Origin of the sequence: Bacillus sp. BP-3 (genome assembly GCF_028401955.1) — a bacterium.
Lineage (GTDB): Bacteria > Bacillota > Bacilli > Bacillales > Bacillaceae_G > Bacillus_A.
In genome coordinates, this window is sequence record NZ_JAQOTJ010000010.1 from 1 (window position 1) to 57,671 (window position 57,671).

The following is a 57,671-nucleotide window of genomic DNA, read 5'->3' on the forward strand; positions in this document are numbered from 1 at the left end:
AAAAACTATATAAAGTACGGTGTTCTACTATTGAACGGAGTTTTGCGGATGCCAAGGAACTACATGGCTATCGATATACTCGGTTTCGAGGGCTGAAGTCTGTCCAAATGCAAGCATATCTTACCGCAGCTTGTCAAAACATGAAAAAAATAGCCCTTCACCTGACCAAAAGCGGTCAGGTGAAGGGCTATTTTTCTTATTTTTATCATTTTCTAGTTCTTTTGTTCATTAACAAATCAATAATTCCCAGAGTGTCGGAAACCCTGAAGGGTTTCCCAACACTCTGAAAAAGAAAACGGCTATCTACTATGTATAGTAAATAGCCGTTTTCTTTTTATCTTGAAAAAGCCCTCACCCTCTATATACCCACATTTCGGAAATAACCCCTATAATTCATTGTTAATAAATAGATCAATCGGCAAATTGCGACCATTGTATTTTTTACAATTATAAAACCGCACGTTCAGTCTCAATCTTTGATTCTATATCCCACTTTATTTGATCTGCAAACCATTCGCTTAATTGAATGAGTTTGTTTTCTAGATCTTTACTGTCAGTTCCCTCAATAACTACTTCACAAATTCTATCAATACTTCTACTTGCTTTATCATATTTTTGAAGCGGTTTAGCAACTACTTTATAGGATGTAACAAAAGGAAAGTCTACATCTTTAGGTACCGATTTAAGAGTCCCATATCTTGGCGGTATATACATAAAACCCTTCACCGTATCGATATACTCTTTCTCCCCTTCATTATTCGGAAGATTACAAATACTCCTAAACCAATATACCCCTAAATCTATACCATATGTTTCTAGAACCAAATTCGAAATTAATCCTCCACCTATCCGACTAGCAATTTCACAAACGAAAAATTCATCTTTATTTGTATGAAATACTTCTAAATGGTATACACTTACAGGTGGATGCGGCAGATTTTCTAATACCTCTTTAAACAATTCCCTTAATCTATCGAACATGAGCTCATTTGGATGTAATTGATAACTTCCTAAATTTTGATTATCTTGGAAAGCTAAACAACCATTTAAGTATTTAGAAACCGACAAAGTTACAATATTCCCATCTTCAACTAATGCATCAATATGATACATCTCTCCTTCTACAAATTTTTCTACTTCCCAATTTGTTTCCCATGAAATTTTAGAAAAATCTTTTAAATCTTCATTATTATATAGTACATAAATACCTCTAGAAGCCCCTTGATCTATCGGTTTGATAATAACAGGATAACTATATTGTTCAATAAACTCATATAGATCTTTGACAGAATGTAATCTTCTATATGGAGGAACATTTAACTTTTTCGAAAGATAATCTTTCATAACAACTTTATCTCTAAAGGCAATAGCACTTTCTACCGTTTGCCCTTTAATATTTAACTTTTCTCTTATTAAACCAGCATTGATTAAGTCATACTCATCATCTGCAATAACACTTTCAAATTGATAACGTTCGTATAATTCTAAAGCTCTAATAACTACATACGAAGATAACTGTGAATATGAAATACGCTCAAAATACAAAAATTCATCCGAGTCTTCTAAGTCGCAATAACTTAAAACAACTAACTGATTTTTGATTTCTGGCAACATCTCAGAGTACCTTGCTCTACTAAAATTATTAATAATTAATACACTCATTATCTTCCTCCTCTTTAAGCAATGCGACTTTTAACTTCCTCTTGTTTTTTTGCCGACCTGTAAGCAATAATATAGGTAAATAAACTAGCCATTACACAAAAGAAACTGCCCATAAACAGAATAGATCCAGAATATTTCCCTAACATAAACATGCCAATATTAGGTCCCATAAAATCACCAATTAACCGTATGCTCCAAGCTCCAAAATAGGCTCCTTTATTTGATTCATCCGACAGAGACAACAAACTATTTTGTGCTCCCACAAATGATAATAATTCCCCAAGGGTAATCAAAATGATGCTAACAATATAAAAATTAAAACTTTTGAAGATACTCATCGATAGAAACCCTATCATAACTAGTAAACATGCATACATGAGCACCTTATATGAATTCTTCTTTCCAAACATATTCGTAATAAATATTTGCATTACTATTACCATTACAGAGTTAATAACAATAAGCAATGAGTAATGCTTTACCCCTAAACTGCCCCATTCCTGTTCTAAATAAATAGGTAGTGTAGTAGTAATTTGACAAAAGGTTAAATTAAACAATATTCCACCTAATGACATCCACATTAATGCTTTATCTTTTCTTAATACATTCATTTGTTCTACTAATTTAGAGTTGGATGATTTATTGACTTTTAATACAATATTGGGGTTTTCTTTCACCCCAATCATCACCAATATTTGTAAAACAAACATAATAGTAGCCGAAAAAGCAAAAACTGTTCCCATAGAAAATTGAATAACGATAGACCCTAACAACATTCCTAAAACGGTTCCAACGTTATAAGCAGTATAATCATAACTTAAATATTTAATTCGCTTTTCCTCTGGTAATAAATCTGTTAATAAAGACTGTGCAGCTGGATTAAATGCCATTCTTGAAATACCTGCGAAAAAGTTCAAAAAGGCAAACACAATGGCATTATCAGCTATAATAAATAATAAACTAGTGATAATATTTAGGGTGAGTGCATAAACCATAATTTTCTTTCTACCAAATAAATCAGTCATTGCTCCACCTAAAACTCCACCCAGCACAGCCGCTAATGGACCTACGCTAACAATAATTCCTATGACAGACAGATTATAATCTGTATGCTTATTTAAATATAGAGACAGATAAGGAATCATAGCAGTGGTAGCAATTCCTATCAAAAAACTTCCTAGTATTATAATATTAATATCTCTACTACCCTTACTCAAAAAACCTATTTTCAAATAGCCTCCTCCTCACCCCAAATATCGATGTATCATCCTACACAATGTAATTGTTCTTTTTATCACACCTCTTTTGTAATGACAGTATGAAGATGACTAGCTCCATTTTTAATGTTAATTACGTTCCCTGAAGTGATTGTAGACGCTCTTACAGAACACCCCGCAATTTGTTCACCGATAATGAAAGGGCCTAACACGATTTTAGATTTTTCTAAAATAAGATTACGATCTTTATACCACATTAATTCAAATTGAGGTGTTTCATAATACTCTTGAACAATATATTCTTTAGAATAGACTGCCTTCTCAACAATCTCTTGCCAATCATCATATGACATATCAGCTCCTACATAGATGCCTCTTCCCCCATATAAATCTTTCGGCTTTAAAATCAAACTGTTTTTATTTTCTTTAACAAATTGAATTAAATCAATATTTTTATTTTGGTAAGATGTTGAGCGAGGTTCTAGCATTCTTGTCCAAGGTATATAAGTTTTGCATAAATCCCATTCTTCTGATGTATAAGCATCTTCAAATCTTTCATCAGACAAATATAATAGCAGAGTTTTATCACAAAAAATTTCCTCTATAAAATCACCAATTACTTTCACCTTCTTGTCCTTAGCAGCTTCTATAATATGTTCAATTTCTTGAAAACGACTTTCTACTTCATCAAAGCAAAATCCCCACATAATGTAATCAATTTTAGATTCCCCTAAATATATTCCATTATCGTTAACTTTTAAGTCTTTCGGTTTACAAAAGAATGCTTCTATTCCTTTTTTATTTAAATAACTAGCCATCTCTAAAAAATATCTAGGATTCTCTTCACCCCATTCACATATTGCAAACCTTATTTTTTCCTGCTCGATCTCTAAGCTTTGAATATAATTGTATAATCCATCTAACGGTGATTCAAAAAATGAATTTTCTCCTTCATCAATATGAGAAAATTGGTGTGAAGTAATATGCATATCTGTTAAACTTCCTATTGCACTTGAAATATTGAATTCTATAAATTTAGGCTCGAACTGAGATGTAAAAATAACATCAGGCCTCATAAGTGGTGGCATATAACTTTCAATTTCATTCATACCCACAGTACAGCAACGATTTAAAAAATCAGATGAGATATTATGTTTCTTAAAAAATTCATTATAATCGTTGTTAAAAACCCTCTTTGGTATCTCTAGTATTAATTTTGCTAGTTGAACGGATACGTCCCCCAACTCTTTGTACAAATTTTCCGACAAAACAAAAGGCTGCATTGGATGATCCCCAATAATATTCGTTGAAGAAATACCAAACAACTTAGATTGTAAATCCAAAGAGAATTCATTTAATTCCCTTTGGATTTTTAATTGTTCAGTCCAATTAATTTGAAGATTTTTCAGATTACTCAAAGTGTTCATTCCTTTCTAAACATGCATCGAAGTGTTTTTGCCTGAATATTCAATCATAAATTCCGCTAACGCTTCCTCAGCCGATGTATCTGGATCCTCAAATAATGATTTCAACTCAAAATTTGGACATGTATTCACTTCGATTACTCTATAACATTCATTATCTATATCTTCAACAATATCCACTCCGGAAATCATAGCATTTAAACTACGACTAGCTCGCTCAGCAATTTCAGCTAATTCTGGAGTTAATTCTATCATTTCTGCTTTTCCACCTAAGCCTAAATTTGTTATCCAATTGTTCGTACTGGATCTGTATATGGCATGAACTGCCTTGTAATTAACACATGTTACTCTTATATCCCTAGAAGGTTTATTAATATATGGTTGAATATAATAATATTCTTGTGAACCTGCAAGTTCCTCTACTAATCTTTCTAATTCTTCCATTGTGTCTACTTTTACAACGGATTTACCACCAGCTCCTACAATCGGCTTTAAAACTAACGGGAATGACCAATCGCTTGAAAACGACTCTACATCTTTAAATCCATACCCACAAAATACAGGTACATGAGGAATGTGATTTCTATGTAGTGCTTCGCTATTCAAATATTTATTTTGCCCACAAAATAATGTGTTCGCTGAATTAATAACAGGAATTCCAGAACGTTCAAGTGCTTCTAATATATACATCCCTGGAATTAATAAATCTTCATATACCCAACCTAATACCGCCGCTGGATATATTTCTTTCCCATTTACAAAAAAAGAAGTTCCTGATTCTGTGAATTTTGTTGTTACGTCATGCGGATGTATTCGTTCACCTTTTCGCCCTAACTTTTCAAGCTCATTAAATAATGCTTGATGATCTAAGTCATCCTCATCAGTACCTAAAATATAAAAAATCTTCTCTTCCATTATTTTCTACCCCCTGCTATATTCTTTCTTTATACTGGTAATAGTGTTGTATCTGGCACACCTAATGCTTTTACAAGATCTGGACGATAGTTACCATTTTGAATCGGATTAAGACTATACGGTTTAAGGTGCTTTGTTTTCTCTCTAATCTTTTCTATGTTCACTTCTGTCGTTAACGAGCGTTCAATTAGCCAGTCCTCATTATAAATACTGTGTAAATACCGTTCTCCATTATCAGCAGCTAAACAAACGATATTTTCACCCACATTTAACTTTTGTGCAAGATGTAAAGCTACCACCATGGAAGCTCCTGTCGAACCACCACATAAAATACCTTCTTTTCTTCCAAGCACTCGACACATCGTAAACGCATCATCATCTTCTACTTTGTATACTTGATCAATTAAAGATAAGTCAGCTATATTAGTCGGCGTCCAACCTAATCCCATCCCAGGTAATAAATACGCATGAGACTCGCCACCAAATATAGAGGAACCGATCGCATCAACTGCTATAATATTAATATGGGGCGCGTTTTCTTTAAAATAACGGGAAAATCCTCCGATTTGTCCGCCTGTACTTACTGGAATAATAATACTATTAATATTTCCTTCAAACTGGTTATATAACTCTTCTGCTGTTTTCAAATAATGCACTTCACTATTTAACATATTAAAACATTGATCAGGCCGAAATGAATTTGGAATTTCTTGATAGAGTTGATTCGCTAAAGAAATTCTTGTTTTATGATAAGATCCTGTATCATCTTGTTGATCTACAACAATTACTTTTGCACCATATGCCTTTAACATCGCAATATTAGATTCTGTTGTCTTCGGATCAACCAAAATTATCACTTCATAACCTTTAACTGCACCGATCATAGCAAGCGAAATCCCAAAATTACCTGAAGAGGATTCAATAATAGTCCCTCCAGGTTTTAACCATCCACGTTTTTCTGCTTCTTCAATAATATAAAGTGCTGGTCTGTCTTTTACACTACCTCCAGGATTGATTCTCTCAAGCTTTAAATATATTTTTGCTTCATCGTTTTTTACAATTTTATTAAGAGGAACAATCGGTGTCCTACCAATTGTACTTAATATATTTTCCATCTCTACATCCCTCACTATACTTCACATAAATATACAGGTTCTGTATATAAACGCAAAGATTCTTTCCAATTTTCTAATAATTCTTTCCAATCATACTCATATGCTTCAGGACTTCTTATTATATTTATCGGAATGTTCAAGTTAAGCAATCTACCACAATGTAAAATAAATCTTGTTACACCTGCTGGTAACACCTCTTTATTTTCAACAACTGATAATATTTCTGAAATTGATAGTTCTGGAAACTCAAAAGTAATAGTAGAAGAATTACATGCATATTCTTCTTTTGTTAATCTTTTAAATCCCCATATATCAGTATACATCTCGACGATTTCTTTCCAAATTAAAAGGAAATTATTTAAGTTTGTACTATTTTCATTCGGATACAGATAATAATTTTTCTCATCCAAGATCATTTTGATAAAGTAATGCTTACCATCCAATGGTTCTTCGAGCAAACATATATTGGAATAACTCTGAATTTTCTCCATTATATTTTGATCTTTAGGAATTTGATGCAACCACGAACTAACACTAACTTGATCCTCATGAACAATTTGAGCTGCAATATTCATACATTTATTTTTTCGTAATGCTAATGTACGATGCGCTCCATCTAAAATAAGATATTGATTTGATTTAGTCATCATAACAATTGGTGGATTTATCAATAATTTTTCAGACGCAATATTACTAATTATTTTATCTAATCGCTTTTCTTGATGTTGTTCATGAAAAAGTATTTTATCAATAGGTATCATTTGTAAGCTCTCTATCATGTTTACAGTTTCTCCTTTTAATTAGTGTTGTTCAGGTAACGTATAAGCTGGTACTGTTTGCTTTTCCGCCGCATATTTATTTTGATTAACATTTGTAGCCAAAATAGAACCTGTTAAAACAAGAAAAAGAGCCATTTGAAAATATTTTCTCAATATAATCCCTCCTAAGTTTTACCTTTTTTCATTATAATATAATCGAAGAGATCTATTTTTTCTGTTTTTTGGTAAAACTAGACTTTTTGATGTGGGTTTTTCCTTTTATTTCACGAATTAACACTAAAATTATAATTATAGGAATATTTTACAGGGGTGAAACTTATGAATACAGAAAGTGTAGGAAAGATAATTAAAAAGTACCGTATATTAAACAGTTATACCCAAGCAGAACTTGCTAAAGGAATTTGTACACAAGCGCAAATCAGTAAATTAGAGAAAGGAACTGAAATTCCGTCTAGCATCATTCTATATGAACTTGCAAAACGTTTAGGTATTTCTATGGAGTGCTTTTTTGAGGAGGAATATACGAGTGCCTATATAGAAGATGCTATATCAATAATTAGACTTTTAATTCGAAAACGTAATTATGCTGAAGTTTATAATATAGTTCAGACAGAAAAAAAACAAGATACTTTTAAAACAATTGAGGCACAGCAATTTTTATTATGGCATGAGGGAATATGTGTATATCATCTATACAAGGATAAAGAAAAAGCTTTGGAATTATTAAATCATGCATTATACTTAACCCTTCATAATGAAGTATGGTTAAAAGGAAGAGAGATTGAAATTCTAAATAGTATCGCTATCATTCATTGCGAGTGCCAGGAATATAACATGGCAATATCTATTTATACGAAGCTGTTAAACTCAATTACACATACCCCTTTAAAGGACAAGAATCATATTCAAATTAGAGTTATTTATGGGTTAGCTCGTACTTTAACCCTTTCTCAAAACTACAAAAAATCTTTATTTTATGCAGAACAAGGAATAAAACAATGTATAAAGATAGAATCGTTATATCTTCTAGGAGAATTATACTACCAAAAGGCATATAATCTTTGTTTCCTGAACAAAAAGGATAAGGCAATACCTATTTTTAAAAAAGCACTTTTCATATTTGAATCTCAAAATGCTACCGAGTTTATAGAACATATTAAGTTAAATGTAAAAGATTTTGGAATTTGTCTTGAATGATACCTACAAAATTTATCTATTTTAAAGATATTAACTAAAAAATTTATAAAAACTACATTTGTAAACAATTCAAAAAGCTAAAACTTTATATATACTTCTAACTCTTTACTCCTATTAGATGAAGAAATGTTTCATAATCTTTTTATAGCACCTCTTCCTTCATGGTATAAAAAAGAGAAAGGTAAAATTACTCCATTACCTTTCTCTATATGTCTATTCGATTCGTTGTAATAAAAATCAAACTTATTCTATGTCTAAATATAATGAACAATTTATCATTTCAGTGTCTTCCTCAAGAAATGAATTCCATCCTTTTTAAATAATCAAAAAGACATTCATTTCATTCCATGAAAACAATTAATTACGAAAAAGTACAGTTATATAACGTCCACATCCCACTTATGTTCTTGCTCAACAAACACAATCCCAAGTTCGTGATGTTCTCCTTCATAAATTGCATGTTGTACAAGGCGAAGCTCACCGTTCGTATCAACAACTTCCATTTTACAAAAAGCACCTGTTGTTCTTAATTGCAGTGCATTGTAGAACTCGTCTGCAGTTGTTGGAACGATTCCGTTCACTTTCACAATGATTTCCCCTGGTTTCAAATCCAGCTCTTCTCCGGCTGTACCTGGAATTGTGCCTAGTACAACCAGACCATTATCGCGAGAAGAAAAGTATGCGGGGCGCTTTTCATCTTCCAAACGCTCTTGTACAGCAATTGTCAATCGCCCAAGCATCGCTGCTCCCATAGCTACAATTGCTAATGTATGCCACCAATAACTCGCTATTCCTAATAAAAGGACAACTGCAGCTAGTCCAAATACGCGGCGTCCTGTAAATAACAATGCACCCTTTGGCTCAAAGCTTTTAATCGTTCTCGTAAATCCAATTATGAACGGGATTAAGAATAAGGAAAACTTTTGTGATCCAACAGAGACCACCGGCCACCAGTATACAAACTTCGTTAAAGCATCACCTGGTATAAGAACGAATAACGGCACTAACCATAATCTATTTGATTCATGGAGTCCAATATTTAAACTGCGTTTTCCTTTTCGCAATTTCGGAGTTGAATAGTTTGCAGCATTCTTAGAAATGAGTAAACCTTCTACAACTAACATTAGCCCAAGTAAAATTGCTAATGATACAACGCTACTCTCTTCTCCTTCTTGGAGTTGTAAGAAAGAGAATGGAATTTTCGAAGATAATACCGCTGCTGCAATGGCAACTCCTAACGTATATGCAGGTGATAAGCATCTATACTGAGCAATGATAGCAAGCGATACCGTCCAAATCGCCATTATAATCACACTTGCTTGTGATACGATCAGTCCTGTTCCAACTGTAATCAGTGATAAAATGATTCCTAAACCAATTCCTGAAAATATCGACGTACGTAGTTCATACCAAACATCATACACCTTAAAGGAAAAATCTTTCCGTTCTCGTAATACTCGTAAATATCCAACAAAAAAACTACTTATAAAGAAAACATACAAAGCCGGATGCGTTAAAAAACGCACGATTGCCTTCATAATTTCTGATAACCAACTCTCCACGAAACGATTCACCACCATTTTTAAGATATTTCATTTCTTCCCGTACACATTACCTTATGCAAGATTTACTCTGTTTCATTTTATCTTATCATAATTAATCAAACGTTTGTTTAATACCTAAAAAATATACAGAACATTATACTTATCACATCAAAATATAGAAAAACTGCCGGGATTTTCCCGGCAGTTTTTCTTATTTCGCCATTAATTTCAGTGCTGTTTGAAGCTGTAGATCATTTTCACCAGCACGGATTTTTTCAACAATCTTATTCTGGATTGTCTCTGCTGTCTTTTTATCAAGTTTACCCGTTGCATCCATACTGCTTGCATTTTGGAATGCTTTCACAGCCGCTTCTGTTTCTTTACTAAAGTAGCCATCTTCACGACCTGGCTCATACCCAAGACTCTTTAACATCTCTTGTGCATGCTTCACTTGCTCATCGTTATCATTGTAAGACAACGTTTTTTCAATTTGAATTGGTGTTGCATAATAGTAATCAGGCTGCTTCACTTCAACCGTCGGCTCAATTCCTTTTTTATGAATCCAATTGCCTTCTGGTGTTAGCCATTTAAACATTGTCAGTTTAATATTGCTGCCATCTGTAAACGGTACAGCTTGCTGAACAGTACCTTTTCCAAATGTTTTCTCACCAATAAGAGGATAGCTTTCTCCTTCTTTCAACGCTCCTGCTAAAATTTCAGAAGCAGAGGCGCTGCCCTTATCAACTAATACAGAAATTGGATACGATTTTCTCTCTTTTAAAGATGTGTAGAACTTTTGCTTCTCACCATTTCGCTGTTCTACTTGAAGCATTGGCTTTTTATCTGTCATAATCTCTTTTAAAATGTCTTCAACACTTGTTAAATAACCGCCTGGATTTCCGCGTACATCAATAACAAGCCCTTGTATATTTTTCTTTTCAAGCCCTTTCAACTGATCTTTAAATTCTTTCGCTGTTTTTTCAGAGAATGAGGTAATTTGTATATATCCAATATCCTTTCCATTCTCTTTCTTCACAGAACTAAATACAGTGAAAATCGGAATTTTATCACGCTTAATTTTAAATGTTAACGGATCCGTAACTCCTGAACGCTTCACTTCAAGCGTAACTGTTGTCCCCTTTTTTCCGCGAATTTTCATAACTGCTTCCTCGCGTGATAAGTCTTTCACACCATTTCCATCAACTGTTAAAATTTGATCGTTCGGTTTCAGACCTGCCTTTTCTGCAGGCGAATCTTTAATCGGTGACACAATAATTAATTTCTCATCCGTTTTATTAACTTCAGCACCGATTCCTTCTAGCTCCGGATCAAGCGATTGCTCAAATTGCGTCGCTGTTTTCTTATCCATGTATGTAGAGTATGGATCTTTCAGCGTTGCAAGCATCCCTTGAATAGCTCCTTCAACTAACTTGTCATCCTTCACTTCCTCAACATAACGTGAATCAATTAATGCATACGCTTCGCGAATTTTATCCAAATCCGCTTGTTTTACATTGGCATCTTTCCCTGTAATAGATTGCGCGATATAAGGTCCACCAAACCAATATATACCCGCAAACATTCCGCCAGCGCCAATGAAAAACGCTACAACCATTCCTATAATCGCAACTCTACGTTTCAATGCGGAATTCCCCTTTCCGAACACACAATGGTGTATGAAAAGGCATCACACACTGTGCGATGCCTTTAACTATTTCTACTATATGATAAGCTTGTACGAAATATGTTTGCAACTTTTTACACTTTATATTTTTAAGAAACGACGGATTGACATAACGCTTCCCCACATACCAATTAATGCACCGATTAGCATTAACAATGCGGATAGCTCGAAAACGAACGGGCTATATGGAAGCAATTCGAAAATTGTCCCTGCAAATTTCTCATTAAACATAGATTGAAGCGAATTATATGAAGTCAAAATCATAATAATTGGAATGATTGAACCTAGTGCCCCTAGGAATAATCCTTCTAATAAGAATGGCCAACGAATAAACCAGTTTGTTGCCCCAACGAGTTTCATAATTTCAATTTCAGTGCTTCGTGCATAGATTGTAATTTTAATTGTATTAGAGATTAAGAACATTGCTGTGAACAATAGACCAGCAATTAAGATAATCCCAATATTACGGCCAGTTTTTACTGTATCAAATAATTTTTCTACTTCACCTTGTCCGTACTGTACTTTATTTACAAATGACATTTTTGCAATTTTCTTTGCAATAACAGCTGTATCAGTTGGTTCTTTCGCTTTTACAACATATACATCTTTTAACGGGTTATCTTGCTCAAATAGCTCGAATGATTTTCCGCTATCGCCTAAACTTTTAATCAATTTTTTAAGTTCTTCGTCTTTAGAAGAATACTTAACAGAATCAACTTTCGAAATCTTTGAAATATCTTCTTTTAATTTTTTTTGATCCTCTTTCTTAGCTGCTGGATCAATGTGTACACGAATTTCTACATCTTGCTCTACTTTCGTCGCAACATGGTTCATATTCATAATCGCTGTTAAAAAGACACCTACTAGTAGTAATGTAACTGTTACTGCACTTACAGAGGCAAATGTCATCCATCCGTTACGGGATAAATTTTTGACACCTTCTCGTAAATGGCGACTAAGGGTTTTAGTCTTCATATCCGTATCCTCCCTCAATCTCGTCTCGAACAATTTTTCCACCTTCAATTGCAATTACACGATGACGAATTGTATTTACAATATCCGCATTATGCGTCGCCATAATAATTGTTGTACCGCGTTCATTAATGCGCTTAAATATATTCATAATATCCATCGCTGTATCCATATCAAGGTTACCTGTTGGTTCATCGGCAATTACAACTTTCGGACGATTCACGATTGCTCTTGCGATTGCAATACGTTGTTGTTCCCCACCAGAAAGCTCACTTGGCAATGAATCAGAACGCTCTTCAAGACCCACAAGACTTAATACTTCCATAACGCGCTCACGAATCACGTCACGTTCTTCTTCGATAACTTCTAAAGCAAACGCAACATTCTCATATACAGTTAACTTCGGAAGCAACTTAAAATCTTGGAAAATTACGCCTAGCTGACGACGAAAATATGGTACGTCACGCTCTGCTAAAGATTCAATTACTAAACCATTTACATTGATAGATCCTGTAGTTGGTTTTTCTTCACGATACATCATTTTAATAAATGTAGATTTCCCGGCTCCACTCGGTCCTACTACATACACGAATTCACCTTGCTTAATTTTTACTGTGAGTCCATCAACGGCTTTCATGCCATTTGGATACTCCTTATAAACATTCGTCATTGTTATCATTATTTATCACCCAATACTAATGATTTTTTCGACACTTTTTATTCTTCGATGTTTAACTATAGTTGCTAAAATCTTCGGTCGCTTTCATGTCTTTCACAATTTCATCTTCTAAATATGTAAAACTTTTTCTGCAAAATTCTACAAAAAGGCACTACGTCCTATATTGTACCATTATTCGGTTTTAAATTCGGATACAAGTTTGTTACAGTTATGTTACACGGTACGAAATATAAGACATAACACAAATAAACAAGACCTTCTGTTGTCATACAAAAAGGTCTTATTTGTTGGCATTTCATGAAGAGATTTTAAGTTATTCGGCCCTGCCTCCGAGGCACAATACACCTCTCTGTCAGGAGCTCCATCCCCTCCCATTCTGATCGAGCCGCCTACGCTTTTCTATTTTACTTCTTCTCAGCTAGCCATTCTGCTACTTTTTTCGCATCTTCGCCTTGAATTAGACCCGCTGGCATCGCACCGCGGCCTTTCGTGATAATTTTTTCAATATCTTCTTTCTCGTACTTTCCGCCTACTTTTTGTAACGCTGGTCCAGATAATCCTTGTAAGTCATTACCGTGGCACCCTGCACAGCTTTTTTGAAATATCTTCTCAGCACTATCAGCACTTGCTTCTTGGCCAGGACTTGAAGGTTTACTTTCTTCCTTTTTTCCACACGCTCCTACTGTAAGGACTAACGATGCGCCTAATACAATCGTCAATAATTTTTTCTTCATCTATATCGCTCCCCACTATTAATTGATCCCTCAATAGCATTATAATGATTTTCCTGCAATTTCAAAACTTACCTGCACAACCAATATTACCCTAAACAAAGATGATCTCTTGCAGACTCAAGGCTTTTTAGTAATTGTTTCAATTTCGTGAACAAATGATAAAATACAAAAAATAAATGTTTTCTGTATAAGTTCATTTCAATTTCCTAATATATGAATGGCAGGTGCTCCCTCCCCCCGCCTAAAAAGAAAAGGTTTTTATGTCGATTTTTCAAATTGTATTTATATCGTATCAAAAATCCAAAATACACTCTATTTTTTGTTCTATCACATGCAGCATTTTATTATTTTCTACTTTTTACAAAGTAGTATACAGCTTGTATGCTACAACTACACCCACCAAAAAGAGAAGTTGCGATGCAACTTCTCTCCTCTTTCTCTCCCTCTAGTATAGAAGGTATACTTCGCACTTTCTCACGTATGCGCCAACGCCCTGTTGGCATTTTTTTATTTACGAAATACGAGAACGTAAATATGCATCAATAAATGCATCAATTTCTCCGTCCATAACTGCTTGCACATTCCCGATTTCTGTATTTGTACGATGATCTTTTACAAGAGAGTATGGATGGAATACGTATGAACGAATTTGACTTCCCCATCCAATTTCTTTTTGCTCACCACGAATTTCATCAAGCTCAGCTTGTTGTTCGTCTAATTTTTGTTGGTACAGTTTCGCTTTCAACATTTTCATTGCATGCTCACGGTTTTTAATTTGTGAACGCTCAGATTGACATGTTACGACAACATTTGTTGGAATATGTGTAATACGAACTGCTGAGTCCGTCGTATTAATATGCTGCCCACCCGCACCACTTGCACGGTACGTATCTATTTTTAAATCCTCTGTACGTATTTCAATTTCAATATCATCATTAAACTCTGGTACCACTTCACAAGATACGAAAGATGTATGACGACGGCCAGATGAATCGAATGGTGAAATACGTACAAGACGGTGTACGCCTTTTTCTGCTTTTAAATAACCGTAAGCATTATGCCCTTTAATTAATAATGTAACACTTTTAATCCCAGCTTCATCTCCAGGAAGATAATCTAACGTTTCAACTTTAAAGCCGCGTTTTTCCGCCCAGCGCGTATACATACGAAGCAGCATAGAACCCCAATCTTGTGATTCTGTTCCGCCTGCACCTGGATGCAACTCTAAAATAGCATTATTCTTGTCGTGTTCTTCATTTAGTAATAATTGAAGTTCGTATTCGTTCATATCTGCAGATAAAGTTTTCACTTCAACTTCAAGCTCTGCATGCAATTCTTCATCGTATTCTTCTTTTACAAGTTCATGTGTTACTTCTAGATTTTCAAACGTTTCGTTAAGCGTGTTAAACTTACCAACCATATCTTTTAAAGCATTCGCTTCATTAATGACTGTTTGCGCACTCTTTTGATCATCCCAAAAGCTTGCACCCATCATAATTTCTTCTAGTTCTGCGATTCGCCTTTCTTTTCCAGCGAGGTCAAAGAGACCCCCTAAACGCCGCTAATCTCTTAGCCATTTTCTCTAGTTCTTGCCTAATTTCTACTAATTCCATTTTTGTCACCTCTATGTAATTACTTCACTTATCCCATATGAAAGAGCGGTAAACCCTCCACTACTTTATCCTAGCAACAAGGCAAACTCTCTCTGCTTTTGCGAGAGAGAGTTCATCTCTTGTTATTATATGAATGTTTATTAAAAAATTCCATTCATGAGAAAAACAATCGGCTCCGCTTTTCTTTATTATTGCCCGATTCCACAGCAGTTTTTGTATTTTTTCCCGCTGCCACATGTACATAAGTCGTTGCGGCCTGTTTGGTCACTTTTTACGACTGGTTTCTTCTTTGCAAGTTCGTCGCCATCTTTCGGGTGAACTGCTTCCCCTTGCGCTACTTCTTGACGTTCTAAGTTTTGTTCAATTTCCGCCTTTAGGATGTAACGAGAAATTTCTTCTTCAATAGAAGCAATCATCGCTTCAAACATCGCAAAACCTTCCATTTGATATTCACGAAGTGGATCAATTTGACCGTACGCGCGTAAATGAATACCTTCACGTAAGTGATCCATTGCATCGATGTGATCCATCCATTTCGTGTCTACAACGCGGAATACAACTACTTTTTCAAATTCACGTATTTGTGCTTCTGGCATTTGCGTTTCCTTCTCGTCGTAGCGTGCTTTCACTTTCGCAAAGATGCTATCGATCATTTCTTCTGGCGCTAAGCGGCGTAATTCTTCTTCTTTCACATCACCGTCTTGTAGAAGAGTTGCATTTAAGTACTCAACAAGACCAGCAATGTTCCACTCTTCTTCTAATTCCTCTTGCGTATGAAGAGCTACCATGCGCTCTACTGTAGAATGCATCATTCCTTCAATAATACCGCGCAGATTCTCTGATTCCATTACATCTTGACGTTGCTTGTAAATAACTTCACGCTGCTGACGAAGTACATCGTCGTATTGAAGAAGCTGTTTACGCGCATCGTAGTTATTACCTTCTACTCGTTTTTGTGCAGATTCAACAGCGCGAGATACCATTTTACTTTCGATTGGTTGTGAATCATCCATACCTAAACGATCCATCATCGCTTTCATATTGTCAGCACCAAAACGACGCATCAGTTCATCCTCCATTGATAGGTAGAACTGCGTTACACCGGCATCTCCTTGACGTCCAGAACGACCGCGCAGCTGATTATCGATGCGTCGGCTTTCATGACGCTCTGTACCGATAACCGCTAAACCGCCGACTTCACGTACGCCGTCTGCAAGTTTAATATCCGTACCACGGCCAGCCATGTTTGTCGCGATTGTCACCGCACCTTGATGACCTGCTTCAGCAACAATTTCTGCTTCACGTGCATGGTTTTTCGCATTTAAGACATTATGACGTACACCTTTTCTCGTTAACATCTTCGAAATCAACTCAGATGTTTCAATTGCTACTGTACCAACAAGAACAGGTTGTCCATTTTTATGACGCTCAACAATATCGTTTACAACAGCGTTAAATTTCCCTTCCATCGTTTTGAAAATTAAATCTGCACGGTCATCACGAATAATCGGCTTATTCGTCGGAATTACAATAACATGCATGTTATAGATGTTACGGAATTCTTCTTCCTCTGTTTTCGCTGTACCTGTCATACCAGAAAGCTTCTCATACATACGGAAGTAGTTTTGGAATGTAATCGTTGCAAGTGTCATACTTTCATTTTGAATTTCTACGCCTTCTTTTGCCTCAATCGCTTGATGCAATCCTTCGCTGTAGCGGCGACCTTTCATAAGACGACCTGTAAATTGGTCAACAATTACGATTTCGCCTTCTTGCACAACATAATCTGTATCACGCTGCATAACAACGTGAGCACGAAGCGCTTGATTAATATGGTGAAGAAGCGCTACATGTTTTAAATCAAATAAGTTTTCAATGTGGAACGATTTTTCTGCCTTGTTAATCCCTTCTTCTGTCAACATAACATTTTTCGTTTTCACATCAAACGTATATTCTTTTTCATTTGTTAACGTACGCACAAATGCATTGGCAAATATATATAATTCTGCAGATTTTTGCGCTTGTCCAGAAATAATCAGCGGTGTACGTGCTTCATCAATTAAAATAGAGTCTACCTCATCGATGATGGCAAAGTGCAGTGGACGCTGTACACACTGCTCTTTATAAAGCACCATGTTATCACGTAAGTAGTCGAATCCAAGTTCATTATTCGTACTGTACGTAATATCAGCAGCATACGCAGCTTGCTTCTCTTCTCGTGACATATGGTTTAAATTGATACCAACTGTTAACCCAAGGAACTCATGTAGTTGTCCCATTTCACCTGCGTCACGCTGTGCTAAATATTCATTGACCGTAACAACGTGAACACCTTTTCCAGTAAGAGCATTTAAGTATACTGGTAAAGTAGAAGTTAACGTTTTACCTTCCCCTGTTTTCATCTCAGAGATATTTCCTTCATGCAGGGCAATACCACCCATTAACTGAACAGGGTATGGACGCATACCAAGTACACGTGTCGCCGCTTCACGCACAACAGCAAAAGCTTCTGGCAACAAATCATCTACTGTTTCACCTTTTGTTAGTCTCTCTTTAAACTCTACTGTTTTTCCTTTTAACTGTTCATCTGTCAGTGGTGACATTTGATCTGCTAATGCTTCTATTTTATCCACGGTTTTTTGCATACGTTTTACTTGACGTTCATTTGTATCAAACACCTTTTTTAAAATACCGATCATGAGAATACGCTCCTCTTTTATTAAAATAAAACTCCCATCAGTGGCTGTCTTCTTTTCACTGGTTGGTAGCTATAAAACTCAATTTCATGTTTGTATAAAAAAATAGAATTGTTTCGCCTACTAAAAAAGTGTAAACCTACTGACAATTGTAACACTTGTTTTGTATGTATGACAACAATCTGCCAAATGCATCTATACATCTATAGAAAAGTAAAACAACAATCTGCTCACATTCCTATACAACCTAAAAAAACGCAGCCATGACAGCTGCGTTTTCTGTTATATTATTATTTAGTTTCGATTAAACCATATTTTCCATCTTTACGGCCATATACAACATTTGTTTCATTTGTTTCTGAATTTGTAAAGACGAAGAAGTTATGACCTAACATATCCATTTGTAAAATCGCTTCTTCTACATCCATTGGTTTTAAGTCAAATCGTTTTGTACGGACAAGCTCTAATTCATCTTCAGCAACCTCTTCTTGCACAGCTGATTGATCTGGAAGAATCAACATTGCTTTTACAGAGCCTTTTTCACGTAACTTACGGTTTACTTTTGTTTTATGTTTACGAATTTGTCTTTCCAGTTTATCTACTACTAAATCAATAGCAGCGTACATATCGCTATTTGTTTCTTCAGCGCGAAGTAATAAATCTGGAAACGGGATTGTTACTTCCACCCTTTGCTTGTCAGAGTATACTTTTAAGTTTACCTTAATTTCTGGAAAAGTATCGAAATAGCGTTCTAACTTACTTAACTTTTTCTCTACATATTCCTTTAATGCTGGAGTTACTTCAATATTTTCACCGCGAATGTTGAATTTCATAGATGAACTCCTCCTTTCAAGCCTATGTATAAGGTTTTCGACAAAGGTATCAAAAACCCTTCCTACATTTTAAAAAATTTTGATAAAATCGATATTTTTTATCGATTTTTGTAGAAAAGAAAATGTATTATCTTTCCTACCCTTATTTTATCCTATTCACATCTTACTTACTGTATGTAGGTGTGAAGAATTAGTTACAAAATTGCTACAACTTCTTGACAACGCTTTCTTTATGATAAAACCTCCGTTAGCTATGCAACGGAGGTTCTCTTATGTGAAACGTTGGTCCTTATGGCGCACCATTTTTCTCTGATAAAATGATTACAACTTTACAACGTTTGCCGCTTGCGGACCACGCGCACCGTCTACAATCTCAAATTTCACATTTTGTCCTTCTTCTAACGTTTTATATCCATCGTCCTGAATCGCAGAAAAATGAACAAAAACATCATCTCCGCCATCGCGCTCGATAAACCCAAAACCTTTTTCTGAATTAAACCATTTTACTTTTCCTTGCATGATCGTTCCATTCCCTTCAATCTTAAAATAAAGGCATCTGCCCCCTACTTTGACTATAACGAATTGGAAAATGGAAAGTCAAAGAAGACTTATCGTCTTTTTATTGTACCTTTCGACATATACTATTTCTCAATATACACAGAACGCACAATCGTCCGCGTATATGCTTTTCCTTCTTTATTTTTCCCTTTAATATCGATCGTTACGTTATACACACCTGATTTTTCAACATTCGGCAACTTCCCAGTGAATGTAGCTGCATCTTCTTTTTGCAACGTATTAGTTTGTGAAACTAACTTCCCGTCCCGATCTACAACGTGCACATCAAAGGATACGTTTTCTTGCTTTAAGGAACGCTTTTGATATTTTGTTAACTTAAATTCTGCTTTGTTTTGTTTCACTTTACCAGGCATTTCTAATGTAAACGGTGCAGCTTGTTTATAATTCGCAAGCATCAAATACGCATCGTCCTTTTTCTCTGACATCATTTTCAAGCGCCACTCGCCTTCTTCCATTTGATCTACTTGGAATGTTCGAATCGTCGCTCCGTTAAAATAAGCATATTCTTCTCCAATCGCTGCTTTGCTGCTTTGATTTGTGTACACCTTACCAGATGGAGCAATAAGTTGTATTTGTGCATTTGGATTTGCAGTCAATACAGAAATACTTCCATCTGTTACAATATCCACTGCAAAGGTTTGTTCCACCCAGCTATTTGATGGAAGTTCCCCTCCAACTACCGTTTGATTCGCATTAGCAGCCAGGCTTTTTTGTGATTCTTCAAATATATTTTCGTTTACGATAGAAGGAGATGGTGAAGCACCACGCAAATAAGGCTCAATCCGTGAAAATACAGCTGATCCCATTCGAATGCTATCATGATCGAGACTAGAACCTGTGAATAAATGTTTTCCATAAGGCAGCTTCGTACTCCATTCGTTAACTAACCCATCATTCCCACCATACCAGGAAAGATAAAATCCACCCACAGACAATGCAGAAAAGGCCGGTCCCCAACTTGTTCCCGCCACTGTATAATAACGGTTCAACTTAGCGTTTGGATTACTATCTGTTATATTACGAAACTGTGCCATTTCCCCTGTCTGCAAAGAGTACGTACCCGCATCCTGTTGCCCTAGCAAAGAAGCAAGCCAGCCTGCCCACCAACTATATGCTAAATCTGCTAGATTCGATCCATAATGCGGCGAGGCAAGCGTCACTACATTTCCAACAAAACGGTTGGCACCGTAATGAATAAGCGCCGCTTGTGTATCTGGTCCACCTTTACTATGGGCAACAATATTCACTTTCCTCCCAAAATGATTATAGATTTCCTCCAGCATAGAAGCGAGCAAACGCCCATTATCCCACTCACTCGCTGAACCTTTCCCAGCCGCATCATACAACTGGATAAAAACAGTTTGATATCCTGCCTTATAAGCATAGTTATACATATCGTTCATACCATGATAAACCGTTTCACCATACCAATCCTTAGCATTTCCATTCTTCCCTTGAACGAATACGATAGGCGGCAACTCCTTAGCATGCTCAGGAGTTGCCCCCAAAAACCAACTCCCAGGAGTAAACGATTCTGACGGCGGAAAAATCCCCCCAGATAGTTGCACAGAACTAGCAAAAGCAGATGAAATAGGAAAAGAGCAAGAAATCAAAATAAAAACAGTTAACAAGGCAAAGAAACGTTTGAACTTACGAAACATAACAGGCCCCCTTATCGAATTTAAAATTCTCCCATACAATTATGTTATGCACAGGTTTATCCAATCATTTGTAATTCATTAAATAATAGACACACGATAAAGTGAAAATTCAATCAGCCCTCACCAATTGGGTGCATGCCAGCAGTTTATCTCCCACCGAACACTCTAGCCGCTAGAGCTGGACAACAAGGAAAAGCGGAAGCGGCTCGCCCACGAATAGCGGGATAAAAAAGGCGTGATTTCTCCTTCCAAAAATTTAATAGTACCATTGCGTAATTCGAGTAGATAAAAACTATGATGATATACAATTTTAAAAAAACATATTGTTATATTTTCAAATCTATAATATACTAAAAATATAAAATTCTTAATTTTCAAAAAATATTAGAGGAGGAATTATTATGACGATCGCAATTGCAGTTTTATCATTTTTAGGTGGGTTAATTCCATTAATAACAACTCTTTTAAAAGCATTCATGTAATCTTCTTGCACTCATAATAAATTATCGTACAAATAATCTGTCTATCAAAGTTAAATTGATGCGCAGATTATTTGTGTGACTCTTTATATAACAAAAATGTTTTAGTATACATATTGAAAAACAAAGCATGTAATAGGTGATATTCGATATTGATTTAAAGGCTTTTATATTTTATAAAAAGGTTTGTTGAATGAATAAGAGCATAATACACTGTTTGATTCTTATAATTCACACAATTTCCAAAATTCAACTCTCCAAATGTTAATATTTGTTATATAATAAACTTACCAAATAACTACCTAGGTAGTTTCCCCTGTTTTGCTTGTTAAAATAGTTTACCCTTATTATTATCTCAAAAAGAACCTGTAGTGATTACTACAAGTTCTTTTTGCTTTTCTAGTTAAGTGCGAAGAAAAACAAATGAAAAATCAGCGACATAACGTCAAAGACGAAACGGTATTCGCACCTTTTTCATAGAAACATTGCGCCGCTTGACGCACCGTAATACCAGTTGTGTACACGTCATCAATTAAGACAATGTCTTTTCCACAAAAAGATTCTTCTTCCGCAAAGGAAAAGGGCCGAGAACGCTGTAATCGTTCTGCTCTTGTTTTCTTACTTTGCTTCTCTGCATCACTTCGCATAAGCGATGTTTTCATCACCGGAATCGATAAACATGCCGCTAATAATTCAGCTTGATTAAACCCTCGTTCATATTGACGCGATAAACTAAGCGGAATCGGAACAATACAATCACAATGCGAAAAATGCCGCTGAAAAGCATCGGCAAACGAAGAAGCAAATATGTGCACAAGCGCTGCATCACCACGAAACTTAAAACGAGCTAACACTTCTTTTACCCAATCATTATATACATAGACAGAGCGATTTTTAACATACACATGCCGAAAATATGGATTTTGCCTCCAGCGTAAACAATCCTGACAGTATTCCCCTTTCCTATATTCATCTGCTAAATATTGAAACATTCTGCCGCAATCCACACAAATATCTCCAATAATATAAGAAAATTTAAGTTCACAGTACGTGCATACCGTCCTCTTGTCTTGTTCAACAAAAAAAGAAAACCAGCTCGGCAAATCAGAGACAACATCATCACAAAGAAGGCAATGCATCAGTCAACTAACCCTTCTTGCCTTGCTCGTTTATTCATCATTTGAATTTGCTTTTTCGCTGCAACCATCGCCTCTGTCTTGCCGTAATGAAAATAGACGACATCTCCAGAAGGAGCATGACGACTGCGCCCTGCTCGTCCAGCAATTTGAACGAGTGCACTTTCTGAAAAGACATGCTCTTCTGCTCCTAACACTGCCACTTGTAAATTCGAAACAGTAACGCCCCGTTCTAAAATCGTTGTCGTCACTAATAACGGAACCTCTCCCTTTCGAAACGAAGCCACTTTCTCTTTCCGCTTTGTGTCTTCCGCATGTACACCCTCTATACGATGATCCATACACTTTAAAATAGAAACGATTTCTTCTACATAACAAACATGAGGAACAAATAGAAACATCGGATATTGTTTTTCTAAATAGATGTGGAGCCATCGTAAAATGACAGAAGGTAACGTTTTCTTTTCGATGGATTTTCGCCAATTACCGCACCAGCGAAAAATAGGTACAGGGAGGGGATAACGGTGGTAGCGAGCCGAAATAATCACGCCGTTTTGTTTTCCATTACGAAGCTTTTTTTGCCACTCTTTAGATGGCGTTGCTGTCAAATAAATAAACGAAGCATTTTCTTTACTAGCAAAGCGAACTGCATATTGCAACGTGTCATCCATCGAATAAGGAAAGGCATCAATTTCATCTACAATCATTACATCAAACGCTCTGTAATAACGAAGAAGCTGATGCGTTGTCGAAATAACAAGCTGTGCGTTTTTGGATAAGTCGTCACTTCCCCCGTATAATGCGCAAATTGAAACTACTGGGAACACTTCTTGTAAACGCGGATAAAGTTCAAGTACAACATCCGTCCGCGGCGTGGCAATACAAATGCGTTCTCCTCGCCGCAATGCTTCTTGTATACCATGAAATAACATCTCTGTTTTTCCCGCGCCGCATACAGCCCAGACGAAAAATGATTCTTTTCGCTTTACCGCCTGGACAATTCCGTCTGCTGCCTTTCGTTGTCCTTTTGATAGCTGACCATCCCACTTCAGACCATTCTCAATTACTTCGTTTTGTATCGGACCAGTCCAGCGAACGAGCTTTGTACATTCACTCACTCTTCCCATCATGATACATTTCCGGCAATACGCACAAACCTTATTGCAGCGATAGCATAAGAACGAAAAAAACAATCGCCGCTCTTTATTTCCGCAGCGCTGACACAAATAACGAGAGTTTTTCTTTACAACGCCTTTCTCATAGTGAATATAACCTTCTCGCTCTAGCTGATACAGTTCTTCTTTCGATACAGATACTTCCTCTAACAGCAATTGACGACCTTCTAACATCTTACTCCCCCTTTCTGCTTTTACTATAAAAACATAGAAAGAGTTTGTAAAATAGCAAAAAAGTCGATAACCTACTTTTAAAATAGTAAGCTATCGACCTTATACACGTAATTTAGTTCATTAGGAATCTTAGAATCTACCATATCCTAAGAAATGTTTTTGGTTGTAAGAACTGCTCAAGTCAGAGTATGCAATTCCTTTATCACCAGCGTGAATCATTTGTCCGTTACCAGCATAAATACCGATATGAGATGGACCTGCTTTATACGTACCTTGGAAGAATACTAAATCACCTGGTTGCGGATCGCTAATGTGCGTCGTAGAATTCCAATATCCCGCTACATCTTGACGACCTACGCCGTAAATGTAAGAAATGAATCCACTGCAGTCAAATCCACCATTAGATGGGCTTGCACTACCCCAAACATATGGTTTGCCGAGGTATTGTTCCGCTTTTCCAATTATACCACCCTTAGGAGCTGGAGCCGGATTACCACCGTCTTGTTTTGCTGGCTTAGGATCTTTAGCTTGTCCGCCACCATTATTTGCTGGTTGTTGCGCTGGTTGTACTGCTTTCTCAGCTAAGCTTTGTAAATATAGAGCTTGCTTTTCTAGGTCTTTTAATTGACCCTCTGTGCTTTGCATTCCGTTTACAACCGTTTGCATTTTTGCGTTTAATTCATCGATTGCTGTTTGCTTTTTCGCCTTTTCAGCATCAAGTTCTTTTTTCGCAGTTTCGATTTTCACTTGTGCATCTTTTAATTCTTTTTGTTTTTCTTTGATAAGCTCTACATCTTTTTTCACTTTCGCTTGATCATTTTGTTGTGTTTTCATAATATCTTGGTCAGAATCAAGAATTTGTGAAACGGAAGTTAAACGATCAACTAAATCTGCAATACTTTTAGAGTTTACAACTACTTCTGTTACAACGTTCGTATTTGGTTTCTCTTGAAGAGCAATTAAACGCTTTCTTAACAGTTCTTCACGCTGTGCAATTTTCGTTTGTAACTCTGCAATTTCTTTATCTTTTTGTTCAATTGTTTTTTGTGCATCTTCAACTTGCTTGATCGTTTCAGCAAGTTTCGCTTCGTTCTCTTGAACAGACTTATCTAACCCTTGAATTGTCTTCTTTAATTCATCCATTTGTTTTTGGATTTCATCACGTTCTTGTTGTTGTTTATGTAAATTGTCTTTTTGTTGTTGGATTTGTGTATTTACATCTTCAGCAAATGCGTTTGGTGTTACTACTGAAAACATCATAAATCCTGCAGCTAATGCGCAAGATGCGATTTTTAATTTTTTCATTATGTTTTACACCGCTTTCTTTTTTTAGTTTCCCGAATTTATCTAATAAATTTATACCATAATTACCAATGTTTTTTTGTAATGTTACGCTTTTGTAAAAGAAATGTAATATTGCGCTTGTAGTTTTTTGACATTTCTGTTCTAATCTTGTGTTTTATTGTAGAGAAACAAGGAAATGAAACGATAATCCTGTTTCTTTTGTCGGACAATTTCAGTTTTTCTACAAAAATGTAACATATTCAAACTCTATTATTATTACATAGAATAATTTTCCAGTCTACCGTTTTTCTGTTATTTTTCTATAAATTCATTTTGATGTTTCAGCATACAACATGATCGATTCTATACAATGTCATACGCTCTCACCTCACCAAAAAGAAAGGGGTTTCATATCGTTTTTTAACTGGTATATAAAAATAAAAAGCGCAAGAACACCATCTTGCACTTTTTAACAATAAATTCCCACTCAATACAATTTCACTTTATTAATGAACCCATTTCTCCGCCCATTTTTGTACTTCTTGCATGACGCTCTCTAGCGCTTTTCCTTTATCTGTTAAACCATATTCAATACGTACTGGCACCTCTGGATAAACGGCACGCACAACAATTCCTTCGCTCTCTAATTCCTTTAAACGCTCTGATAACATACGATCGCTCATGTTTGGAATAATATCAGCAATTTCACGAAATCGTTTCGGTTCTTCTAATAATGATGTAATGATTAAACCTGTCCACTTTTTACTAAGAAGTGTAAAAGCAGATTCGAACTTTGGACATAAACACGGATTATGTTCCATATGTTTCACCTCTTCTTTATTATAAAATAGTTTCTTATAAAAAGTAAGTTATATCACTTATTTTTATATTTTTACCAAAAAAGCTCTCTACTTAAAAGAGAGCTTCATTTTTATTATTTTGTATACCATCCTAAACCAAGTGAACCTTCGCCTAAATGTGTCCCAATTACTGGCCCAAAATAACTAATTCGAAATTCAACATGCGGGTATATTTCTTTCAATTCCTGTTCCCATTCTTTGGCTTCTTCTTCTCTGTTCGCATGAATAATAACAGCTTCCATTGGAATCCCTTTACTTGCTTGTTCATCAAAGATTTCTACAATACGTTTTAACGCTTTTTTACGCGTACGGATTTTTTCAAATGGAATAATAATTTTATCACGGAAATATAATACCGGCTTTACTTGTAATAAACTTCCAAGAAATGCTTGTGCACTATTTAAACGGCCACCGCGCTGCAAATGATGTAAGTCGTCAACGACGAAGTACGCATCTATTGTTTTCTTCATCTCATCAAAACGAGCTATAATCTCTTCTGGACTTTTCCCTTCACTCGCCATTTTTGCGCCTTCATGTACATAAAACCCTTGCACTTCACAACTAATCTCTGAATCGTACGTATATACGTCTACTCCTTCTACCATTTGACCAGCTGTCGTTGCCGTCTGATATGTACCACTAATCCCGCTAGAAAGATGTATACTAACCACCGCATCATACTCTTTCCCTAGCTCTTCAAATAACTCAACAAACTTTCCGATAGCTGGTTGTGATGTCTTCGGCAGTTCTTCTTGCTCCCTGACTTTCTCATAAAAATCTTCCGTTGTAATTTCCACTTCTTCTTGATAAGATTCATTTCCAAAAATAACGTTCAAAGGAATCATATGTATATGTAATTCTTCACGCACATGTTTGGGTATATATGCCGTACTATCGGTTACAATAGCTATTTTCATTTTTGTACCTACCTTATAAACAGTTTTATTATTTATTGTACATGAAAATGGAAAAAGGTGCATTAACTGGCGAAAACGAGAGGTCAAAATTATAAACACTATTTCAACAATTTACAACACAAAAATTCAAATTATAATAGAAAGAGCTAAATTTCTGCAAAAAATATTTGAAACTCCAAACTAGCCCTTTTAGAATAAAGAGTACTGGTAATTTATCCCGTTCTAATTGGGATTAAAATACACGTTGATAGAAGTTGCAATTTACAAAGATAGGAGCGTATATCATTGTTACTACAATATTTCACAGTAAAAGGATATGGCGAACATGAAATAGTCATTCAAAAATCTCGCTTTATTTGCTATGTAAACCGCGCATCAACAGAAGAAGAAGCACAAGAGTTTATCCAAAAGATTAAAAAGCAACATTGGAACGCAACTCATAATTGTTCTGCCTACTTAATTGGTGAACATGACCAAATCCAAAAAGCAAACGACGACGGAGAACCGAGCGGTACGGCCGGTGTACCCATTCTAGAAGTATTAAAAAAACGTCATTTAAAAGATACTGTCGTCGTTGTCACACGTTATTTCGGGGGCATTAAACTCGGAGCAGGCGGTTTAATTCGTGCATATGGAAAATGCACAAGTGAAGGTCTCAACCATGTCGGCATCGTTGAACGAAAACTGATGCGCGTCATGAAAACGGAAGTTGATTATACATTACTTGGAAAAGTTGAAAATGAACTACGTAACTCGATATATACTATTAAAGAGATACACTACTTAGATTACGTTACATTCGATACGTATGTGGAGGAAAACCAAAAACAATCCTTCACAGAATGGATGATTGAAATCACAAATGGGAAATGTACAATTAACGAAGATGAGATACTATATTTAGAACAAGATATAGTACAATAATAAATATTTACTTAAAGGAGATTATTTATGGAAGATCGTTATCAACATCTCCAAAATAGAAGAATGAAAAAGAAACGAAGACGCAAAGGGTTCATATTCCTCATTTTCGCTCTCCTTATCGGAGGCGCAGGAGTTTATGCTTATAATTCCTATTCTTCTTTAATGGGAATTTATAGCGGCATGCAGCACGATAAATCGAAACTCCGTACAGAAGATGTAGAAATTACGAAAAAACCATTCAGTCTTTTAATTATGGGAATTGAAGATTATGCAACAGGCGGCGAAAACGGACGAACGGATTCCTTAATGTTTGCGACAATTAATCCAAATTCACAAAAGGTATCTTTAATGAGTATCCCGCGCGATTCACGTGTGACAATTGCCGGGCGTGATAAAAAAGATAAGATCAACGCAGCTCATGCCTACGGCGGAGAAAAAATGGCAAGAGAAACCGTCGAAAACTTTTTAAAAGTACCTGTGGATCACTATATAAAACTGGATTTTAAAGGATTTAAAGGTATCGTCGATGCTGTTGGCGGCGTTACAGTCGATGTTCCATTTGATTTTTGGGAACGATCCGATGTGAACTATTACAAAAAGATTGAGTTTACAAAAGGACAGCAGCATTTAAACGGAGAAGAAGCACTAGCTTATGTCCGGATGAGAAAGCAAGATCCAAATGGTGATTTTGGACGTGCAACTCGTCAACGTCAAGTACTTGCAGCGGTTGTACATGAATTAAATTCACCTGCTACCGTATTTAAGATAAATGATCTTGCAAAAGCAATCGGAAAATATATCAAAACAGATATACCTGTATCCGACGGTCTTGCACTCTATAAGAAATTCTCTGGCTTTGATGCATCTAACATTCAAACTATAAAAATGGAAGGCGAAGATAAGAAAATCGATGGAATTTATTATTTCATTCCAAACGAATTAAACATTCAAGAAGTTCGCCATTCCCTTAATCAAAACTTAGAAATACCAGATTCTGCGTCAGGTACGCAAGAACAATCTGAAACAAAAGAACCTGCTAAACCAACGAACGGCCAAAATACAGAGCAAGAAAAACAAGAACCTGCTAAACCGAATCACAATTCGAATACACAGGCTGGAAAGCAAGAAACAACGAAACCAAATCGTAATTCAAATACACAAAAGACACCTCCATCCAATCAGCAATCAAACGAAGAATGGCAAATGTCTGGGCACTAAAAAACCAGCTGTCTCCTTTTTAGGAGCAGCTGGTTTTCTTCTTTTCAAAAATAAGAATTATTATTTATTAAAATATTCGACAATCGCTTTCACAATACGCTCTGACGCCTGACCATCACCGTATGGATTCGATGCTTTTGCCATTGCACTGTGTGCTTCTTTATCTGATAATAACTCGTTTGCTAAGTCGAAAATTGTTTCTTCATCTGTACCAGCAAGCTTTAATGTACCTGCTTCAATACCTTCTGGACGCTCTGTTGTATCACGAAGAACAAGAACTGGCACACCAAGTGATGGCGCTTCTTCTTGTACACCACCAGAATCCGTTAACATTAAGTAGGAGCGGGCTGCAAAGTTATGGAAATCAATGACATCAAGCGGTTCAATTAAATGAATACGATTATGCTCCCCTAAAATTTCTCCTGCAATTTCACGAACAACAGGATTCATATGTACTGGATATACAACTTGTACGTCTTCATGTGTTTCAACAAGACGTTTAATTGCACGGAACATATTACGCATCGGCTCACCTAAATTTTCACGACGATGTGCTGTCATGAGAACAAGGCGATTATCTCCAACCTTCTCTAACACCGGATGTGTATACGATTCTTTTACTGTCGTTTTTAATGCATCAATTGCTGTATTTCCTGTAATAAAAATGTTTGCCTCTTTTTTATTCTCTTGTTGCAAGTTTGTTGCCGACTTCGCTGTTGGTGCAAAATGAATGTCTGCCATTACACCAGTTAATTGGCGGTTCATTTCTTCTGGATATGGAGAATATTTATCCCATGTACGAAGGCCAGCTTCCACATGACCAATTGGAATTTGATTATAAAAGGCAGCGAGGCTTGCAATAAATGTCGTTGTTGTATCACCATGTACAAGAACGATGTCTGGTTTCGCTTCTTTCATGATCTTATCTAAACCTTCTAAACCACGAGTTGTAATATCAATTAACGTTTGACGGTCTTTCATAATATTTAAATCATAATTGGGCTGAATGCCAAAAATGTCTAACACTTGATCCAGCATTTGACGATGTTGTGCTGTTACAGTCACAATAGACTCAATTTGCTGTGAATGTTTTTGCAGCTCCAACACGAGAGGGGCCATTTTGATAGCTTCCGGACGCGTTCCAAAAATCGTCATTACTTTAATGCGTTCTGTCATATTCAATTCCTCTCTTCTTTCAGTTTCTCGATTCGTCATATACGACAACACTTGTTATTATATATGAGAATCCACAACGACAAAAGGGTATATTCTCCAAAAGACATATGAACCAATATGAAAACAAGTCAGCTGCTTCCCTGCAGCTGACTTGTTTTTACTTACTATATCCGTTCGGATGAGATGTATGCCATTCCCAAGCTGTTTGAATCATTTCTTCAAGCGAATATTTCGCCTTCCAACCCAATTCGTTATAAATCTTTTCTGATGAAGCGATAAGTTGTGCCGGATCTCCAGCGCGGCGCTCTACGTGAATCACATTTGCCTTCTTCTCAGTTACACGTTCACACGTTTCAATCACTTCTTTTACAGAAAAGCCTTTGCCGTTTCCTAAGTTGAATACTTCATTTGTCTTTTGCTCATTTTGTAAACTTTGCAGCGCTAAAATGTGCGCCTCCGCTAAGTCTGTCACATGAATATAATCACGAATACAAGTGCCATCATGTGTATCATAATCTGTACCAAAGACAGAAATCGATTCACGTTTTCCTAATAAGTGCTGAAGCACAAGCGGAATTAAATGTGTCTCTGGCGTATGGTCTTCTCCAATTGTTCCTGATACATGAGCTCCCGCTGCATTAAAGTAGCGAAGCACAACATATTTCATGCCATAAGCGGCATGAAAATCTTGTAAAATATGCTCAACCATTAATTTAGTGCGTCCGTATGTATTGATTGGATTTGTTGCAGTCTTTTCTGTGATAATATCTGTCTCCGGAATCCCGTACGTTGCCGCTGTTGAAGAGAAAATAAATGATGTTATGCCATGCTCCATCATTTTCTCAAGCAGCGTAATCGTTGCCGACACGTTGTTTTTATAATATTTCAATGGATTGGAAACAGATTCACCAACAAGACTATTTGCCGCAAAATGCATAACAGCATCAATAGAATAGCTACTAAATACACGATCTAAATCTGCAGCGTTACTTAAATCTCCTACTTCTAAAGTCGCTCTCTCATCAACACTTTCACGATGACCAGTTGATAAGTTATCTAATACGACTACCTCAAATTTTTGATCTAACAATTGTTTTACTGTATGACTTCCAATATATCCTGCTCCGCCAACAACTAAAATCATGGTTTCTCCTCCTATAAAAATATATCATCCTATAGCTCTATATTTATTATACAGCAATTCCTACCTGTAAAATCAATCTTCTCCTAATAGCTCATAACAAGAAAAGCATTTACCTTTATTCTGTTTACACAACACATTTCTATCATGACTCTCATATAACATTTACCATCATCCCTAAATAGGAAATATACATATTTTTCTGTAAAACATCCATATTAAGAATAATTTTCATCTTATAATTCGCTTTAAAAATGTCATATATTTCAGTTATTACAATTTAAAGTCACGCGAAAAAAAGATTGAATTCCATTCTTTTTATGATACCATATGTTATGAGCCAAAAACATATATTGAATTTTGAAGTAAAAGAGAGATTTCAATACGTTAAAATATAAAAGGTGGGGTATTAATGGACTCACGAATTATTTATGCAGTTTTGGCATCATTCATTGCCGTACTAATCGCTACCCCTTTCGTAATTAAGTTAGCCGTTAAAATTGGGGCAACAGACAAGCCAAATGCTCGTAAAGTACACCAAAACATTATGCCTCGTCTTGGAGGACTGGCAATCTTTATCGGAGTTGTAATAGGGTGCTTTGTTAGCGGTTTGTATGAACAGCGTATCGTATCGATTAGTATAGGTGCTGTCATCATTATTATCATTGGAATTTTAGATGATATGTATGAATTATCTGCAAAAGCAAAATTCGGCGGACAACTTGTAGTCGCATTGTTAATCGTGAAAAATTTACAAATACCAGTGCTTTACATTCCAATTTTAGGAGACACTGAACTTGGATGGCTATCTTATCCAATTACGGTCTTTTGGATTGTCGGTATTACTAATGCTATTAATTTAATTGACGGCCTTGACGGATTATCGGCCGGCATTTCTTCCATTGTTCTAGCAACATTAGCTTACATGGCTGCTACTAGCGTAACCGGTACTGGTAGCGCAATTATTTTACCGCTTGCACTCATCGTATTAGCAAGTACAATTGGGTTTTTATTCTATAACTTTCATCCAGCGAAAATCTTTATGGGAGATACAGGAGCACTGTTTTTAGGATATTGTATTGCGGTGCTATCACTACTTGGACTATACAAAAGTGTGACATTGTTTAGCTTTATCGTTCCAATCATTATTTTAGGGGTACCAATCTTTGATACAACATTTGCGATAATTCGCCGCGTTGTAAATAAGAGACCAATTTCAGCGCCAGATAAATCGCATTTGCATCACCGCTTACTGGCAATAGGATTCTCTCATCGAACAACGGTGCTAATTATTTATGCGTTTGGTATTTTCTTTAGTGTGAATGCCATTATTTTTTCAAAAGCAACATTATCGCTCTCGATTTTTCTTCTATTCCTTCTTATTTTAATTACAGAAATTGTGGCAGAAATAATCGGTCTTGTACACGATCGCTATAAACCAATTATTTCAATCTATAAAAAAGTAAAAAAACGTGAAGAATAAAAATAGCATAACCAATACAACATAAAAATATACAAACAGGACGATCTCTTTAAAGAAATCCTCCTGTTTTTTTGTTTTCCAAAATATAGTTCGTTTGAGAATGACCACCTTGGAGCAAGATAACAGTACAATCTTCAAATTAGGGTGAGCATCATGATTAAGCGAACATTTTTACTTATTTGTTTGTTTTCTACTATCATCTTATGTTTTCTATCACCTTTGCAGGCTGCCGTTGTACCTTCACATGAGAATCGCCCTATCTCTCATTCTGAAACACAACTGCTTCGTCAATATACAGCTGCTCCGCAAACAAAAGTGGCTTATTTGACATTCGATGATGGACCAAACAAATACACATCACAAATTTTAAACATTTTAAAGCAAAAAAACGGAAAAGCAACCTTCTTTGTTATCGGTGGACGCGTCTCTCGTTATCCTCAAACAACAAAACGAGTAATTGAAGAAGGTCATTATTTAGGATTACATAGTATGTCTCATAATGCAAAATCCCTTTATAATGGTGATCCCTCTATTTTAGTTTCTGAAATGGAACAAGCTCGGGAAATTGTTCGGATGATCACTGGAATTGACACGCATCTCGTTCGCGTTCCTTATGGCAGCATGCCCTATTTAAAGAAAAATTATCGAGATGCTCTTGTTACAGCTCACTATAAAATGTGGGATTGGACAATCGATACATACGATTGGAAAAGCGCTCATAATCCATCTGCCGTACTGGAACGAGTTATGAATCAAAGTGATAATTCAGTCGAAGTCATATTAATGCACGATTCGAACGTCACTGTACAAATCCTGCCACAAGTCATTGACTACCTTCATTCACAAGGGTATACACTCCTTCCTTATAATCCTTCTTCTCATTTAGAAGTGAATTTTTGGAAGGACGCGAGATTGTAACAGCTTTAGTCTCTGCTAAAGCTGTTCAACTCCTATATGTGTATAAGCTAAAAAACGACATAAAACCACTTCAACCAAATGAAAAGCACTTGAAATTGGTTGAAGTGGTTTTTATAATGAATTTCTTTATTCAAAATCAATTCGTTAAAAAAGAAAAAGAACAAAAGAAGCCTAAATGAGAAGGTTTTTTTTGTTCTTTTTCAGTGACAAGTAATTTTGCAGAACTATTATCCGTTGGATCAAAGATAGTTAGGAGGCTATCTTCTTACAAATTTACTGTAACATAAAAAGTTACTTCTCAAATATGCAATTTTACATATCCATTACATTCTTGCCATATTCTTATTTACATAGATTCGATATGATGTATAAAGACATATAAAAAAACCGTCCCCTTTTTTAATGGACGCGAGCTTCTAGCCATGCATAAGATTTATAAAAACTTTATTCAAGAAAAAGGTGACTCCTATTACTATGAAACCTAAACAAAATATCGCAAAACACTTACAAATATTAACAGGAATCTTCCTCGTTTCCACAAAGCTCGGGCTCACTTCCTTCGGAGGACCTGTTGCACATCTTGGCTATTTTCATAACGAATACGTTCAGAAGCGAAAATGGATGGATGAAAGAAGCTACGCTGATTTTGTAGCACTTTGTCAATTCCTTCCCGGCCCTGCTAGTAGTCAAGTTGGAATCGGAATCGGATTATCACGGGGTGGTATACTTGGGGCCATTGTTTCCTGGCTTGGATTTACGCTCCCTTCCGTTCTTGCGCTCGTCCTGTTTGCTTCATTACTGCAACAGATTGATATCGCACACACGGGATGGATTCACGGCTTAAAGCTAGTAGCCGTAGCAATTGTCGCTCACGCATTATGGGGAATGGCGCAAAAGCTAACACCAGATCGAAACCGCATAGCGATTGCAGTCATCGCCGCGGCTACTGTTCTATTATTCCAATCAGCTTGGATACAAATTATCGTTATTCTATTCGCGGGCATCGTTGGATGGCTCTTATACAGAGAGCACACAATCACAGCTGAAACAGAAATATCTATTCCTATCTCTCGCAAAGTCGCGGCGCTATGCCTATCTTTATTTTTTCTCTTATTAATAATATTACCGATATTCCGCTCTTTCTCGCACTGGATTGCTATGTTTGATAGTTTCTATCGCTCAGGCTCTCTCGTCTTTGGCGGCGGTCATGTCGTTCTTCCGCTCCTAGAAAATGAATTTGTGTCAAACGGCTATATAACGAAAGAACAATTTCTCGCTGGCTACGGAATGACGCAAGCCGTTCCTGGGCCATTATTTACATTTGCCGCTTATATCGGGGCCGTTACGGACGGAACAATCGGGGCAACAATCGCGACAATTGCCATTTTCCTTCCTGCCTTCTTACTCGTTGTCGGTGTATTGCCTTTTTGGGATGCACTGCGCCGCAAACCGTACGTACAAGGAGCTATGTTCGGGATAAATGCAGCTGTTGTCGGCATTTTACTCGCCGCTTTCTATCATCCAATTTGGACAAGCTCGGTTATGCAGCCCACTGACTTCGTTGTCGCATTACTCTTATTTACAATGCTTGCCTTTTGGAAAATACCGCCATGGGTCATTGTTATAATTGGTGCGATCAGCGGGGTGATTTTGTCGGTACTATAAAGTGAAACTTTAATCAGTAGGGGTTTTCTTCATCCCCCACTGATTATTAGCCCTCACTAATCGGGCGCATGCCAGCAGTTTATCTACCGCCTAACTTCTTAAGAAAAGCGGAAGCGGCTCGTTCAGAATCGTAGGACGTTGGAGTCCCCTTGGACGAGGCGCTTTTTTGCCTCGTCCAAGGGGGCGAAACGACCGGGGATTCTAGCCGCTAGAGCTGGACAATGCTTTTGCTGAATTTTGAGGCGGGAGTATTACTGCCCGTTAATGCGGGATAAAAGCTAGTTTTACATCCTCCTCACACTTTGGATGATTTCACTTTTTTAAATATTCAATTTATTACACCTGCAAATTGTGTTACGATTTATAGAACAGACAAATTTAGAAACAGGAGTTGAGTTGCGTTGCGCATGCCTAAAAATCGGCTCTGGTTCTCTCGAATGATGATTGTTCTAGTGTTTGTTGTTATTTCATGGGGACTATCTACATTTTCTTTATTTACACAACAGGAGTTTAGAACATTTATAGGTTGGGGACATTATTATAACTATGAAGCGGATTGGAAAAAACAAATGCCAGCACCACATGGTGACCCAACAGAAATTACGGACGATGAGGAGGATTACGAAGGTCCACCTATTCAAATGCCATGGAAAGATAAGATTTTTGGTACTATCAATGAAAGCATTCAAAACAACAAAAAATCATGGATAACTACTATTATAATTATCACAGCAACTCTCATTCTCGCTTTCCTATATTTCAAAAAGAAAAAGTCAATCCAACCAGCCTCTATTGTACGTCCTACACAACAAACTCACACCGAAACTACTACGATAGCAGATGAACATATCAATGACATCCAGCCGATTCATAATGAAATCCGACAAGAACTAATACAATGGGAAAAAAAGCTACCTAAACATAACAGAAGAAAACCATATGAAACCGTGCAGCAGTGGCTATTACGACTTAATAAGCCAGCAAATATTATACCGATCTACGAAAAAGTTCGTTATGGAGAAAGGGAATATTCAGCTAGCGACTTGGAACTGGTCAAACTTTGGACGAAATAATAATAGGAGCGCACTCAACGGATACATAAGTACCTTTTGAATGCACTCCTTTCAAATGTCCACCAAATATATCAGCGCTTCGACACACGAATCGCCCATTCGCTGGAGCTGAATAAAAAGTAGACTTCTTGATCAGCTCTATTTCTAAAACTTGACAAGCTCCATCTCGCTCGGAAGCTTGCTCTCTGTTAAAATGCGTAACTCTTCAACACGCTTCATCACATAAGACGAACATTTCATCAACTCTGCATCTACATAAGCTGGATGTACCATGATTTCAACTGTCGCCCCGTCCGCTACACGCTCTTGCAAAGTCATAAAGTAGTCGTCCGTTACACCATCTCCGTAAAAATCGTGCAAAAACACATCAGAAAATGGGCGTACTGCACGTTCTTGTTCACAGCGGCGCACCGGAAGATGATATTTCTCTGCTAAACGCTCTAAGACATCATGCAAAATCGGCAGTGCATGTACATGATGATGGCTATCAAGATGCGTCGGTGTTAAACCATAGGATAGAAACTTTTCAATTTGCGCAGTCCATTCTCGCTCGGCGTCATACGGATTTATCCTCCCTTCCCGCACTGTACTTTGCGAATGAAACGAACCATCTTCTTTTACAAGCGAAGGTACGTCAGAAAGAAGCGGTTTTCCTGCGGTTAATACAAGATGTACTCCAACTCCGAGCGTCTTATATCGCCTCGCTAATTGCACGGCATGCTCTGCCCCTGGCATATTCATCATCATTGTTGCGGAGTTGACAAGCCCATTCACGTGCGCATCAATAATGCCGTAATTCACACCTCTTGTTAATCCGAAGTCATCTGCGTTTACAATTAATTGAATCATTATATCCCCTCCTATATACATCGCACGTGGAAGGAATTTGAAAAAAGCGAGCTAAATAGCGCTGCTTTTAATCCCCCACTTTTTTGAAAAATTGCGGAAGGTATTTCTTATGAGCTTCTAGCATTTCATCTAATATTTGTTTTGCTACTTTATCAGATGGGACAAGTGGATTAATGGTCATCGCAAGCAGCGCTTTATGATAATCGCCTGTCATAGCGGCTTCAATTGTTACACGTTCAAACGATTTCATTTGTTGTACTAACCCGCGAACTGGTACCGGTAAGTCACCAACTGCAATTGGTTTTGGACCATCCTTTGTAATGACACAGTTTACCTCAACAGCAGAGTCAGCTGGCAAACTTGCAATTGCACCATTATTTCTTGTATTTACAGGCTGAACATCACCTTTATTATTATAAATAGACGTAATTAAGCTACAGGCAGCATCGCTATAATATGCGCCGCCGCGTTTTTCCAGTTGCGGTGGTTTATGATCTAAGTTCGGATCTTTATACAGTTCAAACAAATCATTCTCTAACTTTTTCACCACTTCTGCACGTGTACCATTTTTTAGTGACTCTTGCTTTTCTTCTTCTAACATTTCGCGTGTTTTGTAGTAGTAACGGTGGTATGGACATGGGATTGCCCGAAGCGCACGAATGAAATCAGGCTCCCAATCAAGCATCGCAATATTTTGCATCGTAATTTGTTTCTCTGGGTCTGCCACTAATTCTAGTACACGGTCCATGACGCTCACACCATCTACATACACATCTAGTCCGTACACCATATGATTTAAGCCTGCAAAATCAACGTGTACACGGCTTGAATCTACCTCGAGAATCTTCGCCAACCCCATCCGAATCCCAATCGGAACGTTGCATAGCCCAACGACTTTTTGAATATTTGTATAGCGAAGAATCGCTTCTGTTACCATGCCCGCTGGATTTGTAAAATTAATTAACCATGCGTTTGGACAAAGCTGTTCTATGTCTTTACAAATAGCTAAAATAACCGGAATCGTTCGTAAAGCTTTAAATAAACCACCAGGACCATTTGTCTCCTGGCCAATTACATCATACTTTAATGGAATGGCTTCATCTTTTCCGCGTGCTTCTAACAATCCAACGCGAAACTGCGTTGTCACAAAGTCCGCATCTTTTAACGCTTCGCGACGATCTAGCGTCAGATGAATATCAATTGGTACTCCCGCTTTTTTCACCATACGCTTTGCTAAGTTACCAACAATCTCTAACTTTTCTTTTCCTTCTTCCACATCAATTAACCAAATTTCCCGAACAGGAAGTTCATGATAGCGCTTAATAAAACCTTCAATCAACTCCGGCGTATAGCTAGAGCCACCGCCAATCGTTGCAATTTTTATTCTACGCATGCGACATGTTCTCCTTTCGCATTGATCTCTTATTCAGTGTCGTACTGCCATTTCTGTTTTTTCTCCTCTTGCTTCTGATTGTATGAGCTCATGTTAGAAATGATGCGCTTCATTCATCACTTCCTCTGCTTCTTCTATATTTCCTTGTTTAGCCGCTGTGTAAAATAATTTGGAATACGCTTAAAATCAATGTTTTTTTCGAAATAGCTCCTATCTTCCTATTAATCTATAAAAATACTAACTTGTCCAAGCCTTCTCTCTTCATTTTCATATACTATCATGAACTAACAAAAACTATTTCGCATCAAAAGAAAGGAGTTCAACATGTCCAAAAAGTATAAATCGCATAATTGCGAGAAAGAATATACTTCCCAATCTGAAAAAAAAGAAAAATCTTATCACAGCCAAGGCGACATATGGGATAAGATTAGTCTCTCGGAAATATTGGCTGGAAAACATAAGTCTCTATATCAAGGAACAAGTCAATACCAAAAAATTGACGTGCTAAAAGTAAATGACGTCAGAATGTACCTTGACGAACAATTACAATTTAGTTCCGTAGACGAAAGAATGTATCACGAGGCCCTCGTCCATCCTGCTATGACAATTGTAGATTGTCCTGAATCTGTCCTCATCTTAGGAGGCGGAGACGGCCTTGCCTTACGAGAAGTGTTAAAATATCAAAAGGTTCGTCGCGTCGATCTTGTCGATCTCGATGAACGAGTGATTAAACTGGCTACGGAATTACCTGAACTTGTCCAGTTAAATGAAAGTGCATTTTTCGATAAGCGTGTGAACATCCATGCATATGATGCACAAAAGTTTTTACGTACACCTTCGCGGAAATACGATGTTATCATTATTGACTTCCCAGACCCAGCAACTCCCACATTAAGTCAGCTATATACGAAAGAATTATTCTCAACTGTAGCTAGCTTCCTTACAAAAAGAGGCGTGTTTGTCTGCCAAGCCAATTCACCAGAAGATGCACCACTAACATATTGGAGCATCGGCAAAACAATTGCCAGTACCGGTTTAACTGTAGCAAGTTATCATACAATCGTTCCTTCTTTCGGAAATGATTGGGGCTTTCACATCGCAACCTATTCCTCTTCGACGCTACGTAACATTAGCAAACGTTCCGTAAATGTTCCCCACCGAACACTTCCGAAAAACTTAGCTTTATTATTCCGCTTTAGAGATGATCTCTTAGAGGAAAGAGAAAATGTCAAAATTAACAGACGTGATCAACTCATTTTGCATCGTTACTATGGGAAAGATATGGAGTATTAATCATAAAGTGCAACGTTCATCAATGATGTCTTTCCCCTACCGATGAAAACTCTGCCCAATCAGGCACATGCTCGCAGTTATTCCCACCTAGCATCTTCATTATCCCTATATCTCGAGGTGAGAGTCTTACTGCCCATTAATACAAGATAAAAAAGGAGGAAACATGGAGTATTCAACATTCGGAAGACATATACTAGTCGATCTATGGGAGGTAGATGCCGTTTTTTTAGATGATCAGCCATTCTTACAAAAACACCTCATCACAGCAGCAAATATATGCGGGGCAACGGTATTATCCGTAGATGCAAGAACCTTTCAGCCATCAGGGACTACCATATTAATTCTACTATCTGAAAGTCATATTTCGATTCATACGTATCCGGAAAAAGGATTTGCAGCAATTGACTGCTATACGTGTGGAACAAAAGCAGATCCGCAAAAAGCGATTGACTACGTAATATCTATATTAAAACCGAAACAATTGTATACAAAACGATTCACGCGCGGCTTAGGTGACATAACCGTTATTGAATAAAGTGAAACTTCCATCAGTGTGGGGCTTGTTCCCCCCTCTGATGGAAAGCTCACAAATAACAAGATAGAGACCCTCGACGTACCGAGCTTCCTATTTAAGGTGATTATTTAACCCATCAATCTTTTTCTTCCAATACATTGTCATTGCAAACCATATCATGAAGTAAATGATAATGAAGCCTCCTACACAAATGAGAATGGCACTTGCGTGATTAGGAACCCACCCCATCCATATTGCCGCCGGAAGAAATGTTCCTAGTAATATAATGAAATGAATGGTTGTTTGCTTTAACAGGCTCCATTCTTCCCTCTCAAAAACAAAAGAAGCAACAGAGAAGATTACCCCAATTATATTTGCTGCAACAAGTTGAATTAACAATGTCTTTATCTCTATTGTCTCCACCCCATTTGCATAAACGATCCCCAAAAATAGTAAGCTATAAAACATCGCCATCCCCATACCGGCTGCCAACTTTGCACCTATTCTATCCATCATTATACTAACCTCCTATATTCAAAACTTCTTTAATAAGCACAACATATTTTCGCGAAACATACTCTTTCATCCCATTTGAAAAATGGGCGCACATGCTGCCACTAAACGACATTTCAAAACTTTTCACATGCTTTATATTTGCAATTGTTGATTTTGAGAACCTAACAAATCCTTCTCGCTGCAAGGCACTCTCTAATTCATACAACCTGTGTTTTACTTCAAGATTTCCTTTTGTCGTTTGGGCAAATACCTTTCTGCCTTCCGAATAGAACCAATATATTTCCTCAAACTCCAATAAATAAAACTGTTGATCTTCTATCCCAACAATTTGCTTTATCGTCCCCCCTTCTAATATTTTCAAAATGTGTTGAACATCTTCAGTCATTTCTTTCGTCCTTATCACAATTTCTAGTTCTTCATGTGCTGGGTCTAAATCAATATGAACCTTCATATCAGCCCCCCTTTACTACTTCATTTTTACATAAATGTGGAAAAAATAAATGGATATGTACATAAGTGGTTCCATTATTTGTTTAACTTGGCGTTTTCGGTGCATAAGGTGAAACTTCCATCAGCGGGGAGCACCCCCAGACACTGATGGTTAGCCCTCTCCAATCGGGCTTTTACGAGCAGTTTTCTTCCCGGCTCTTCTCCAACCTTTACTGCCCGCGAATGGCAGGATAGAAAAAAGACCTTGCACCCGCAAGGCCTATTTTCCATCTAACATCTTCCTATATAAATCAACAAATTCACTCGCTAATTCCCTCATTGTTATAGCATTCATAAGGTGATCCTGTGCGTGAACGAACAGCAACGTAAGTTTGACCTTTTCGCCGCCTGCCTCTCGTTGAATCAACGCTGTTTGTAAACGATGCGCTTCCTTTAACTCGCTGTCCGCCTCTTGCAATTTTTCGTCCACTTCGGAAAACTTTCCTTGTTTCGCAAATTGAATTGCCTCCATCGCTGAGCTTCTTGCATTTCCCCCATGTAAAATTAGATGAAAAGCCGTTGTCTCTATCGTATCCATTTCCCTCTATTGCTCCCCCCTTTCTTCTTCCTGCTTTTGCTTATCCCACATTTTTAAGAATGGGAAATAGATGAAAAAAGCTAAGAAGAAATTTACTAGCTGCATCACAACACCTGAAACCTTACCGCCCGTTGCTAAATAGCCGCTAAATAGAATTGGTGTTGTCCACGGTACAGCTGCGCCGCTCGGCCGCGCTACAAGGCCCCATTCCATCGCAAAATATGTCACAATTGTTAGAACAAGAGGAACAAGAATAAATGGAATAAGAAGAAGGGGATTTAATACAATTGGCATTCCAAATGTCACCATCTCATTAATATTAAAAATACCTGGTCCAATAGATAACCGGCCTAAACTTTTTAATTGCTGACTTCGTGCAAATAGTAACATCGCTACGACAAGTGCGAGCGTCGCTCCAGAACCGCCCATATAAATCCATAAATCAAAAAATTGCTGCGTAATTGTATTTGGTACATCTTGCCCAGCTTGAAAGGCGACACGGTTTTGATCCATTAATGAGAGCCAAATTGGCCCCATCACGCCGCCAACAATTGCCGCTCCGTGAATCCCGCATGCCCACAATACTTGAATAAGAATAATCGCAACCACTGCTCCAAATAAGCTAGCACCAAGCGCACCAAGCGGTGCTTGTAGCAATTGGCCCACAATATTATGAATGCTGCCAAACGAAGTATGTTCCAAAATTAACCGTATAATCCACACAACTATAATCACAACAAAACCAGGAATCAGTGCAACAAACGAACGCGATACGGCTGGCGGTACAGTTTCTGGCATTTTAATTACAATATTTTTCTGTATAATAACACGGTATATTTCTGTAGATATAAGTGCTAAAATCATCGCCACAAATAAACCTTGGCTGCCAGTAAGTACAGCCGGAATCACACCTTCTACTAAAATACTTTCCTTCGTCACTTCTACAATATGAGAAACTTGAAATGGCGTTGCTAATAAGAATGACACAAGCGACAACGCCCCTGATGCTAATGCATCTACTTTATATTGTTCCGCCAATCTGTAAGCGATTCCAAAAGATGCTATTAAGGACATAATATTAAACGTGGCACTTACCGGATACCCTAATGCCTTTTGCCAGCCAGGTCCAAATAAATTAGCCATAAAATCATTATATCCAGGTATCGGCAACGCACTAATAATTAAGAAAAATGATCCGATAATTAAGAAAGGCATCGTTAAAATAATTCCGTCTCGAACAGCTTGTAAGTGACGCTGCTCTGCAACTCTTCCCGCTACAGGCATAACATATCTTTCTAAAAACCCTGTCATTCTCTCCACTCTCCTTATGCCTTCATTGACAATGCCGCTTGTAACACCGCTTCTCCATTACAAAGTCCGTAGTGCATTGGTTGAATGACATTAACAGGTATTCCTTTCTCTTTACAGAGCTCTTGCATTTTCGGTAAGAGATAGCGTACTTGCGGGCCTAATAATAATACATCCGCTTCATCAATATGATTACGAACTTCCGTCCCAGATACAGCCCAAATTCTAGCTTCTATCCCTTGCGCCTCTGCTGCTCTCTCCATCTTTGTAACAAGCAAACTCGTAGACATGCCCGCAGCGCAGCAAAGCAAAATATTCATATGATGCCCCCTTTCTCATTCGCCCTTTCCAGCTATCCATATGGTTAAGCTAACCTATATATATGTCTAGGGGAATTCTCATATGACGAGCATATAAACAAAAATTTTCTATGCTAAATTCACTTCCTTTAAGAAAGACTTACAATTCCGAAAATCGCATTGAAAAACAGAACGTATTCTTCGCTATACAAAAAGAGGTAACCTTTTTCAGATTACCTCTTTTCCTTTAATGCTATAGAATGAAGTTATTCCTTCACTATATGCTTTCTTTTGCTGGCCGATATAATGCCTGTACGAGACGATCATATTCACGCCTTGTAATTTCTTTATTATATAGCTTTAACAATAAATCTTTATGCTCTTTCGAAAATGCCATTTTTTTAATGACTTCTGGATACATGAAAACTTCCCCCTCCGTTTCATGAATACGACTAAATCCAGTGAACATTAGCATTTCTGCCTTATCGTTTATAAAAACCAAAACGGAACTAACGTTCGCATAAAGCATTATAAAACATTTTTCTTCAAAGCACAATTATAAAATACAAATTCTTCTTTTTGTTTATTTTCTGAAGATTTCAACATTATAATATCATAATCTCTCCTCAAGTACATACATATTTTTTGTCACTTTGTTGAATAAATTTTCCATAATGGTAAGAAAATAATGGCAAAAAAAGAAGAGGAGTAGGACATATGGATACTGTTACACTATCGCGCGCTTTCTTTGGATCATCGTTAGCTTTCCATATTATTTTTGCAACGCTAGGAATCGGCCTTTCTTTAATGATTTTTATAAGTGAAGTGTTATATCACTGGAAAAAGGATCCCGATTATTCTGTGATGGCCAAAAGATGGACGAAAGCATTTGCGATTCTCCTTGGCGTTGCCATTCCAACAGGAACAATTGTAGGCGTCCAGATTTCCTTGCTTTGGCCTGGCTTTGCGAAGATTGTCGGACAAGTCATTTCCGTCCCGTTTCAAATTGAAATTTTCGCCTTCTTCCTAGAAGCGTTGTTCATGTCCATTTATGTGTATGCTGCTGATAAATTGCCACCATCCATGCGATTAATATCGCTCTTTTTTGTGATGTTCGGTGCAACTGCATCTGCTGTACTTATTACATCGGCAAATACATGGATGAATACACCAGCCGGATTTTCAATGGCAGCAGACGGCTCAGTCTATAATGTCGACCCTTGGAAAGCCTTTTTTAATCCAAGCTTTGTCACAAGCTCCATCCATGTTGTCATTACAGCTTATGCAACAGGAGCTGCTGTCATCACTTCGATTGCCGGTTTCAAATTGTTAAAACGAAATAAAAGCGCACAGGAGATTACCTATCATAAAAAAGGACTATATTTAGGTTTAATCGTAACATTTATTGCAGGCGCAATCATGTGGCTTTCTGGACATGAATCTGCGATTGCTCTGCATGAGCACTCACCAGAGAAATTAGCAGCAGCAGAAGCATTATATCAGACACAATCACATGCACCGCTGGCTGTTGGCGGCGTACTTGATCCAGAAACAAACAAATTAAAATACGCCATTGAATTTCCAAATCTGCTGAGCATGTTAGTTGGTTTTTCTCCAAGCACAGTTGTAAAAGGATTAAATGAATTTCCGCAAGAAACGTGGCCGCCCTTTTACACTCATCTATTCTTTGATTTAATGGTTGGAACAGCTACATTTACATTTGCCGTCGCTGCAATTTCTCTTGGATATTGGTACTTCATTTACCGGAAAAAAGGAGGACAATTACCGAAATGGATGCTATGGGCCACTGCGGCGTGCGGTCCAATTATGCTTCTTGGCATTGAATTTGGTTGGATTTTCAGCTGCAGCGGTCGGCAGCCTTGGACAATTTATGGATTTCAGCGGACGACAGATGCTGCCACGCGTGCTGATTTTGTCGGACCATTATTCGTCGTATTTGTCGTCCTTTACATCGCTCTTGGTGCATTAACTATCTTCGTATTACGAACATTCTTTAGGCGACATCCATTAAAGAACGACTTACAACCGAACGGGGGGGATTCACATGCATGAAGCAAGTATCGCTATTATCATTCTCTGGGCCGTCATTTTTGTGTACAGTATTTTAGGCTCCATTGATTTCGGAGCCGGCTTTTGGGGGATGGTGTACGCAAAACATCCAACACTTGCTGGAAAGCTGGCGAATCGTTACTTATCTCCAACGTGGGAAGTTACGAATACATTTCTAGTCTTTGTCGTTGTAGCATTTCTCGGCTTCTTTCCAAAGGCCGCCTTTACACTTGCAACAGCAATGTTTGTACCTGTTACCTTAATTCTCATTCTCGTTGCCATTCGCAGTACCTTTATGGTGTTCGCTTACTCTGTGCCAAAGTACGAGCGTATACTGCGCACAATTTCAGGCATTACTGGCCTATTGATTCCAGCTCTCCTAATTACAGTTCTCCCCGTAACAGAAGGAGCCTTCATTACCACTGCTAACGGGAAAGAAACGTTACTATATGGAAAATTATTATCAAGCCCGGTTGTATATTGGTACATGCTCTTTGGCTTAACGTCCGAACTCTTTTTATCAGCACTCTTCCTCGCTGACTTCGCTAGCGAACAAGGCTCTAAAGATACATATCGTCTCTATCGACGAAATGCCATCTTACTTGGTCCTGCAACGCTTGTCACTGCCATCATCGCACTTGTCGTCATGGAACCGGAAACACATTGGCTCATGGAAGGTTTAATTAAACAGTTCCTATGGTTTACAATCTCAATCATCTTTTTTATCATTGGCTATTCCTCACTTTGGTGGACGAACAAAAGGCAAGGAATACTAGGTTGGCCGCGCATTGCAGTTCTGTCTGTCGTCGCCCAATATGGATTTGCAAGCTACGCTTATGGCGTTGCCCATCTTCCGTATATTATTTATCCAGACGTGACAGTTTTCACAAGCTTTACAACGACAGAAACATTTTATGCACTGCTCGTTCTCTATGCTATCGGTATCGCAATTTTACTACCAGGATTCATCTTCTTCTGGAACTTATTCTTGAAGGATCGATCATTTTTAAAGTGAAACTTCCATCAGTGACGCTTTCTCAATGATGGTTAGCCCTCACCAATCGGGATTTTACGGGCTGTTTTCTTCCCTGCTCTTCTTCAGCCTTTACTGCCCGCAAATGGCGGGGCAAAGACGTTACGACATAATTCAACATAGAATAATAAAGACACCAGCTCACAAACCAAAACAGAACCTCCACTCGCTCCTGCTCACCTAAAAAATGGTGTTCTGTCCATTATATAATTAAAAATTCTTAGTCAAACATCATCTACCACAAAATAAAGAGTAGATTTCACTCCGCATTTACCTAGCAAAAGAAAATTAGGTAGATGCACGCATTCGCTTTTCTGTTATAAATACCTAATAGGCACATACTGAATATGTGCCTATTTTCACTCCAAAATTCCTATATACTAGATCTTTCCCCTAAAATATCAAACATACATATTTACAATAGTTAGTGTAATGGCTCATACCTTCTTTTAACAATTTGAATATGATTAAATAGAAAGTCTTGGACAAGTCGAAATACTCTTGTTCAAATTTCAAAAATTAGAAGGGTAGGCTAGCTATGGGTATCGAAATTTGGATTACGGTTGTTGTTTTTCTTCTTACCATGACCATCATATTTTGGCGACCAGGCGGATTAAATGAAGCATGGCCAGCTGCAATTGGAGCGGGAACTATCATTATTGCCGGCCTCGTATCACGCAGTGACATTACTGATATCATTAGTAAAATTGGCGGCGCCTCTATTACCATCCTCGCCACGATCGTTATGGCTGTTATATTAGAAAGTTTTGGTTTCTTTCACTGGGCAGCAGCCAGGCTCGCGAACTTAGCAAAAGGCTCTGGGCATCGCTTATATTGGTATATCCAATTACTCTGTTTTCTTATGACATTATTATTTAATAACGATGGTAGCATTTTAATTACAACACCAATTTTAATTTTACTTCTAAAAAACCTTCAATTAAAACCGCATCAACAAATTCCATATTTATTAAGCGGCGCATTAATTGCAACTGCTTCTAGTGCTCCAATTGGCGTTAGTAATATTGTAAATTTAATCGCACTAAATATCGTTCATATGACGCTCTATATGCATACAGCAATGATGTTTGTGCCTGCAACATTAGGACTTCTCTTTATGTCATGGCTCATGTATATAGTTGTGAAAAAGAAACTACCGAAACAACTACCAAAATCCGCTTACGACATTGAAGAAGTCTTCTTCACAAAACACTTCCATCCATTAAAAGGAAAAAATTCGATTGATACGAAAAGTAAACGCACGAAATTTATGTTAAAAGTGTTACTGTTTGTCTTCCTTATGCGTTGTCTTCTTTTCGTTGCCTCGTTCTTTGCAATTCCGATTGAAATTGTTGCCGTGATTGGCTCTCTCATTCTCCTCATATGGAGATGGTATTATTTACGAACAAACCCAGTCGATATATTAAAAAAGACACCATGGCACATTCTCATTTTCGCTTTTTCCATGTACGTTATGATTTACGGGCTTCATAATGCTGGATTAACAGCTTGGCTTGTCCAAGCATGCGAACCGATTGTCAATCAAAGTTTATTATATGCTAGCTTTACCATGGGGGGACTCGTTTCAATTCTATCAAACATCTTTAACAACCATCCTGCCTTAATGATTGGAACGATTACCTTAACAGAAATGGGATTAGATCCAGTTACCCTCAAAACCATCTATCTTGCAAACATCATTGGTAGCGATATGGGATCATTGTTATTACCAATCGGTACACTCGCTTCTCTTATTTGGATGTATATCCTAAAGCAAAATAAAATTAAAGTAAAATGGAAAGATTACTTGAGCGTCTCCTTAATTGTTATCCCACTCACCACAATCGTAACCCTCTTCCTCTTATTCTACTGGGTACAGCTCATTTTCGCCCGTTAACTTATCAAACGAAACAAAATCCCCCTGCCCTCGCTCAGCAGGGGGATGATTATTTATAATACACATGATCTTTCAACATATAAGGCACCGACTGCTTCTATGCATGGCCAGACAGTTTTTTCATTTGCTTCTAAATGCATCCTAATTTCCTAAAGCCTTAATCTCAAAACTTAGCCATATAGAAAATACAATTTCTAAAGATATCATAACTATTGCCACTATTACTGGGCTAAAAATAATTCCTACTACTAAAGATGCGAAAGAAACAATGATAGCCATTACAAAATACGCTTTAGATTTATACAGCCATCCAAAAGGTAGTAAATGTGCTCCAAATATATGTGCTCCAAATATTATTGCTAAGATCATAACCATTTTTTCAGGAGCTGCTTGATAAATCCACATTGCAATTAAAATATATAAGAATTGATTACAAGAAAATAATATCCCTAAATTGTTTAACGAATTATCTTTCGTTGAAAATTCCGCTTTAATTAATTTAGATATCATAAAAGCGATTGGTAAAAGTGTTGCAGTAATACAAAATGTTAATAAGTTTTTTGTTGATATCCCTTTCAACGGAAGTAGCCATACTACTAAGATAGCACTCCAAATCATGATTGAAGCCAGAATAAAATGCAATCCCCGTTTACCTCTTGCCGCTATATCCTCTCTTAATCTATCTAATTCCAATACCCCATCCCCTTTTCGTAACATATAATAAACAAAACCAAATATTGGTTATTCTACATATTCATTATATAGCATTTTAACTAGATTTATAATTTTTCCAACATTAAAACTATAAAACATAATTTTACTATCTCCCTCCAATTCTTCTCATTTTCCATCTCCATAGAACAACAAATCCCCCCGCTCTCGCTCAGCGGGGGGATGATTATCTACATTAGGTTAGGTACACATGATCATAGATTAAGGGATGTTTAGAAAGGCACTTTCTATTTAAGACCCTAGCATACAAAACAAAGTAGACTCTCCACTTCCTTCTATCTTTGTTTTACATCGCACGTGGCAGATTCTATGCACGGCCAAACGCTCTCGCCCCCCTTAAAAAGAAAGGGTTTTTATTTCAGGTTTTCTACTTATTTATATAACTGACTACCCGCTTCTTTAAACTCTTCTGCTTTTTCTTTCATACCTTTCTCAATTGCTTCTGTTGTTTCTAAATCATTCTCTTTCGCATACTCACGAATATCATGCGAAATTCTCATACTGCAAAACTTCGGACCGCACATAGAGCAGAAATGCGCTGTCTTTGCTCCTTCTGCCGGCAATGTTTCATCGTGATATTCCATTGCACGTTCAGGGTCTAATGATAAATTAAATTGATCACGCCAGCGAAATTCAAAGCGCGCTTTTGAAAGAGCATCATCACGCTCATGTGCTGTTTTATGACCTTTTGCAAGATCAGCAGCGTGCGCAGCAATTTTATACGTAATCACACCTTCACGAACGTCATCTTTGTTTGGCAGGCCAAGATGTTCTTTCGGTGTTACATAACAAAGCATTGCTGTACCAAACCAGCCGATCATTGCTGCACCGATTGCAGAAGTAATATGATCATAACCAGGTGCAATGTCTGTCGTTAATGGTCCAAGCGTATAAAACGGTGCACCGTGACAAATCTCCAGCTCTTTATCCATATTCTCTTTAATTAAATGCATTGGTACATGTCCTGGCCCTTCAATCATCACTTGGACGTCATGCTTCCAAGCAATTTTTGTAAGCTCTCCTAATGTTTCAAGCTCAGAAAATTGAGATTCATCGTTTGCATCCGCAATCGAACCAGGGCGTAATCCATCTCCAAGAGAGAAGGAAACATCGTACTTCTTCATAATTTCACAAATTTCTTCAAAGTGTGTATACAAGAAGTTTTCTTGATGATGGTATAGACACCACTGCGCCATAATCGAGCCACCGCGTGACACAATTCCTGTTACACGCTTTGCTGTAAGCGGAATGTAACGAAGCAGCACACCAGCATGAATGGTAAAGTAATCTACCCCCTGCTCCGCTTGTTCAATTAGCGTATCACGGTATACTTCCCACGTTAAATCTTCCGCAATTCCGTTTACCTTTTCAAGTGCTTGATAAATCGGCACTGTTCCAACTGGTACAGGAGCATTACGAATAATCCATTCACGTGTCGTATGAATATTTTTCCCAGTAGAAAGGTCCATAATTGTATCAGCACCCCAGCGCGTTGCCCACGTCATCTTCTCAACTTCTTCAGCAATAGATGATGAAACAGCCGAGTTCCCAATATTCGCATTTACTTTCACATGGAAGTTACGACCAATAATCATCGGTTCTGCTTCCGGGTGATTAATATTTGCTGGTAAAATAGCACGACCTTCAGCGATTTCCTTCCGCACAAATTCAGGCTCCACACCTTCGCGAATGGCTACATATTCCATCTCTGATGTGATGATACCTTTACGCGCATAATGCATTTGCGTAACATTTGCCCCGTCTTTTGCACGGAGTGGCTTCCGTCCCATTTGTGGGAATACAGGCGTATGTGTAGATTCTGCTTTCACTCCATCATCTTCCGGCTTCACTTCACGACCTTCATACTCTTCTACATCTCCTCGTTCCACAATCCAGCAGCGGCGCGGCGCCTGCATCCCCTTTTCTAACTCCACTTTGTAATTCGGATCTGTATAAGGACCACTCGTATCATACACACGAATAGCCGGGTTTGGCACACCGTTTGTATCGCTTTGTGCAATCTCACGCATTGGTACTTTCATGTCTTCACGCGTACCTTCTACGTATACCTTCTTGCTTCCCGGTAAACTTGACTTCAACTCAATTTGCTCAGCTGAAACAGATTGTTTCATCATTTTTTCCTCCCCTGTGTCTTCACTTTTCTTGTGACAAGGATGAGAACTAGCGGCTAGCAATGCCAAATAAAAAAGCCAGGCCCATCATAAAGAATAGGACCTGGCTACATAAAGACATTGTTATGTAAAGCCGACAACTTCCCTCCGCTGGTACGAACCAGATCAGGTCCAAAGGGTTAAGAAGCTTCAACACGCTTCTCTCTCAGCCCAGCTCTATCGGGCACCCCCAGTTTTTCACTGATTAAATTTTTACTACGACCCTATCATACATCATTGTCTAAAAAATGCAAAGATATTTAATTTTTTCTTTTTCACTCAAAAATAGTTATTTCACTTAGTACAAGCCGAATCCGCACTTCATACATATGTAGTATAAACCGGTGTAGGAATATATTCTGTACGGACACTTCACTATAAGAACAGGAGTGAAAGAGTTGATAAACCTACAATCTACAATAACCATACTCGCGTTTCTCGGAACTATGCTCATCATCTTTTGGCGACCAAAAGGAATGAACGAAGCAATTCCAGCAACAGTTGGGGCAATGATTGTCATTTTAAGCGGCACCGTCTCCTTTGCCGACTTGGGTGATATTAGCTCAAAAATTATTGGTGCCGCCATAACAATTATGGCGACCATTGTTATGGCGATCGTTCTAGAAAGTTTCGGCTTTTTTCATTGGTGCGCTGTTCAACTTGCCCAAAAAGCTAAAAGCTCTGGTATTCGCCTCTTTTGGTATACAAATCTTCTTTGTTTTCTCATGACATTATTCTTTAATAATGATGGCAGCATCTTAATTACAACCCCTATTTTACTGCTTTTATTACATCATTTACGACTTACACATGATCAAAAAATACCCTACTTATTAAGCGGCGCACTCATCGCCACTGCCTCAAGTGCACCAATTGGTGTCAGCAATATTGTAAATTTAATTGCTTTAAAAATTGTCCATATGGATTTATACATGCATACAGCAATGATGTTTGTTCCTGCCACGTTAGGCCTTCTTTTTATGGCGTCCCTATTATTCCTCATCTTTCATAAACAATTACCGAAAACGCTCCCGGTCTTACCGATATATTTAGATGAAAATTTCGTTAAAAAATCTTTTCATCCATTGCAACCAAGGCCCCAAATAGATGCAAATCGTAAGCGAACACAATTTATGTTCGGAATTCTATTATTTGTTTTATGTGTTCGCATCAGCTTGTTTATTGCATCGTACTTTCAATTTTCTATCGCCAGCACGGCGGTCATTGGCTCTATTATTTTACTTGGGTGGAGATGGTACAAACTACGCATTTCACCGATTGACATGATTAAGAAAATACCCTGGTATGTGTTAGTTTTCGCATTTTCTATGTACGTAATTGTATATGGACTTCATAACATCGGTTTAACCGAATTTCTCGTCACAAAACTTCATCCACTTATTACCAGTAGTTTATTTCATGCCGACTTTATTATGGGCGGCTTACTTTCTATCCTCTCTAACATCTTTAATAACCATCCTGCCTTAATGATTGGTACGATCGCCCTTACCGAAATGGGACTAGATCCGATTACATTGAAAACGATTTATCTTGCAAACATCATCGGTAGCGACATGGGCTCACTACTACTCCCAATCGGTACATTAGCAACCTTAATGTGGATGTATATTACAAGAAAAGGAAAAGTAAATATCAGCTGGGGAACGTATATGAAGGCGACATTTCTCGTCATTCCGCCAACTGTCATTTTCACGCTATTTTGCTTATATTATTGGTTGAAATTGGTCTTCGCAGCTTAAAAGCGAGAAAAAGGAACATATGTAATTACAAGAAAGGAGATTATTATGCTTCATTTACAAAAATATATGAATAAACCCATACAAGTAACAATATCCGGGGCGCTTCTCCCATTTGAAGGAATTATGATTGATAAAGGCTCAGATATTATTGTATTGTATGATGGAGAAAAATACATGTATATCTCTAGTTTACACATTCAACATTTAACTCCATCCAAAGAATCCTTACTCTTTGAAAATCTCACAATTCCAGAATCTTTACTACCACAAGATATATTATCAACCGAATCTACAATTTCACTTCGAAAAACACTACAAGTAGCAAAAGGACAATATATTGAACTTGCACTATCACATGAACATTTTTTACATGGGTATGTCACTCATATTATGAATGACTATTTTGTATTCCTCTCACCTGTCTATCAAACATTATATATTCCATTTCATCACGTAAAATATCTTATTCCTTATCAAGAAGCTGAAACGCCTTATGGATTAGAAAGAGAAAGACTATCACCAGCAGCCTCCAAACTTACACTTGCCCGGACGTTTTCTGAACAATTGAAAAAACTAAAACAACATATTATATTACTTGATTTAGGCATACATGCTTACAAAGTTGGAAAATTAACGGAAGTAACGGACAATCAAATTGAACTTATTACAGCACGTAATCAACATTTTCATTTCAATTTATACCATATTAAAACTGTTCATTTCCCTTATCAGAAATAATAAAAAGGGGGACCTCATGATAATAGAGGCCCCCTTTTTGTTGTTTACGGAATCATCCAAGTTAAATAATAAGCTTGAATATATGTGATAATACCAATAATTGTTACAAAGAATAAACTGTGCTTCACTGTGAAACGGAATAAATCCGATTCTTTCCCAGTAAGTCCAACTGCCGCACATGCAATTGCAATCGATTGCGGTGAAATCATTTTACCCGTTACACCACCTGTTGTATTTGCAGCAACAAGTAATACTTCCTTCACACCTACTTGCTGCGCTGTAATTGCTTGTAGGTTTGAGAACAATGCATTTGCAGATGTATCTGATCCTGTTAAGAATACCCCAATCCATCCAAGGAATGGTGAGAAGAATGGGAATAAGCTTCCAGTTCCTGCTAATGCCAATGCTAACGTCGATGAAAGTCCAGAGTAATTTGCAATAAATGCAAAACCAAGTACTAATCCAATTGATAGAATTGGCATTTTTAATTCTTGCAACGTTTCTTTAAATGTAGCTACTGCTTGTTTTGGACTCATTTTTAAAACAAACATTGTAATGATACATGCGATTAAAATTGCTGTTCCTGTTGCTGATAAAATATCAAGCTTCAATACAGCTTCATACGGCGTTGGTTTATTAACGATTGGCTCTGCCTTCATGACTAAATTATGCAGACCCGGAACTTTAAATTTAAATACTAAACTTTCAAGCGCGCCTCCTGGAACAAATAAATCTTTAAAGAATTTCTGGCTCCAAATAACAACCATTACCGTTAAAATAATAAACGGTGACCACGCTTTCAAAACTTTTCCTGCTGCTAAATTCACTGTAGAACCAGCATCTACCGTTGCCGCTGCTTCTTCTTGTCCTTTTCCAGAACGATAAATTTCTTTTGGTTGCCATACTTTTAAGAATAATGCTAAGCTCACTAAGCTTACTAATGCTGATGTAATGTCTGGAAGCTCAGGTCCAAGATATGTTGCTGTAATAAACTGCGTAATCCCGAACGAGCCGCCTGCTACCAATAATGCAGGCCACGTTTGCTTCACACCTTTTAATCCATCCATTAAGAATACGATGAAAAATGGAACAAATAATGATAGAAGCGGTAATTGATGCCCAGCCATTTGTCCTACTTTATGAGGATCAATACCTGTTACTTGACCAGCTACTAAAATCGGAATACCCATAGCCCCAAACGCTACCGGCGCTGTATTGGCGATTAAACAAAGTCCCGCTGCGTATAATGGGTTTAAACCAAGTCCCGCAAGAAGCGCAGCTGTAATTGCTACCGGTGCACCAAACCCAGCTGCCCCCTCTAAAAACGCACCGAATGAAAACCCAATTAAAATAACAAGTAAACGATGATCACTTGTTATAGAAAGAACAGATGCACGAATAATATCAAACTGTCCTGTTTTTACTGAAATTTTGTATAAAAACACTGACATAACGATAATCCATGCAATCGGCCATAATCCATAAGCAAAACCATAACCAGTTGCTGCCATCGCCATCGTAAATGGCATTTTATAAACGAAAAGTGCAATTATAACTGTTAATACAACTGTAATAAATCCCGCAACATAGCCTTTCATACGAAAAACTGCTAAAGCCAAGAAGAAAAATATAATTGGAATCATTGCAACTGCTGCCGAAAGCCAAATGTTACCTAGCGAATCATAAATTTGTGTCCATGTGCTCATAGTCCCTCTTCCTTTCTAGTATCTCCTGTTCGCTAACAACCATATAAATAGACCACCAGGTCATCAGACCTTTAGACCTAAAAAAATAAAACGCCTACAAGAAAACGTTTTCACAAATATTATATTTATACTTTATCATATTTTCCTTTATTTACAATCCTATTTTTCGAATTTTATTCACAATTTCTTTGTTCACTTTTTCACAAATATGATATGATTATATGTTCTGCAATAAAAAACGAGATACATTGTGATTTACAGTTCATTCATGAATAGCAAAATAATATTTTCTTATACTAAAGTTGAAAACTAACTTTAGGAGGACTAGAAAATGGCTGAGCAAAATCGAAATCAAGATGCAATTGATGAAGGACGTACTAAAACAAAACGCGGCATTGAAGCAGCAAGCGATGCGATGCAAAATGCAATTGATACTGTCGAAGATGTTGGAAAAGCAGCAGTTGATCGTGTTTCTGAAGCAATGAAAGATGTCACAGCTAGATAATATATTTACGTAAGAAGCTGACTAAAAAATCCATTTTCAATCAGTTTCTTATTTATAAGAATAAAAGCACTTGCAATATGCAAGTGCTTTTACTATCTTCTTTTTCTCCGTTTGCGGCGCATTATCTTTTTTCGCCTTGTATTCACGCCATCCGCTATAATATGTAATGTACTAGCAGCTATAACACCGAGTACAAACGTGATAATTTCTATTTCATGCTCCTTTGCAATTCCAAGCAAATTTCCCTCTAGCACCGTTTTATTTAACACATATAAAAACGGTGAGAAAACAAGCAGCATGTAGAGAAGCCGAATTAAATCACCAATAATAATGGTATGGGTAAGCGGTGAGCGATGCGGCATCACAGTTTGATACGGATACCAAAAGATGCGAAGTAATCCCCATTTCCGATAAGCGGCACTATGAATATCCAAATCCGGCGTTAAAAAGTACGTCCCAACAATAAACCCAATCGCAAACGTAAGTAAAAAATCAAAATTTGTTAACCCGTAAGAAACTAGCATAAATAATACGATAGGAAGAGAAACTAAGTTTATCTTCGTGTGTGTTTTTCCTGATGGCATATTCCATTCCTTCCGTTAGACGCTTCACTTCATGAATCTAACTTTTGATCGATAAGTGACGTATCCACTTCAGAACTAAACCATTCTCCCAATTTTGTACGCGCTTGTTCTTTTACTTCTTCATCGACATACATTGCAGCTTGTACGAGTGCAGCTGTTAATGCACCTAAGTCATCTGTATAACCAAGTCCAGCTACAAAATCAGGAATCGCATCAATCGGTGCAATAAAGTACGCAAGAGAACCAATAATTACAAGCTTTACTCGTTTTGGAACATCTCGTTTTTGTAATACATAAAACAGCAACAAGCTAGCATAAATGACTGAATGTCCCGCCTTAATTGCTGTAT

52 protein-coding genes, 1 pseudogene and 1 riboswitch (1 of these 54 running past the window's edge) are annotated in these 57,671 nt (G+C 37.3%); of the genes and pseudogenes, 16 read left to right on the forward strand and 37 right to left on the reverse strand.

What is annotated here, in order from left to right:
- Positions 1 to 287: transposase (locus tag PLX19_RS16115; protein WP_272186985.1), on the forward strand; the 287-nt coding region annotated here is incomplete at its 5' end.
- Positions 288 to 447: 160 nt separating this feature from the next.
- Here PLX19_RS16115 and PLX19_RS16120 read toward each other — a convergent pair.
- The 7 genes from PLX19_RS16120 to PLX19_RS16150 all read right to left on the reverse strand — a co-directional run bounded on the left by PLX19_RS16120 (position 448) and on the right by PLX19_RS16150 (position 7,265).
- Positions 448 to 1,662 carry an ATP-grasp domain-containing protein gene (locus tag PLX19_RS16120; RefSeq protein ID WP_272189738.1) on the reverse strand — a complete coding sequence of 405 codons (1,215 nt, stop codon included), beginning with the start codon at positions 1,660 to 1,662 and terminating at the stop codon, positions 448 to 450.
- Between the two features lie 14 nt (positions 1,663 to 1,676).
- Positions 1,677 to 2,894: an MFS transporter gene (locus PLX19_RS16125; protein ID WP_272189739.1), complete on the reverse strand. Its 1,218-nt coding sequence runs from the start codon at positions 2,892 to 2,894 to the stop codon at positions 1,677 to 1,679.
- A 62-nt stretch (positions 2,895 to 2,956) separates the two neighbouring features.
- The gene (locus tag PLX19_RS16130; RefSeq protein ID WP_272189740.1) at positions 2,957 to 4,297 is read right to left on the reverse strand and encodes a glutathionylspermidine synthase family protein; all 1,341 of its coding nucleotides are present in this window, start codon (positions 4,295 to 4,297) and stop codon (positions 2,957 to 2,959) included.
- A gap of 15 nt (positions 4,298 to 4,312) precedes the next feature.
- Entirely contained in the window at positions 4,313 to 5,218 is a 906-nt protein-coding gene (locus PLX19_RS16135) for an ATP-grasp domain-containing protein (protein WP_272189741.1), read from the reverse strand.
- A 29-nt stretch (positions 5,219 to 5,247) separates the two neighbouring features.
- Positions 5,248 to 6,333, reverse strand: coding sequence for a PLP-dependent cysteine synthase family protein (locus PLX19_RS16140; protein WP_272189742.1), 1,086 nt, complete (start codon positions 6,331 to 6,333; stop codon positions 5,248 to 5,250).
- A gap of 14 nt (positions 6,334 to 6,347) precedes the next feature.
- Entirely contained in the window at positions 6,348 to 7,112 is a 765-nt protein-coding gene (locus tag PLX19_RS16145) for a ParB N-terminal domain-containing protein (RefSeq protein ID WP_272189743.1), read from the reverse strand.
- Between the two features lie 21 nt (positions 7,113 to 7,133).
- Positions 7,134 to 7,265 carry a hypothetical protein gene (locus PLX19_RS16150; protein WP_272189744.1) on the reverse strand — a complete coding sequence of 44 codons (132 nt, stop codon included), beginning with the start codon at positions 7,263 to 7,265 and terminating at the stop codon, positions 7,134 to 7,136.
- A 165-nt stretch (positions 7,266 to 7,430) separates the two neighbouring features.
- On the opposite strand from PLX19_RS16150, the gene PLX19_RS16155 reads away from it, so the two are divergent.
- Positions 7,431 to 8,309 carry a helix-turn-helix domain-containing protein gene (locus PLX19_RS16155; RefSeq protein WP_272189745.1) on the forward strand — a complete coding sequence of 293 codons (879 nt, stop codon included), beginning with the start codon at positions 7,431 to 7,433 and terminating at the stop codon, positions 8,307 to 8,309.
- Between the two features lie 377 nt (positions 8,310 to 8,686).
- Here the strand turns inward: PLX19_RS16155 and PLX19_RS16160 are convergent, their stop codons facing one another.
- The 15 genes and pseudogenes from PLX19_RS16160 to PLX19_RS16230 all read right to left on the reverse strand — a co-directional run bounded on the left by PLX19_RS16160 (position 8,687) and on the right by PLX19_RS16230 (position 27,329).
- Positions 8,687 to 9,889, reverse strand: a complete 1,203-nt coding sequence (locus PLX19_RS16160; protein WP_272189746.1) for a PDZ domain-containing protein — start codon at positions 9,887 to 9,889, stop codon at positions 8,687 to 8,689.
- A 175-nt stretch (positions 9,890 to 10,064) separates the two neighbouring features.
- The gene (locus PLX19_RS16165) at positions 10,065 to 11,495 is read right to left on the reverse strand and encodes a S41 family peptidase (RefSeq protein WP_272189747.1); all 1,431 of its coding nucleotides are present in this window, start codon (positions 11,493 to 11,495) and stop codon (positions 10,065 to 10,067) included.
- Between the two features lie 123 nt (positions 11,496 to 11,618).
- Positions 11,619 to 12,512, reverse strand: coding sequence for a permease-like cell division protein FtsX (gene ftsX / locus PLX19_RS16170; RefSeq protein ID WP_272189748.1), 894 nt, complete (start codon positions 12,510 to 12,512; stop codon positions 11,619 to 11,621).
- A complete protein-coding gene (ftsE, locus tag PLX19_RS16175) occupies positions 12,502 to 13,188 on the reverse strand; it encodes a cell division ATP-binding protein FtsE (protein WP_272189749.1) in 687 nt (228 codons plus the stop codon). Before ftsE ends, ftsX begins: the two co-directional genes overlap by 11 nt.
- Positions 13,189 to 13,592: 404 nt before the next feature.
- Positions 13,593 to 13,922, reverse strand: a complete 330-nt coding sequence (gene cccB / locus PLX19_RS16180; RefSeq protein WP_272189750.1) for a cytochrome c551 — start codon at positions 13,920 to 13,922, stop codon at positions 13,593 to 13,595.
- 511 nt (positions 13,923 to 14,433) lie between these two features.
- A protein-coding gene (gene prfB / locus PLX19_RS16185) for a peptide chain release factor 2 (protein WP_272189752.1) occupies positions 14,434 to 15,535 on the reverse strand; the annotation gives its coding sequence in 2 pieces (ribosomal slippage) (positions 14,434 to 15,462 and positions 15,464 to 15,535; 1,101 coding nt in all).
- Positions 15,536 to 15,723: 188 nt separating this feature from the next.
- On the reverse strand, positions 15,724 to 18,234 hold the full coding sequence (gene secA, locus PLX19_RS16190) for a preprotein translocase subunit SecA (RefSeq protein WP_272189754.1): 2,511 nt from the start codon (positions 18,232 to 18,234) through the stop codon (positions 15,724 to 15,726).
- Between the two features lie 287 nt (positions 18,235 to 18,521).
- On the reverse strand, positions 18,522 to 19,064 hold the full coding sequence (gene hpf / locus PLX19_RS16195; protein WP_272189755.1) for a ribosome hibernation-promoting factor, HPF/YfiA family: 543 nt from the start codon (positions 19,062 to 19,064) through the stop codon (positions 18,522 to 18,524).
- Between the two features lie 321 nt (positions 19,065 to 19,385).
- On the reverse strand, positions 19,386 to 19,586 hold the full coding sequence (locus PLX19_RS16200; protein ID WP_272189919.1) for a cold-shock protein: 201 nt from the start codon (positions 19,584 to 19,586) through the stop codon (positions 19,386 to 19,388).
- Positions 19,587 to 19,705: 119 nt separating this feature from the next.
- Positions 19,706 to 21,304 carry an esterase/lipase family protein gene (locus PLX19_RS16205; protein WP_272189756.1) on the reverse strand — a complete coding sequence of 533 codons (1,599 nt, stop codon included), beginning with the start codon at positions 21,302 to 21,304 and terminating at the stop codon, positions 19,706 to 19,708.
- A gap of 910 nt (positions 21,305 to 22,214) precedes the next feature.
- On the reverse strand, positions 22,215 to 22,922 hold the full coding sequence (locus PLX19_RS16210; RefSeq protein WP_272189757.1) for a ComF family protein: 708 nt from the start codon (positions 22,920 to 22,922) through the stop codon (positions 22,215 to 22,217).
- A complete protein-coding gene (locus PLX19_RS16215) occupies positions 22,922 to 24,268 on the reverse strand; it encodes a DEAD/DEAH box helicase (RefSeq protein WP_272189758.1) in 1,347 nt (448 codons plus the stop codon). The genes PLX19_RS16210 and PLX19_RS16215 overlap by 1 nt, the downstream gene beginning before the upstream one ends.
- Before the next feature lie 129 nt (positions 24,269 to 24,397).
- Positions 24,398 to 25,685, reverse strand: a pseudogene (locus PLX19_RS16220) (C40 family peptidase).
- A gap of 373 nt (positions 25,686 to 26,058) precedes the next feature.
- On the reverse strand, positions 26,059 to 26,373 hold the full coding sequence (locus PLX19_RS16225) for a winged helix-turn-helix transcriptional regulator (RefSeq protein WP_272189760.1): 315 nt from the start codon (positions 26,371 to 26,373) through the stop codon (positions 26,059 to 26,061).
- A 113-nt stretch (positions 26,374 to 26,486) separates the two neighbouring features.
- Positions 26,487 to 27,329, reverse strand: a complete 843-nt coding sequence (locus PLX19_RS16230; protein WP_272189761.1) for a DegV family protein — start codon at positions 27,327 to 27,329, stop codon at positions 26,487 to 26,489.
- A 285-nt stretch (positions 27,330 to 27,614) separates the two neighbouring features.
- Here PLX19_RS16230 and PLX19_RS16235 point away from each other — a divergent pair, with 285 nt between their 5' ends.
- Together PLX19_RS16235 and PLX19_RS16240 are read left to right on the forward strand one after the other, a co-directional pair.
- Positions 27,615 to 28,253: a YigZ family protein gene (locus PLX19_RS16235; RefSeq protein ID WP_272189762.1), complete on the forward strand. Its 639-nt coding sequence runs from the start codon at positions 27,615 to 27,617 to the stop codon at positions 28,251 to 28,253.
- Between the two features lie 27 nt (positions 28,254 to 28,280).
- The gene (locus PLX19_RS16240; RefSeq protein WP_272189763.1) at positions 28,281 to 29,471 is read left to right on the forward strand and encodes an LCP family protein; all 1,191 of its coding nucleotides are present in this window, start codon (positions 28,281 to 28,283) and stop codon (positions 29,469 to 29,471) included.
- 60 nt (positions 29,472 to 29,531) lie between these two features.
- On the opposite strand, the gene wecB is transcribed toward PLX19_RS16240, so the two are convergent.
- Entirely contained in the window at positions 29,532 to 30,647 is a 1,116-nt protein-coding gene (wecB, locus tag PLX19_RS16245; RefSeq protein WP_272189921.1) for a non-hydrolyzing UDP-N-acetylglucosamine 2-epimerase, read from the reverse strand.
- 157 nt (positions 30,648 to 30,804) lie between these two features.
- The gene (gene galE, locus PLX19_RS16250) at positions 30,805 to 31,791 is read right to left on the reverse strand and encodes a UDP-glucose 4-epimerase GalE (RefSeq protein WP_272189764.1); all 987 of its coding nucleotides are present in this window, start codon (positions 31,789 to 31,791) and stop codon (positions 30,805 to 30,807) included.
- Positions 31,792 to 32,200: 409 nt separating this feature from the next.
- Between galE and PLX19_RS16255 the strand changes: the two genes are divergently transcribed.
- From PLX19_RS16255 to PLX19_RS16270, 4 genes are all read left to right on the forward strand, one after another.
- Complete coding sequence (locus PLX19_RS16255; RefSeq protein WP_272189765.1) at positions 32,201 to 33,271, forward strand: glycosyltransferase family 4 protein; 1,071 nt, start codon at positions 32,201 to 32,203, stop codon at positions 33,269 to 33,271.
- Between the two features lie 153 nt (positions 33,272 to 33,424).
- Positions 33,425 to 34,189 carry a polysaccharide deacetylase family protein gene (locus tag PLX19_RS16260; RefSeq protein ID WP_272189768.1) on the forward strand — a complete coding sequence of 255 codons (765 nt, stop codon included), beginning with the start codon at positions 33,425 to 33,427 and terminating at the stop codon, positions 34,187 to 34,189.
- Between the two features lie 474 nt (positions 34,190 to 34,663).
- Positions 34,664 to 35,854, forward strand: a complete 1,191-nt coding sequence (locus PLX19_RS16265) for a chromate transporter (protein ID WP_272189770.1) — start codon at positions 34,664 to 34,666, stop codon at positions 35,852 to 35,854.
- A 437-nt stretch (positions 35,855 to 36,291) separates the two neighbouring features.
- A complete protein-coding gene (locus PLX19_RS16270; RefSeq protein ID WP_272189772.1) occupies positions 36,292 to 36,927 on the forward strand; it encodes a hypothetical protein in 636 nt (211 codons plus the stop codon).
- A gap of 144 nt (positions 36,928 to 37,071) precedes the next feature.
- Here the strand turns inward: PLX19_RS16270 and chbG are convergent, their stop codons facing one another.
- Entirely contained in the window at positions 37,072 to 37,776 is a 705-nt protein-coding gene (gene chbG, locus PLX19_RS16275) for a chitin disaccharide deacetylase (protein ID WP_272189773.1), read from the reverse strand.
- A gap of 67 nt (positions 37,777 to 37,843) precedes the next feature.
- Positions 37,844 to 39,169, reverse strand: coding sequence for a 6-phospho-beta-glucosidase (locus tag PLX19_RS16280; RefSeq protein ID WP_272189774.1), 1,326 nt, complete (start codon positions 39,167 to 39,169; stop codon positions 37,844 to 37,846).
- 324 nt (positions 39,170 to 39,493) lie between these two features.
- Here PLX19_RS16280 and PLX19_RS16285 point away from each other — a divergent pair, with 324 nt between their 5' ends.
- The gene (locus PLX19_RS16285) at positions 39,494 to 40,462 is read left to right on the forward strand and encodes a spermidine synthase (RefSeq protein ID WP_272189775.1); all 969 of its coding nucleotides are present in this window, start codon (positions 39,494 to 39,496) and stop codon (positions 40,460 to 40,462) included.
- A gap of 163 nt (positions 40,463 to 40,625) precedes the next feature.
- The gene (gene speD / locus PLX19_RS16290; protein ID WP_272189776.1) at positions 40,626 to 40,997 is read left to right on the forward strand and encodes an adenosylmethionine decarboxylase; all 372 of its coding nucleotides are present in this window, start codon (positions 40,626 to 40,628) and stop codon (positions 40,995 to 40,997) included.
- 90 nt (positions 40,998 to 41,087) lie between these two features.
- Here the strand turns inward: speD and PLX19_RS16295 are convergent, their stop codons facing one another.
- The 6 genes from PLX19_RS16295 to PLX19_RS16320 form a co-directional block, all read right to left on the reverse strand.
- Entirely contained in the window at positions 41,088 to 41,492 is a 405-nt protein-coding gene (locus PLX19_RS16295) for a DUF3021 domain-containing protein (protein WP_272189777.1), read from the reverse strand.
- Between the two features lie 4 nt (positions 41,493 to 41,496).
- Positions 41,497 to 41,943: a LytTR family DNA-binding domain-containing protein gene (locus tag PLX19_RS16300; protein WP_272189778.1), complete on the reverse strand. Its 447-nt coding sequence runs from the start codon at positions 41,941 to 41,943 to the stop codon at positions 41,497 to 41,499.
- 258 nt (positions 41,944 to 42,201) lie between these two features.
- Positions 42,202 to 42,519 carry a PTS lactose/cellobiose transporter subunit IIA gene (locus PLX19_RS16305; protein WP_272189779.1) on the reverse strand — a complete coding sequence of 106 codons (318 nt, stop codon included), beginning with the start codon at positions 42,517 to 42,519 and terminating at the stop codon, positions 42,202 to 42,204.
- Positions 42,520 to 42,525: 6 nt separating this feature from the next.
- Positions 42,526 to 43,830, reverse strand: a complete 1,305-nt coding sequence (gene celB, locus PLX19_RS16310; RefSeq protein ID WP_272189780.1) for a PTS cellobiose transporter subunit IIC — start codon at positions 43,828 to 43,830, stop codon at positions 42,526 to 42,528.
- Positions 43,831 to 43,844: 14 nt separating this feature from the next.
- Positions 43,845 to 44,147, reverse strand: a complete 303-nt coding sequence (locus PLX19_RS16315; RefSeq protein ID WP_272189782.1) for a PTS sugar transporter subunit IIB — start codon at positions 44,145 to 44,147, stop codon at positions 43,845 to 43,847.
- 256 nt (positions 44,148 to 44,403) lie between these two features.
- The gene (locus PLX19_RS16320) at positions 44,404 to 44,547 is read right to left on the reverse strand and encodes a hypothetical protein (RefSeq protein ID WP_272189783.1); all 144 of its coding nucleotides are present in this window, start codon (positions 44,545 to 44,547) and stop codon (positions 44,404 to 44,406) included.
- 296 nt (positions 44,548 to 44,843) lie between these two features.
- On the opposite strand from PLX19_RS16320, the gene PLX19_RS16325 reads away from it, so the two are divergent.
- From PLX19_RS16325 to PLX19_RS16335, 3 genes are all read left to right on the forward strand, one after another.
- On the forward strand, positions 44,844 to 46,199 hold the full coding sequence (locus PLX19_RS16325) for a cytochrome ubiquinol oxidase subunit I (RefSeq protein WP_272189784.1): 1,356 nt from the start codon (positions 44,844 to 44,846) through the stop codon (positions 46,197 to 46,199).
- Complete coding sequence (locus PLX19_RS16330; protein WP_272189785.1) at positions 46,192 to 47,211, forward strand: cytochrome d ubiquinol oxidase subunit II; 1,020 nt, start codon at positions 46,192 to 46,194, stop codon at positions 47,209 to 47,211. The genes PLX19_RS16325 and PLX19_RS16330 overlap by 8 nt, the downstream gene beginning before the upstream one ends.
- Before the next feature lie 556 nt (positions 47,212 to 47,767).
- Positions 47,768 to 49,126 carry an arsenic transporter gene (locus tag PLX19_RS16335; protein ID WP_272189787.1) on the forward strand — a complete coding sequence of 453 codons (1,359 nt, stop codon included), beginning with the start codon at positions 47,768 to 47,770 and terminating at the stop codon, positions 49,124 to 49,126.
- Between the two features lie 141 nt (positions 49,127 to 49,267).
- Here PLX19_RS16335 and PLX19_RS16340 read toward each other — a convergent pair whose 3' ends face one another.
- Positions 49,268 to 49,819 (reverse strand): DUF7010 family protein, encoded by a 552-nt coding sequence (locus tag PLX19_RS16340; RefSeq protein WP_272189788.1) that lies wholly within the window; start codon positions 49,817 to 49,819, stop codon positions 49,268 to 49,270.
- Between the two features lie 410 nt (positions 49,820 to 50,229).
- Positions 50,230 to 51,990: a phosphomethylpyrimidine synthase ThiC gene (thiC, locus tag PLX19_RS16345; protein ID WP_272189789.1), complete on the reverse strand. Its 1,761-nt coding sequence runs from the start codon at positions 51,988 to 51,990 to the stop codon at positions 50,230 to 50,232.
- Positions 51,991 to 52,115: 125 nt separating this feature from the next.
- A riboswitch (TPP riboswitch) is annotated at positions 52,116 to 52,231 on the reverse strand.
- A gap of 199 nt (positions 52,232 to 52,430) precedes the next feature.
- On the opposite strand from thiC, the gene PLX19_RS16350 reads away from it, so the two are divergent.
- Positions 52,431 to 53,789, forward strand: coding sequence for an arsenic transporter (locus tag PLX19_RS16350; RefSeq protein ID WP_272189923.1), 1,359 nt, complete (start codon positions 52,431 to 52,433; stop codon positions 53,787 to 53,789).
- Between the two features lie 45 nt (positions 53,790 to 53,834).
- The gene (locus PLX19_RS16355) at positions 53,835 to 54,527 is read left to right on the forward strand and encodes a DUF2642 domain-containing protein (RefSeq protein ID WP_272189790.1); all 693 of its coding nucleotides are present in this window, start codon (positions 53,835 to 53,837) and stop codon (positions 54,525 to 54,527) included.
- 44 nt (positions 54,528 to 54,571) lie between these two features.
- Here PLX19_RS16355 and PLX19_RS16360 read toward each other — a convergent pair whose 3' ends face one another.
- Positions 54,572 to 56,233: a lactate permease LctP family transporter gene (locus tag PLX19_RS16360; protein ID WP_272189791.1), complete on the reverse strand. Its 1,662-nt coding sequence runs from the start codon at positions 56,231 to 56,233 to the stop codon at positions 54,572 to 54,574.
- A 331-nt stretch (positions 56,234 to 56,564) separates the two neighbouring features.
- Here PLX19_RS16360 and PLX19_RS16365 point away from each other — a divergent pair, with 331 nt between their 5' ends.
- On the forward strand, positions 56,565 to 56,738 hold the full coding sequence (locus PLX19_RS16365; RefSeq protein WP_272189793.1) for a hypothetical protein: 174 nt from the start codon (positions 56,565 to 56,567) through the stop codon (positions 56,736 to 56,738).
- Between the two features lie 92 nt (positions 56,739 to 56,830).
- Here PLX19_RS16365 and PLX19_RS16370 read toward each other — a convergent pair whose 3' ends face one another.
- Positions 56,831 to 57,322 (reverse strand): metal-binding protein, encoded by a 492-nt coding sequence (locus PLX19_RS16370; protein ID WP_272189795.1) that lies wholly within the window; start codon positions 57,320 to 57,322, stop codon positions 56,831 to 56,833.
- Positions 57,323 to 57,351: 29 nt separating this feature from the next.
- Positions 57,352 to 57,671 carry the 3' portion of a YkvA family protein gene (locus tag PLX19_RS16375; RefSeq protein ID WP_272189796.1) on the reverse strand. 46 nt of this gene lie beyond the right edge of the window, so the window shows 320 of its 366 coding nt (coding positions 47-366); its start codon lies beyond the right edge, outside the window — the gene reads right to left on this strand; it ends in the stop codon at positions 57,352 to 57,354.

Bases quoted from the DNA above. Each gene is read 5' to 3' on its own strand.
- PLX19_RS16240 (WP_272189763.1), top strand. From the start codon at position 28,281: ATGGAAGATCGTTATCAACATCTCCAAAATAGAAGAATGAAAAAGAAA.
- PLX19_RS16265 (WP_272189770.1), top strand. From the start codon at position 34,664: ATGAAACCTAAACAAAATATCGCAAAACACTTACAAATATTAACAGGA.
- ftsX (WP_272189748.1), bottom strand. From the start codon at position 12,512: ATGAAGACTAAAACCCTTAGTCGCCATTTACGAGAAGGTGTCAAAAAT.
- PLX19_RS16160 (WP_272189746.1), bottom strand. From the start codon at position 9,889: ATGGTGGTGAATCGTTTCGTGGAGAGTTGGTTATCAGAAATTATGAAG.
- chbG (WP_272189773.1), bottom strand. From the start codon at position 37,776: ATGATTCAATTAATTGTAAACGCAGATGACTTCGGATTAACAAGAGGT.
- PLX19_RS16270 (WP_272189772.1), top strand. From the start codon at position 36,292: ATGATGATTGTTCTAGTGTTTGTTGTTATTTCATGGGGACTATCTACA.
- PLX19_RS16255 (WP_272189765.1), top strand. From the start codon at position 32,201: ATGGACTCACGAATTATTTATGCAGTTTTGGCATCATTCATTGCCGTA.
- PLX19_RS16145 (WP_272189743.1), bottom strand. From the start codon at position 7,112: ATGATAGAGAGCTTACAAATGATACCTATTGATAAAATACTTTTTCAT.
- PLX19_RS16355 (WP_272189790.1), top strand. From the start codon at position 53,835: ATGCTTCATTTACAAAAATATATGAATAAACCCATACAAGTAACAATA.
- PLX19_RS16225 (WP_272189760.1), bottom strand. From the start codon at position 26,373: ATGGAACATAATCCGTGTTTATGTCCAAAGTTCGAATCTGCTTTTACA.
- PLX19_RS16260 (WP_272189768.1), top strand. From the start codon at position 33,425: ATGATTAAGCGAACATTTTTACTTATTTGTTTGTTTTCTACTATCATC.
- galE (WP_272189764.1), bottom strand. From the start codon at position 31,791: ATGATTTTAGTTGTTGGCGGAGCAGGATATATTGGAAGTCATACAGTA.
- PLX19_RS16135 (WP_272189741.1), bottom strand. From the start codon at position 5,218: ATGGAAGAGAAGATTTTTTATATTTTAGGTACTGATGAGGATGACTTA.
- PLX19_RS16230 (WP_272189761.1), bottom strand. From the start codon at position 27,329: ATGAAAATAGCTATTGTAACCGATAGTACGGCATATATACCCAAACAT.
- thiC (WP_272189789.1), bottom strand. From the start codon at position 51,990: ATGAAACAATCTGTTTCAGCTGAGCAAATTGAGTTGAAGTCAAGTTTA.
- PLX19_RS16295 (WP_272189777.1), bottom strand. From the start codon at position 41,492: ATGATGGATAGAATAGGTGCAAAGTTGGCAGCCGGTATGGGGATGGCG.
- PLX19_RS16370 (WP_272189795.1), bottom strand. From the start codon at position 57,322: ATGCCATCAGGAAAAACACACACGAAGATAAACTTAGTTTCTCTTCCT.
- wecB (WP_272189921.1), bottom strand. From the start codon at position 30,647: ATGACAGAACGCATTAAAGTAATGACGATTTTTGGAACGCGTCCGGAA.
- PLX19_RS16360 (WP_272189791.1), bottom strand. From the start codon at position 56,233: ATGAGCACATGGACACAAATTTATGATTCGCTAGGTAACATTTGGCTT.
- speD (WP_272189776.1), top strand. From the start codon at position 40,626: ATGGAGTATTCAACATTCGGAAGACATATACTAGTCGATCTATGGGAG.
- PLX19_RS16210 (WP_272189757.1), bottom strand. From the start codon at position 22,922: ATGCATTGCCTTCTTTGTGATGATGTTGTCTCTGATTTGCCGAGCTGG.
- PLX19_RS16140 (WP_272189742.1), bottom strand. From the start codon at position 6,333: ATGGAAAATATATTAAGTACAATTGGTAGGACACCGATTGTTCCTCTT.
- PLX19_RS16155 (WP_272189745.1), top strand. From the start codon at position 7,431: ATGAATACAGAAAGTGTAGGAAAGATAATTAAAAAGTACCGTATATTA.
- PLX19_RS16330 (WP_272189785.1), top strand. From the start codon at position 46,192: ATGCATGAAGCAAGTATCGCTATTATCATTCTCTGGGCCGTCATTTTT.
- PLX19_RS16300 (WP_272189778.1), bottom strand. From the start codon at position 41,943: ATGAAGGTTCATATTGATTTAGACCCAGCACATGAAGAACTAGAAATT.
- cccB (WP_272189750.1), bottom strand. From the start codon at position 13,922: ATGAAGAAAAAATTATTGACGATTGTATTAGGCGCATCGTTAGTCCTT.
- PLX19_RS16365 (WP_272189793.1), top strand. From the start codon at position 56,565: ATGGCTGAGCAAAATCGAAATCAAGATGCAATTGATGAAGGACGTACT.
- secA (WP_272189754.1), bottom strand. From the start codon at position 18,234: ATGATCGGTATTTTAAAAAAGGTGTTTGATACAAATGAACGTCAAGTA.
- hpf (WP_272189755.1), bottom strand. From the start codon at position 19,064: ATGAAATTCAACATTCGCGGTGAAAATATTGAAGTAACTCCAGCATTA.
- PLX19_RS16315 (WP_272189782.1), bottom strand. From the start codon at position 44,147: ATGAATATTTTGCTTTGCTGCGCTGCGGGCATGTCTACGAGTTTGCTT.
- PLX19_RS16320 (WP_272189783.1), bottom strand. From the start codon at position 44,547: ATGTATCCAGAAGTCATTAAAAAAATGGCATTTTCGAAAGAGCATAAA.
- PLX19_RS16215 (WP_272189758.1), bottom strand. From the start codon at position 24,268: ATGTTAGAAGGTCGTCAATTGCTGTTAGAGGAAGTATCTGTATCGAAA.
- PLX19_RS16325 (WP_272189784.1), top strand. From the start codon at position 44,844: ATGGATACTGTTACACTATCGCGCGCTTTCTTTGGATCATCGTTAGCT.
- PLX19_RS16280 (WP_272189774.1), bottom strand. From the start codon at position 39,169: ATGCGTAGAATAAAAATTGCAACGATTGGCGGTGGCTCTAGCTATACG.
- PLX19_RS16335 (WP_272189787.1), top strand. From the start codon at position 47,768: ATGGGTATCGAAATTTGGATTACGGTTGTTGTTTTTCTTCTTACCATG.
- celB (WP_272189780.1), bottom strand. From the start codon at position 43,830: ATGACAGGGTTTTTAGAAAGATATGTTATGCCTGTAGCGGGAAGAGTT.
- PLX19_RS16305 (WP_272189779.1), bottom strand. From the start codon at position 42,519: ATGGATACGATAGAGACAACGGCTTTTCATCTAATTTTACATGGGGGA.
- PLX19_RS16285 (WP_272189775.1), top strand. From the start codon at position 39,494: ATGTCCAAAAAGTATAAATCGCATAATTGCGAGAAAGAATATACTTCC.
- PLX19_RS16205 (WP_272189756.1), bottom strand. From the start codon at position 21,304: ATGTTTCGTAAGTTCAAACGTTTCTTTGCCTTGTTAACTGTTTTTATT.
- ftsE (WP_272189749.1), bottom strand. From the start codon at position 13,188: ATGATAACAATGACGAATGTTTATAAGGAGTATCCAAATGGCATGAAA.
- PLX19_RS16120 (WP_272189738.1), bottom strand. From the start codon at position 1,662: ATGAGTGTATTAATTATTAATAATTTTAGTAGAGCAAGGTACTCTGAG.